A 57,671-nucleotide genomic window follows, 5' to 3' on the forward strand; every position below is an offset into this window, starting at 1 on the left:
GCACGTTTGACAAAGAACAGCCGGATGAGATGCCAACACTCCTGGAAGCAGGAACGCTGAACATGCCTGGGATCGCAGGTCTTCTGGCTGGAGTGGAATACGTTCTGGAGAAGGGAACCGATGCCATCTTCAGGCAGGCAGATGCGTATGCGCGTGCCTTTTATGAGGGAGTGCGGAATCTGCCGGGGATTCAGGTTTACGGTGATTTTGAGGCTGCACTCCGGACTCCGGTCGTGACGCTGAACCTGAAAGATTATGATTCTGCCGCAGTTGCCGATGAGCTGATGCAGCGGTTTGATATAGCAGTCCGCTCCGGCGGTCATTGTGCGCCGCTCATGCATAAAGCACTCAAAACCGGAAAGCAGGGCGCGGTGCGCTTCAGCTTTTCCCATTTTAATACCATGGAAGAAGTACAGGAGGCCGTAAAAGCCATGCGGATCCTGGCCTGGGAGGGATAAGATGCTGAAAAAAGAACTTCATCTGATCATTACGTTTCGCGACACGGTCATGGCCATCCGCATGGAGAAAGCCATGAAGGAAGCAGGACTTCCGGGCCGGATCATTCCGCTTCCCAGTGCCATTTCCGCTGGCTGCGGACTGTGTTTCATGGCGCCTTTGGAGGCGAGAGAAGCCCTGCAGCAGGAAATGGAAAAACAGGAGATTACATGGGAACTGATCACGGAACTGATGCTCTGATTCCGTGCTTCACGGGAAATTGCATCCTGAGAAATAAAAATGCTCCGCGAAGATGCGCATTTTTATCTCATTTTCTTGTGAATGAGGCTGTAAAGTGGATTGGAGAACAAATATGACGGACAAAATGTGGAAAAACTGGTATGTGCAGCCCACAAAGCCGGAAAAAAGACGGAAAAATTACCGGGGCGGTGTGCTGGTGGCAGCATTGCTGCTGCTACTATCTGCCGGGGTGTGGCTATGGATCCTATGAGAAGATCACGACTGCACAGACAGCCGAAAACGGTGCCGGGCAGAGTGAAAACAGAAAAGAAGAAGCCGGGACAGAAAAAGATTACGGTGAGAATACGGCAGCGGAGATTGTGCTGGAGACAGAAGCAGCTGATGCCGGAGCGGCAAGGGGAGAAAATCCGGACGGGGCCCAGGCGAACAATCCGGGCGGGGATCAGGAAAGAAATCCGGGGGAACTTCCGGAAAATCTGGTCGGAAAAGCTGCCGAATTTTCAGAAGACTCTGGCGCTTCCATGTCGATTCTCTTTTCTGGTGACGTGCTTTTGTCAGACCATGTGCTGAATGCCTACAGCCGGGCAGGCGGAATTTCCGGTGTCCTGGACCAGAATTACCGGAATGCAATCCAGTCCGTCGATTATTTTGCAGTCAATGAGGAGTTTCCGTTCAGCAGCCGCGGAACGCAGGCAGCAGACAAGCAGTATACCTTCCGTCTGGCACCGGAAAAGGTTTCCCTGTTTCAGGAAATGGGAATCGATGCCGTGACACTGGCCAATAACCATGCACTGGATTATGGGGTAGATGCACTTCTTGATACTTGTGAGGTACTGGATGGTGCCGGGATTTTGCATATCGGCGCCGGAAAAGACCTGAATGCGGCGAAACAGCCGGTTGTGTTTGAGAAGAATGGACAGAAGGTGGCGCTGATTGGAGCCACCCGCGTCATCCCGGAAGCTGGCTGGGCGGCCACGAACGGGCATCCGGGCATGCTGTCCTCTTATGAGGTTTCGGTAGAGCCTTTGCTCCAGCAGATCGCGAGCTGCCATGCAGATGGAGAAAAGGTGGTGGTCCTGATCCACTGGGGCATCGAGCGCGATGAAAAGCCGCAGGAATACCAGCGGGCGCTGGCGAAGCGCTACATCGATGCCGGGGCAGACCTGGTGATCGGAAGCCATCCGCATGTGCTGCAGGGCATCGAGTATTATAAAGGGAAACCAATCTTTTACAGTCTTGGAAACTTTGTGTTTGGCAGTTCCATCCCGAAAACCATGCTGGTGCAGGCGGAGTTTCAGGGAGAAAACCTAAGTCTTCGCTTGCTTCCGGGAATCTCATCGGGCGGCTATACCCGCATGCTGACGGATTCCGGGGAAATGACACAGTTTTATCAATACTTAGAAAGCATATCGTTTGGCGTATCGATCGGGGCGGACGGCGCAGTCAGCGCACAGCCTGAGTGATCCCGCGTTCTTTGAAGCGTCTGGTGAGCGAATTGAGCACCAGGCGCTTATTTGCGCTCCAGAGCGGCGCAATCAGGAGATTTTTCGGTCCGTCCCCGGTGATCCGGTGGATGACAAGCTCCGGCGGCAGCAGGGCGATGCAGTCGATGACCAGATCCAGATATTCTTCCAGATCCATGACAGGAAATGGATGCTGTTCATAGACAGTGGCAAGATCCGTTCCCTTTAATACATGGAGAAGCTGCAGTTTGATGCCCTGAATGTCTTGTCCGGCGAGATAGCGGACCGTCTGCAGCATCTGTTCCCGGCTCTCGCCGGGCAGACCCAAAATGACATGGACAATGGTTTCCAGGTTCTCTGCCCTCAGTCTTTTCAGAGCATCAGTGAAGGTGGAGAGCGGGTAGCCGCGGCGGATGAAACGGGCGGTATCCTCATGGATTGTCTGCAGGCCGAGCTCCAGCCAGACCGGCTTTTCCTGGTTTAAACGGGCACACAGCTTTACGACCTCACCCGGCAGACAGTCCGGTCGCGTGCCGATGGAAAGCGCAACCACCTTCGGATGGCGGATGGCAGCGGTAAAGAGTGCTTCCAGATAGGAAAGCGGGGCATAGGTGTTGGTGTAGGACTGAAAATAGGCAATGTAGGCGTCCGGCGCCGTTCCCATCTTATTTTTGATGCGCAGGATGGCAGATTCGATCTGTGCGTTTACGGCGGAAGCTATGGAGGATTCTAAAAATCCGGAGACTTCTGAAAATGCAAGCGGCGCGGCAAAATCGCCGGATCCGCCTTCGCTGCAGAAAATGCAGCCGCGCGTGCCGAGCGTTCCGTCCCGGTTGGGGCAGGTCATATGGCCATCTAAGGCAATTTTGTAAACCTTTTGGCCGAAGCGGGACTTCATCTCAAAGTCCAGGGAGTGGTAGGGTTTGCCGTTCCAGTTCATGTGTGAGGTATGTTTCCTTTCGCAGTGATTCTTTCGCAACTGTTCAGTAGCTTCACGGTTACGTTCTTTTTTCACTCATATAGATAGTATAGCATAACGGATTCTTTTTGTCTGCGCAATGCGTGGAGCGGACTCTTTTTGCAAAAAGTTGCTGCCGCATGCGCAACGCATAAACGGCAGCGTAAAAAAACACAGATATGTAAAAGAATATTGTATTGCCGGAAAAACAAGCGCTGTGCTATACTGAAAACAAGGTGGCTGTACAGCTTGCCCGGCGCATGTATTGGGCAGGCAGTCAGAAATCAAAAAGAGAGAGACAAAGGCCTGGAAAGCAAAAAGCCAAAAGGGAAGAATGCCAAAAGCCAAAAGGCGAGAAAGCAAAAGCCATGAAATATGGAGGGGTTAAGATGAACGAAGCAAAAACATTGGAATTGTTACAGTCAGAAGCAGCCAGAGTCCGCATGACCGAATTATACGGAGCCGGACACGTGGACGAGAATATCAGCCGTTATGAGGAGCTGGTGAAAAAATTTCAGGAAAATTTTGGAGAGAAGGATATCCTGATGTTCAGTTCACCGGGAAGAACGGAGATCAGCGGCAACCATACCGACCACAACCATGGCAAGGTTCTGGCCGGAAGCATCAACTTAGACTGTGTGGGAATCGCAGCAAAGAATGACTCCAGCAAGGTCAACATCATCAGCGAAACCTTCAACCAGAAATTTACCATCGATTTAAATGAGCTGCAGCCGAGTGCCAAGAAGGCCGGAACCATCGATCTGGTAAAGGGGCTGTTAAAGGGCTTCCAGCAGTCGGGCTATGAAGTGGGCGGTTTTGATGCGTACATTACCAGCAATGTCATCAGTTCTGCCGGTGTGAGCTCTTCTGCATCATTTGAAATGCTTCTTTGCTCGATGTTAAACCGTTTCTTCAACGATGGACGCATGAGTACCGTAGCTTATGCCCACATCGGAAAGTATGCGGAAAATGTGTACTGGGATAAGGCCTCCGGCCTGTTAGACCAGATGGCATGCGCCGTGGGCGGCCTGATCACTATTGATTTCTTAGAGCCGGCTGAGCCGAAGGTCGAGCAGATCGATTTCGATTTTGCATCCCAGAACCACAGCCTCATCATCGTGCAGACCGGAAAAGGCCATGCAGATTTAAGTGCGGATTATTCCTCTGTACCGAATGAAATGAAGAAGGTAGCCCAGTTCTTTGGCAAGGAAGTCTGCGCGGAAGTGACGGAGCAGCAGGTGATCGACAACATCCAGGAGGTCCGTGCTTTTGCCGGAGACCGTTCCGTGATGCGTGCTCTTCATTTCTTTGAGGAGAACAAGCGCGTTGAGGCAGAGGTATCAGCCTTGAAGGAGGGACGTTTCGAGGACTTCTTAACCAACATTACCGCATCCGGAAACTCTTCCTGGAAGTGGCTGCAGAACTGCTACACGACAGCCAGCGTGCAGGAGCAGGGAATCTCCATTGCGCTGGCTCTGACAGAACTGTTCATCGCGGAAAAACAGCGCGGTGCATGCCGCATTCACGGCGGCGGTTTTGCAGGTGTCATCATGGCGATGCTGCCAAATGATATCGTGGACGAGTACATCGACTACATTGAGCATGCCATGGGCGCAGGCAGTGCATACCGCATGAGCATCCGTCCTTACGGCGCAATCTGCGTGAATGATATTATTTAATGCAAACGTTTGTTGCTGGGCACGCATGCGTGAACAGTAACAAACGTTTCGGATTGTTTGCGTATGTGAACAGTAACAAACTTTCTTTTTTCGTCAATCTGTGATATGATGGCGGGCGGTAGTGATGCCGCCCGTCATTTTTTTGCTTGGCATATCGAGGAGGCGCCAGTGGCGCGTCCGCTGATTACGAGGCAATATTCAGAGCACATGTGTACCTGCTGTGATGACAGGCGATTGCCAGAATGATTGTTTCTACGGAAATTCCGGCATCACTCCAGACGGAAAAGAGGATAAGACTGGAATATGAAACATTACAAAAAAATCACAGCCCTGATCTATGGGGCACTCCTTTTGATCTGTATTGGAATCGTGTGGTTCTTGGTGCGTTAAATAAACAGGGAAGCAGTTCACCGCAGGATAAAACAGGGCAGGAAAGCAGTGCGCAGGCCGGAGCAGATCAGGGAAAAGAAGAATCAAACAGTGACAAGAACAACGGTACGTCCGGACAGCAGAACGGATTGGATGAAACAAAAGAGGGGACAGAACGTTCAGAGAGCGGCATCGGAGAGTATGACCAGGAGTCCGAAGAAGCGCGTCAGGCCCGCCTGGAGAAAGAACGCCAGAAGTGCTGGCGGAATACCGGCGGCAGCGGCGCAGGCATCGGAAACCATCTGGGGAGGGAGCGGAAACGGAAGAGGAGAAACCTTATGAGCCGCCGACCTGATGCTGGCTTCGGACCTTCATTATATGAGTTCCACTACCCATGATGATGGAAAAGCGTTTTGGAGCATGGTGGAGCATGACGATGGAAAGATTGACCAGTACAGCGAAGAAATGCTGGATACGCTGGTGGAGACAGCAATCGAGAATCACCCCACGGCACTGGCTCTGACCGGGGATATTACCTTGAACGGGGAGCGCATCAACCATGAGCTTCTTGCAAAGAAGCTTCAGAAGGTGCAGGATGCCGGGATTCCGGTCGTGGTGATCCCGGGAAATCACGACATCCAGAATAAAAATGCTTCGACTTATTTTGGAGATAAGCGGGAGAAAGCAGAATATCTGGAGAGCGGAAAGGATTTTTATGATATCTATCATGAGTTTGGCTATGACCAGTCTCCGAACCGCGATGAGGCATCGTTAAGCTATGTGTACCCGTTAGATCCGTCCCACTGGCTGTTGATGATGGATTCCTGCATCTACGATGACGGGAACCATGTGGAGGGCCGGATCAGCGATGCGACATTGGGGTGGATGGAAACCCATCTGCGGGTGGCGAAGGAGCATGGTATTCAGGTAATTGTGCTGGCGCACCACAACCTGCTTCAGGAAAGCCGACTGTTCACAACCCAGTGTGAGATGGAAAACGGGCCGGAGGTGACGGCGCTGCTGGAAAAGTACCAGGTGCCGCTTTATATCAGCGGTCATCTGCATGTGCAGCGCATCCGGGAGCATGTGACCGGACCGGGACTGGAGGGAACGCAGGATGGCATTCATGAGATCGTGTTAAGTCCGTATTCCTTCCCGAACAACCAGTATGGCATGCTGAGCTGGGATCTTCAGGATAACATGACCTTTGAGACCCGCAAGGCCGATGTGGCTGCATGGGCGAAAGCAAACGGATCGGAGAATCCGGAACTGCTGAATTTTGCAGACTGGTCTTTGCAGTATGCAAAATCCGTGATCCAGGAACAGGTAAAGCAGACCATCACCATGGTGCCGGATGACTTAAAGGCAGAGATGGCATCGATGTATGCCGACCTTTATTTCCCGTACTGCCTGGGCGAGGCGGTGCCGTGGAACGATGCGAAAACAACCAAAGCATACACGCTGTGGCAGCGGGTCGATCCGAAGGGAAAGAAATTTAAGGAAATGCAGAGCATGGCGGAAGACAGCCGGACGCCCAGACAAAGCTGGACGGGCGGCGGCCGGGTGGAAACTGGGCAGGATGGAGCGTGATGTGTCTTTCCAGGAAAGACAGACGTACACTACAGCCTGACAAAAGAAAAACAAGAAAATAGCACAATAGAAATGCTGTAATAAAGCCAATAAGAATAGTGTTTGTTTTTTGAATAGGAACGAGTTATAGTCTCTCTGGCAGAGGAGAGAGCCTATGGCTCGTTTCTGCTTTTCTTTTGCATTTTTTGATTTTCAAGATTAAGAATGATGCCTGAGAAAACAAAAGACTTGGCGAAAATAGGCCTGGGCACATTCTTTTCAATTCAGGGGGAACATTATGGCTACACAGAACATCGAAGATCCGGTCAAACGCAAGATCGTGGAATACGCACTGATCACGGTGAGCATCTGGATCATGGTTGTGGGAATTTACTTTTTCAAGTTCCCAAATAACTTTTCATTTGGCGGCGTTACCGGCTTTTCGTCCGTCGTCAGCAGACTGACCGGAATGAATGCCAGTGATTTTACCTTTATCGTAAACACCGGTCTTCTGGTATTGGGCTTTTTGTTTTTAGGAACCGATGTGGGTATTAAAACCGTTTATTCCAGCATGCTCATGTCATTCAGCTTAAGTGCACTGGACCGCTTTATGCCGATGACAGGAACCATTACCGACCAGCCAATGCTGGAGCTGATCTTTGCAATCTTCCTTCCGGCGATCGGATCTGCGATCCTGTTTAACATTGGTGCTTCCAGCGGTGGAACGGACATCATTGCCATGATCTTAAAGGCACATTCCAGCATGAATATCGGAACCGCACTTTTGTTGGCAGACCTTACCTCTGTGCTGATGTCCTTCTTTGTGTTCGGGCCGACCACAGGTCTGTATTCTTCCCTGGGTCTGATGGCGAAATCCCTTGTGATCGACGGAGTCATCGAGAATATCAATCTCTGCAAGTGTTTTAACATCATCTGCGATCATCCGGACCCGATCTGTGATTTTATTATAGAAGATTTAAACCGCAGTGCCACCGTTTACAAGGCACAGGGCGCATTTTCCCATCACAGCAAGACCGTCATCATGACGACCATGAAACGCAGCCAGGCGGTACGCCTGCGTAACTATATCAAAAAAGTTGAGCCGACCGCATTTATCCTGATCTCCAACTCCAGCGAGATCATTGGTAAGGGATTTTTGAGTAACTAAGGTTCTGAAATGTGTCGAAAACGTAAAGAAAAAGATGGAAAAGCCATCGCAGCTTTCTGGAGGGAAAGCTGCGGTGGCTTTTGTGCTGCATGGCATAGGGAGGCAGTATCGGCGGCACATTGGATGATCCGTGTCCATGCATGCGTGCCCAGCAACACTTCTTTGTCATACTATAATATGGAAGACAACACTGGAGGATGGAAGATGTCTGATCAAGCTTCACAGTCTCAGTCCGTGATCCGGTTTCAGGAAGCATATATGGAACAGGAAAAACTGCATAAGAGAAAGGTAAGGATCATAAGGAGTATGCTCCTTGTTTTGTTTCTTGCCCTTTGGGAACTCTGCACCAGGCTGGATATGATCGATGATTTCATATTCAGCTCCCCATCCAGGGTTCTTTTTTGTTTTTGGAAGATGGTGCGGGATGGGAGTATCTTTTCCCATATAGGAATCACGCTGTTTGAGACCATTGTCAGCTTTCTGATCGTCACGGTGGTGGGGATTCTTGCGGCGGTGCTACTATGGTCCAGCCGGAGCGCATCCGAAATTCTGGAGCCATATCTGGTCATGTTAAACAGCCTGCCCAAATCGGCCCTGGCCCCGATGCTGATGGTCTGGATGGGAAGCCATGTGCATACGATTGTGGCGGCTGCCGTATCGGTCGCCGTGTTTGGCTCGATCTTGACGCTGCACACCGGTTTTTCCTCGATGGACCCGGATAAGATCCGCCTGATCTACGCCCTCGGCGGCAACAAAAAGGATGTTCTTTTAAAGGTATTGCTGCCGGGCTCCGTGCCGCTGATCTTAAGCAATATGAAGGTCAATGTAGGCCTGTGCCTGGTCGGCGTGATCATCGGGGAATTTCTGGCGGCAAGGAGAGGGCTGGGGTATCTCATTATTTATGGCAGCCAGGTATTCCAGCTGGACTGCGTAGTCCTTTCGATTGTACTGCTTTGCCTGTTTTCGGCATTGTTTTATAAGCTGATCGCGCGACGGGAAAAATCTTGATTTGCGTTTTTTCTTTCTCTACTTGGCAAATGGTAGTATAATAAAAGAAAAAGTGCTTGGAGAGGTGCTGAATATGAGAAAACTGAATATGTGGTTATGGGGACTTTTGTCTGCTGTATCATTGGGGGTATCAGCTTGTGCTCAGGTACCACAGCAGGAAACAGCGGCTGTTGTGTCTACAGAGTCGCATGTTGCAGACCGTGTCTTGGCTGGAACATCGGCATTTGACCTGGCGGCAGTACCGGCTTATTCTGGTCAGCCATATATCGTTGTTCACAACAATGAACCGTATTTTGCGGATACGGATCTGACCGAAGATTCTTTCGAGACTTACAGTGATCTGGATTCACTCGGAAGATGTGGGACTGCATACGCATCTGTCGGAACAGATTTGATGCCGACACAGGAACGCGGAGCAATCGGGCAAGTGAAACCGTCAGGCTGGCATACCATTAAATATGATAATGTAGACGGAAAATATCTCTATAATCGTTGTCATCTGATTGGTTATCAGCTTACAGCGGAGAATGCCAATGAGAAGAATCTGATTACAGGTACCAGATATTTAAACGTTCAGGGAATGCTGCCTTTCGAAAATATGGCAGCAGACTATATCAAAGAAACCGGAAACCATGTTTTGTATCGTGTGACACCAATTTTTGAAGGAAACAATCTGCTGGCTTCTGGTGTGCTAATGGAGGCAGAGTCTGTAGAGGATAAAGGTGCTGGAGTTCTTTTCTGCGTGTATGTTTACAATGTGCAGCCTGGAATCGAGATTGATTATACAACAGGCGATAGTTCTGATTTCCAAGGTGAATCAACAAAAGAGCAGGTCATGCAAACTGCATCGTCAGAGCAGAACAGTACAGAAACCGTAGAAACTGCAAAGGTCACAGAAACCTATATCCTCAATACCAATACGAAGAAATTTCATCGTCCCTCTTGCTCATCCGTGAAACAGATGAAGGAAAGTAATAAAAAAGCTTTATCTGAGAGCAGGGATGCAATTATTGCTGCCGGGTATGATCCGTGTAAGAAATGCAATCCATAGAGGGCAGAATGAGTGCGCAGATAAAAACAGAATACAGAAAAAGAAATTAAAGTACTTGGGGAGGAAAAAGCGCTATGAGCAAAGTGTTAATCGTAGTAGATATGCAGAATGATTTTGTGACCGGTTCCCTCGGCAGCAAAGAGGCCAGAGAAATTGTTCCGAATGTAAAAAATAAAATTAAACAGTATGCAGATCGTGGAGACCGGATTATCTTTACACGGGATACACACGGAGAAAATTATCTGGATACCCCTGAGGGCAAAAAACTTCCGGTGAAACATTGTCTTCAGGGTACAGAGGGGTGGCAGATTGTACCGGGACTCGAAACAGAACATTGTGAATACGTCGATAAACCGACTTTCGGCTGGATGCATTGGGATGACTTTGGAACTCAGGATGAGATTGAACTGATTGGTGTCTGCACGGATATCTGTGTGGTATCCAATGCACTGATCCTGAAAGCAAAATATCCGGAGGCTGTGATATCGGTGGATGCAAGCTGCTGCGCAGGGGTGACGCCGGAAAAACACAAGGCAGCACTGGAAACAATGAGAAGCTGCCAGATTGATGTGAATGGAGAGGACTGAGTACTGTGATTTTTTCGAAAATACCGCAGACGGAGGCAACATCAGTGCTATATCAGTATCTTCTTTTGATATTTTCCACACACTTAGACTTGCCTGAGACGGATGTACAAAGCGGACAGATCACGGAAAATCAGACAAGTGTACTCCCGGTCCGCTGGAAAAATGTCATTGTCGGAATTGTGGGAATCCTTTTCGGCTTGTTTTTGATCTGGTTTGTGCTCTGGACCACCAGGGAACCGGATGAAAGAGAAACTTGGGAACGCCGCAAGCGGATCCTGCTGAAAAAATATGGAAGCCAGCTTTTTGAAGTGGAGGAAATGCCGGACACAACCGGAAAGAGCGTGATCCGGCTGCAGAGTATCGAAAGCCTGCTTCAGATATCGGAAGATAAGAATGCTCCGGTTTTATATGTTCTTTAAGCTTGCAAAAGCACTGAACCTTGGAGACGATGCGTACTTTACCGTCGGCGGAGTTGAGTTTGTCCGTCTGTCCGCTCTGGAGCAGGCAGATCCGGAAGTACTGCGTACAGCTCTGAAACACGCAGAGATTCTTTGCAGCCCGGCAACCGACAACCGCATGGATCTGTTCATGGGCGTAGCTATGGACCCGGATGCGAAAGGCCAGTACACCACCGGTTCTACTCAGGTTATGAACAACGACAATGACGATGCAAAAGGTCAGGTTTCCGCTACAGACCATACTTGGAAACCTGATCTTTTTGCGTTTGGACTCCGAAAAGAAAGCTCTTTGATTTCCTCAAAATTGATGATAGAATAAACGTGGATACAGGAAAAATATGAGAAATTAGGAAATTGTGCATAATCACAAAAAAGTGTTTACATTTACCAGTTTGTATGGTAATATCATATATGTAATCGGTTTCCTAAATCGAGAGCGAAAGAGGACCTTAAAAATGAACATTAAAGAACTGGCTAGGCGTGCAGGAGTTTCTTCTGCTACTGTTTCAAGAGTATTGAACAATTCAGGTTACGTAAAAGAAGAAACAAGAAAAAAAGTACTGGAAGCAGTGGAAGAATATAATTACGTTCCCAATGCGCTTGCCAGAAACTTAAGTATTAAGGACAATCCCAGCATCGGAGTTATTATTCCGGATATTGAAAATGAATTCTTTTTTAAGGCGATCAGCGGAATCAGCGATGTGGCTGATGCCTTTCACTACAATATCGTATATTTTGGAACCAACGAAACGCTGAGCAAAGAACACGAGTCGCTGAATGTAGCAATCAGTCAGAGACTTAAGGGTGTGATTATTGCACCGATTTCCCAATTGGATACTCAAACCAAGGACAGCCTGATTAAATTGGAAGAATCCGGGATTCCGGTGGTATTGATTGACCGCGATATCAAGGGAGCACGTTTTGACGGCGTGTTTGTGGACAATTACGGCGGAGCTTACGATGGAGTCAGCGCACTGATTCAGAATGGTCACAAAAAGATTGCAGTGATTGCCGGACCAAGCACATCAAAGCCGGGAAAAGAACGGCTTGCAGGTTATAAACAGGCTCTCGAAGATGCAGGGATTCCTGTGCGGGAAGATTATATCGCATACGGAGATTTTAAACGCGAGAAAGCTTATGAATCCGCCAAATCTCTTTTGAAACAGCCGGATCCGCCAACAGCAATCTTTTCCTCCAACAACGAATCGACACTTGGTTGTTTGAAATGTCTGACAGAATGCGGCATGGTTCCGGGGCGGGAAATCGCACTATTAGGATTTGATGATATCGAGACACTCCGTGTCATTGATTACAAACTTTCTGTCGTGGAGCGCGATGCAAAGCAACAGGGGGCTGAGGCCATGAAACTTCTCATGGAGTGCTTCGCGGACAGCAAAAACCGTCAGAGGGGGAAACGCATTCTGGTCCCATATCAGGTTGTACTCAGAGGTTCTGAACGGGGAGTTCATATGGAAAAGTGAAAATAGAAGAAATGATGTGTAGTAAGATACACATTTTTCTTTTCATCAAATGTGTAACCGATTACACATTGACCATAATTCAACAAGGAAAAGGAGAGGGTATTATGAGTTTAAATCACATGATCGATCACACCATGTTAAAGGCTGATGCATCAAAAGAGACGATTATCCGCTATTGCAATGAAGCGAAGGAACATGAATTTGCATCCGTTTGTGTCAATACCTGTTTTGTGCCGCTGGTTTCTGAACAGTTAAAAGGAAGCAAGGTTAAGACCTGCTGCGTCGTAGGATTCCCACTGGGAGCAATGTTGACTTCGGCAAAAGCGTTTGAAGCTTCCGAGGCGGTAAAAGCCGGAGCAGACGAAGTAGATATGGTGATTAACGTCAGTGCCCTGAAAGACAAAGACGATGACTATGTCGAAAAAGATATCCGTGCAGTTGTGGAAGCTTCCAAAGGAGCAGTCGTAAAAGTGATCATTGAGACTTGTCTTCTGACTGATGAAGAGAAAGTACGTGCATGCGAGCTTTCTGTCAAGGCCGGTGCAGATTTTGTGAAGACATCTACCGGATTCTCCACAGGCGGTGCTACCGTAGAAGATGTGGCACTGATGAGAAAAACGGTTGGGGACCGTGCAAAGGTAAAAGCAAGCGGCGGTATCCGCACACCGGAAGCTGCAAAAGCACTGGTAGAAGCCGGAGCAGACCGGATCGGAGCAGGAAACGGAGTTGTGCTGCTGTAAAAGAAGACTGAACAGAGAGGGAAATGTCGTATGGGGAAAAAAGTAGTTGTATTTGGAAGTTTTGTAGTGGATCTGATGGGCAGAACCCCACACCTTCCGGCACCCGGTGAAACCGTCAAGGGAACGGTATTTAAGATGGGACCGGGCGGAAAAGGATTTAATCAGGGTGTTGCCGCACATAAAGCGGGGGCCAATGTAACGATGGTAACAAAACTCGGGCGTGATTCTTTTGCGGATATTGCATTGAGCACGATGACAGAGCTTGGTATGAAGAAAGACAGGGTTTTATATTCCGATGATACCGAAACCGGATGTGCCCTTATTATGGTAGACGAGAACAGCAGCCAGAATGAGATCGTTGTTATCTTAGGAGCCTGCAACACCATTACCGATGCGGAGGTGGATTCCCTGGAAGACCTTCTGGATGGGGCAGAGTATCTGCTGACCCAGCTTGAGACGAATGTGTCTTCGGTAGAACGTATTGTGGATATCGCCTGCAAAAAGGGTGTGAAGGTGATTCTGAATACCGCACCGGTGCAGCCAATCAGCGATGAAGTGTTAAGTAAGGTTGATCTGATCACACCGAATGAGGTGGAGGCAGAGATTCTCACCGGAGTAAAGGTGGACAGTGAAGAAGCGGCAGACAAGGCGGCAGAGTGGTTCTTTGCAAAAGGTGTAAAGCGTGTGCTCATTACACTGGGCGGCAGAGGCGTTTACATCAATACCAGAGAGAAAAAGGGAATCATTCCGGCATATAAAGTAGATGCAGTTGATACGACCGGGGCAGGTGATGCTTTCAATGGAGGTCTTCTTGCAGCACTGGCCGAGGATAAGGACATCTGGGAAGCAGCGAATTTCGCAAATGCACTGGCTGCGCTTTCTGTTCAGAAGATCGGCACGACTCCGGCCATGCCACTCAGAAATGAAATCGATGAATTTTTAAACACGCATAAAAATTAAGGGGGAAAGATTTATGCTGAAAACAGGAATTTTGCATCCGCAGTTAGCAAGAGTGCTTGCAGAACTGCGTCATAAAGATACGCTGGTGATTGGTGATGCAGGGCTTCCGATTCCGAAAGGGGTAGAGCGGATTGATCTTGGCTGGAGACCGGGAGATCCGGCATATCTGGACGTGCTGGAAGAAATCTTGAAATATATCGTGGTAGAAAAAGCAACGTTTGCGAATGAAGCACTCAGTGTGACACCGGAATTTCATGAAAAGGCGAAAGCACTGCTTCCGGAAAATCTTCCGATCGAGTATATTCCGCATACAGAATTAAAAGCCAGAAGTGCAGACGCAAAGGCCATTATCCTTACAGGAGAGTTTACGGGCTATACCAATGTAATCCTGACAGCAGGATGTGCTTATTAGTTATCAGGAAATCCAAAGGAGGCGGAAAATGGGGGATCGTGTTGTATTACGGCTGGAAGATATCGTGAAAACATTTCCAGGCGTAAAGGCTTTGGATGGAGTGAAACTGGATGTCAGGGAAGGAGAAGTCCATGCGCTCTGTGGAGAAAACGGAGCCGGAAAATCAACGCTGATGAAAATCATCGCAGGCGCGCAGGGGTATACATCCGGTCACATGTATGTCCAGGATCAGGAAGTGGTATTTCATTCAACCAAGGAAGCTGAAAAAATGGGAATCGCCATGATTTATCAGGAATTTAATATGGTTCCGGAGCTTTCCGTGGCAGAAAATATGTATCTTGGAAGACTTCCCAGGACCCAGTTTGGAAGTGTGGACTGGAAAAAACTTTACCAGGATGCGGATGAAGTTTTGAAGCGCCTGGGACTGAAATTCAGCAGCCACAGCAAAGTGAAAAATCTGTCGGTTGCGGAATCCCAGATGACAGAGATTGCAAAGTGCCTGACAATTGGCGCGAAAGTTATCATTATGGATGAGCCGACCGCGGCTTTGACCGATGAAGAAATTCAGATCCTGTTTCGGATCATTGCAGAATTAAAGGAAAAGGGAATTTCCATTTTATATATTTCCCACAGAATGGATGAAATCTTCCAGATTTCAGACCGGCTTACCGTATTTCGGGATGGAAAGTACATTGCGACCAAGAGCATTGAAGAAACGGACTATGACGATGTGGTATCCATGATGGTTGGCCGCAGTGTGACCAACCTCTACCCGAAGCGGAATTATGAAAAACAGGATGTAGCCATGGAGCTTCGCAAGATAAGCGGTAAGGGCGTTCACGATGTGAGTCTGAAACTGCACCGCGGAGAAATTCTTGGCATCGCAGGACTGCTTGGTTCCGGAACGATCGAGCTTTCCAAAATCGTATATGGAGCTCTTCCAATGACAAGCGGGGAAGTGATCATCAATGGAGAAACGAAAGACTGTTCTTCTCCGAGAAAAGCCCTGAAAGCAGGAATTGGTTTTGTATCCGATGACAGAAAACAGGAAGGACTGGTTCTGATCCGGAATATCCGAGAAAATGTTTCCATGTCATCGTTAGACAAAATCAGTACAGGTGGTCATCTGAATAAAGCGAAGGAAACCGAAAATATCAATGCACAGGTAGAACGTCTGAACATCAAGATCAGCAGTCCGGCCCAGCTTGCCGGAAAACTGAGTGGCGGAAACCAGCAGAAAGTGGTATTTGCAAAGGTTCTGGAGGCAGATCCTTCCATCCTGATTTTGGACGAGCCGACACGAGGTGTCGATGTAGGCGCAAAAGCAGAAATTTATCAGATCATGGATGAACTGACCCGGCAGGGCAAGAGCATTATCCTGATTTCGACAGATCTGCCGGAGGTGATCGGTATGAGTGACCGCGTGGTGATCATGCGGGAAGGATATACCGTCCTGGAAATTGATAAATCAGAGATGAATCAGGAAACAATATTAGCTTATGCATCGGGAGGAGTCAGTGAAAATGAATAAGAAAAAATTAATCAATCAGATTAATATCTATCGCTCCGTGTTGATCCTTCTTGTAATCTGTGTATTTGCAACAATTTTGTCCCCGAGTTTCTTAAGTGTGACAAACCTGTTCAATGTATTTAAGCAGATCACGGTAGCAGGAATTGTGGGATGCGGTATGACATTTGTAATTTTAACCGGAGGCATTGATCTGTCCGTTGGATCCATTCTGGGTCTGTCTGGCGTTCTGGCATCCGGAGTGTTAGCCTCTACCGGCAATACAGCCGCAGCAGTAGCCGTATCCCTGATTGTCGGTGTGGCCTGCGGAGCAGTAAATGGATTTTTCGTATCCGTATGCGGAATTCCACCGTTTATTTCAACCCTTGGCATGATGACTCTGCTGCGAGGTGTGATTCTTGTCTATACAAAAGGATCTCCGATTCCGATCAAAGTAGATTCTTATAAGTTCTTCGGAAAAGGCAGCATTGCAGGAATCCCGGTTCCGGTTATCATCCTGATTGTAGTATTTTTGCTGGCTCACTATATTCTGACCCAGACTACCTATGGACGCAGTGTCTATGCCGTAGGAGGCAACCGGGAAGCAGCGCGTCTTTCCGGCATCCGCGTAAAGACCAGCGAATTTCTGGTTTACACATTGAATGGCTTGATGTGCGGCATGGCCGGACTGATTCTGACCGCACGTCTTGGATCCGCACAGTCTACCAGCGGAACCGGCATCGAGATGGATGCGATCGCTGCCGTAATCCTTGGCGGAACCAGCTTAAGCGGCGGTGTTGGTTTCGTACTGCCGACGGTTGTAGGTGCTATGATCATGGGTATCATCGATAACATCCTTACGCTAATGAACGTAAACCCGCATGCGACTAACATCGTAAAAGGTGCAGTGATTCTGATCGCAGTCCTGGTAGATAAGAAAGTAAAAGATCTGTCCGCAAAGGCAGAGTAAAGAAAAACGAAACAAAAAAATAATCCCTGCGGGGAGAAAATAAAAAGGAGAGTGTATTTATGAGAAAAAGATTGGGAGCAGCTTTCATGGCAATGGCAATGGTATGTGCAGGATTAACCGCATGCAGTTCTGGTTCTTCCACAAATGCGCCGGCTGAGACAAAGGCCGAGACCAAAGCAGAGGAAAAGGCAGAAGAAAGCAAGGACGAAGCAAAAACTGAGGATGGAGCAGAGAAGAAAGACGGTGGTTATGTCATCGGTCTGGCTATGAACACCCAGACAAACCCATTTTTCGTAGACGTAAAAGACGGCGTTCAGAAGGCTGCAGATGAGCATGGAATTGAACTGTATATTACCGATGCACAGGACGACCCGACCATCCAGATGAAGGATGTAGAGAACCTGATTACCAAGAATCCGGATGCAATCATCATCGATACCTGTGATTCCGATGCAATTGTTTCTTCCATCGAAGCCTGCAACGAGGCAGGCATTCCGGTATTCACCATGGACCGCGAAGCCAATGACGGCGATGTGGTTTCCCACATCGGTTACGATGCAATCAAATCCGGTAAACTGGCAGGACAGTTTCTTGTAGACTCCCTTGGTGGAAAAGGCAAGATCGTAGAGCTTCAGGGAATCATGGGAACCAACGTTGCACAGCAGCGTTCCGAAGGTTTCAACTCTGTGATTGCAGAGAATCCGGATATGGAAATCGTAGCTTGCCAGGTCGCAGATTTTGACCGTGCGAAAGCAATGAGCGTTATGGAGAACATCCTTCAGGCAAACCCGGAGATCGATGGTTTATATGCAGCAAATGACGAAATGCTGTTAGGTGCACTGGAAGCTATGGATGCAGCAGGCAGAACCGAGAGCATCGTAAAAGTAGGTTGTGATGCAATCGATGATACACTGGAAGCAATCAAGGGCAAACGCGTTGAGGCTACCATTGCAGAGCCGCCGTTCTTCCTTGGAAAAGCAATCCTGAACACCGCGTATGATTATCTGGAAGGCAAAGAAGTAGAAGCTCATGTCGTTCTGGACAACCAGCTGGTAACCCAGGAGAACGTAGATACCCTGGTAACCAAAGAGTGATCGAATATAAAAAACAGGATATGAGATAAGGGCAGGGGCCGTCGGAGAAGATCCGACGGCTCTTTCGTGTCCAGGTGCATCGTTTAGGCAGATTGTCTGTGAATTGCAGCCTTGTATCCGTTTTTACGCTGTGTTATGATACAAAGGAATTGCACCTTGGCGCGAACGAGAGAAAAGAAATGGAGAACGTTTCATGCAGGTATTGAATCAGGATATCAAAACAGGACAGTTTAAACAGATCTATCTATTATATGGAGAAGAAGCCTTCCTAAAAAACAGCTACAAAAACCGCTTAAAAGAAGCCATCATCGGCGATGACACCATGAACTTTGGCCGGTTTGAGGGAAAGGGACTCGATGTGAACGAGCTGATCCGGCTGGCAGATACCATGCCATTCTTTGCGGAGCGCCGCCTCATTCTCATTGAAGACAGCGGATTTTTCAAAAGTGCATCCGATGCCCTGGTGCAGTACCTTCCGTCCATGCCGGACACCACCATCTTGCTATTCGTGGAGAGTGAGGTCGATAAGCGCAACCGCCTTTACAAGAAAGTCAAGGACATGGGCTATGCAGCAGAATTAAACCGCCAGGACAGCGCCCAGCTGGCCCGATGGGCAGGCGGGATCCTGGCAAGGGAGCAGAAAAAGATCACCAGCCGCACGATGGATTTATTTTTAAGCATGACCGGGGATGACATGGAAAACATCCGCATGGAGCTAGAAAAGGTCATCAGCTACACGCTGGGGCGCGATGTCATCACCGATGAAGATGTCATGGCAGTCTGCACAGTGCAGGTCACAAACCGCATCTTCGATATGGTTGCAGCCATTGTAAACCGCCAGACCCGGAAAGCTATGGACCTCTACGAAGACCTCCTGACCTTAAAAGAGCCGCCGATGCGCATTCTCTTCCTGATCGCGAGACAGTTTAACCAGCTGTTGCAGGTCAAAGAGCTGATGGCAAAGGGCATGGACAAGGGAAGCATTGCATCGAAGCTCAAAATGCAGCCATTTGTGGTAGGAAAGGTCATGCCGCAGGCAGACAGTTCAGCCGGGAGCAGATCCTTTCGTACGTGGAATCCTGCGTGGAGACAGAAGAAGCAGTGAAGAGCGGACGGCTGCAGGACCGGCTGGCGGTGGAGCTGTTGATCACGAAGGAGTATGGAAATTAAAAAAATCGTTGTTATTTTCTTGCTTTTTTCCTACTTTCCTTATACCATTATAGCTGTGTGGTGATTTTGTGTGATAGCAGCACAACACAAATTATCACAGCACTACGATATATTACAAACAAGCTGTCGAACAACCGCGAAACAAGTCGCACGAATCTGTTTGCCCTGGCATTCAGTTTGCGTTAGAATAAAGACAGCGTTGAAAGGAGAACGGAAATGAACGGAGCAGACATCCGTTTTGTACATCTCGGAATTACGATCGAGCATCTGAAAAGCAGTATTTCAGTATTCGGATTCCGGATTGCGTTTTATGGCATCATCATTGGAATCGGAATGCTGGCGGGCATATGGATCGCCCAGTCAGACGCGAAGCGGAGGGGACAGGACCCGGAGCTGTATCTGGATTTTGCACTGTATGCGATCATTTGTTCCATTATCGGTGCAAGGATTTACTATGTGCTTTTTGAGTGGGATTACTACAAAGAGAATCTGCTGCAGATCTTTAATCTGCGGGCAGGCGGCCTTGCTATTTACGGCGGGGTGATCGCCGGGGCCATTACCATGATCGTGTATACCTGCGCAAAAAAGGTATCATTTTTCTCTATGGCAGACACGGGTGTACTGGGACTGGTAACCGGGCAGATCATTGGCCGGTGGGGAAATTTCTTTAACTGTGAGGCGTTCGGCGGCTATACAGACAGCCTGCTGGCTATGCGGATCAAACTTTCGCTGGTAAATGACAATAGCTTAATGCAGATGTTTTAAGTCACAAGATCGTGGAAAACGGGGTGGAGTTTATTCAGGTGCATCCGACCTTCCTCTATGAGTCCTGCTGGAATCTGTGTCTGTTGCTGTTTATGCTCTGGTTCCGGAAGCACAAGCAGTACGATGGGCAGATGCTCTGGATCTATCTGTGCGGTTACGGACTGGGGCGTTTCTGGATTGAGAGTCTTAGGACCGACCAGCTCATTTTATTTGGAACCGGACTTCCGGTTTCCCAGGCACTGTCGCTGGTACTGATCCTGGCTGCTGCGGGTAATCTGATCTGGAGAGGCAGAAAAAAGAAGACCGCATAAAATAAAACATCCCATTGTCGGGCATGTGTGTATGAAAAGGAACGAAACGGGAATGAAAAGCATGCTGCAGGTTGGGATTACAAATGCCATAAAACATGTCACATATTGGACGTGATACAGCTGGAAAAACAGATTCTGCCCAGAAAGCTGTGTCACTGGATACCTGGAGGAAGCGGGCATGGAAATTTCCAAGGAGGAGCTGGTGGTGTGCATCGAGAAAGCCAGAAAAAAACTGGAGGACAGTATTGAAGGAGGAGCTGAGTATTCTTATATCTACGAAAATAGTGTAGAGCTCGACCGCCTGATCGAGATCTACATCGCTATGGAATACTGAAAATGAAGATCCTTTGCCGGGCGCGCATGTGTGGACGGCAGCGAAGTTTAGGAGACTTGTAAGGGAAACATCCGCAAATGATAAGAGGGTGTTTCCCTTTTTTACTGCAGAATTGGAAAAACCTTTTGATTCTTACGTTTTTCCTTAATTTTCCATTGCTTTTTTGTGAAAAAAACTTGCTATTTTTTTACGCATGTACTACACTTATGTTACAAGTGGTGGAAAGTGGCGCAAAGTGGTTCGAAATGGTACAAAAGTGTAGGACAAGGGTTTTGTCGTGGCTGCTGCTCATGGATATGTGAACAGCAGACAGCACGCATTCGGAATGCGCACGGTGCAGGCGAAGCAGGTGATGGAAGATGTTCATGGGTGAATACAATCATACAGTGGACGCGAAGGGCAGGTTGATCGTCCCTTCCAAATTCAGGGAACAGCTTGGAGACGAATTCGTGGTAACGAAGGGGCTCGATGGCTGTTTATTCGTCTATGAAAACACCGAATGGAAAGCTCTGGAAGAAAAACTGCATGCCCTGCCGCTCACCAATGCAAACGCACGAAAGTTTTCCCGTTTTTTTCTTGCGGGCGCTACCACCTGTGAAGTAGATAAACAGGGACGGATTTTGCTCCCGGCCGTTTTGAGGGAATTCGCCAAGATCGACAAGGACGCAGTGTTAGTCGGCGTGGGAAGCCGGATTGAGATCTGGAGCAGAGATAACTGGAATCAGTCGAATACCTATGACGACATGGAAGAAATTGCAGAGAATATGGAGGGTCTTGGAATTTAAATGGCATTTGAGCATAAATCAGTATTACTTTATGAGACAGTCGACAGTCTGAACATCAGACCGGACGGCATTTATGTAGATGGAACCTTGGCGGGGGCGGACATGCTTATGAGGTCTGCAAACGCTTAGGGGAGCACGGACGCCTCATCGGCATCGATCAGGACGCAGATGCGATCGCAGCTGCATCAGCGCGTCTTTCTGAGTTTCAGGACAAGGTTACCGTAGTGCGGAGCAATTATGAAAACATTGCTTCGGTGCTTCATGACCTTGGCATTGAAAAGGTGGACGGCATTTATCTGGATCTTGGTGTTTCCTCTTACCAGCTGGATACAGCATCCAGAGGGTTTACCTACCGGGAGGATGCACCTTTGGACATGCGTATGGACCAGCGCAATCCGCAGACTGCGGCGGACATTGTAAACAATTACAGCGAAATGGAGCTTTACCGCATCATCCGCGATTACGGGGAGGACCGCTTCGCAAAGAATATCGCAAAGCACATCGTGCGGCAGCGCCAGGAGAAGCCTTACGAGACCACCGGGGAGCTCATCGAGACCATTAAGGCAGCGATTCCGGCAAAGGTCCGGGCTACGGGCGGGCATCCGGCCAAGCGTACCTTCCAGGCGATCCGCATTGAATTAAACCACGAGCTGGATGTATTAAACCGATCTATCGACACCATGATCGATCTTTTAAATCCGGGCGGTCGTCTGAGCATCATCACCTTCCACTCACTGGAGGACCGGATCGTGAAAAAACGCTTCCGGGACAATGAAAACCCGTGCATCTGCCCGCCGGAATTTCCGGTATGTATGTGCGGCAGAAAGAGCAAGGCACGGTCATTACCAGAAAGCCGGTCGTGCCTGGGGAAGAGGAACTGGAATACAATAAACGTTCAAAGAGCTCTAAGCTCCGTGTATTCGAACGGGCGTAAGAAGGGTGCAGCAAGCTGCACGTATCCGAATGAGCTAAGTGCGGTGCCGTAAGATCAGCTGCATCGTGAAATAGTAAGCTACAGATTTATAAATATAAAAAGGGAATGTTACGTTAAGAGGAAAAAGGAGGAATGGGTATGGCTTCGCACAGAGCAGCAGGAAAAAACCGCTATGTGTATGGAACTGCCGCCAGAGATCTGGCTGCAGAAAGGGAACGGACAAGAGAACGGAGAGTTGTGCAGTACCGCCAGAATATGAGCCATACTGTCAGAAAAAACCAGGAAAAGGCACTTCAGATGGACTTGCCTTATGTGATCATGCTGACACTAGCTACCTTCTGCACACTGTATATCTGTGTGGGGTATCTGCATGTACAGTCTGCCATGACTGCCAAGATCCATAATATCGAGGGACTGGAGCAGGAGTTAGAGCAGCTTCGTTCGGAGAATGACGCCCTTCAGACCCGGATCAACACCGACATGGATCTGGACCATATCTACAAAGTGGCAACAGAGGAGCTCGGCATGGTATATGCCAACCGTAATCAGGTATTATTATATGATAAAACGGAAAGTGAGTATGTAAGACAATATGAGGACATCCCAAAACACTAATCAGCATTCACAAAAGGGAGAGAGGAGAAGATCCGGCGTGCGCCGGATCTTCACAACATATATGCAGGAAAAGCTGGCGGTCACGGTCATTGTGATTACGCTGGCTTTGTTTGCATTAATCTATGTGTTATATCACATCATGACTGCAAAGCAGGACAGCTATAACCAGATCGTGCTGTCCCAGCAGCAGTATGACAGCCGTGTGCTTCCTTACCGGCGTGGCGATATCGTGGACCGCAACGGAACGTACCTTGCAACCACGGAGAAGGTGTATAACCTGATCATTGACCCAAAGCAGATCATGTCCGCGGAGGAGGATTACCTGGATGCGACCGTAACGGCTCTGGTAACCGTATTTGGCTACGATGACAGCGAAATGCGCAGTCTGATCCGTGATAACTCGGCAAAGGCATATCTGCGCTATGCAAGACAGCTTTCCTACGATCAGAAGGAGGCCTTTGAGCAGTACCAGTCCGATACCAACAAGGCCAATGCCAAGGCGGATTCCAAGGCCCGGGTCAAGGGCATCTGGTTTGAGGATGAGTTTAAGCGCATTTACCCATACAATTCCCTGGCCTGCAACGTGGTGGGTTTTGCTACCAGCGATGGCGGAACGGGAAACGGCGGCATTGAGCAGTCCTACAACGATTCCCTGATCGGCACCAATGGCCGGGAATACGGCTATTTAAACGATGAATCCAATCTGGAGCGTGTCATCAAACCCGCACAGAACGGAAACACGGTGGTTTCCAGTATCGACGTGAACATTCAGAATGCAGTGGAAAAGCGCATCAATGAATGGATGGCAGAGACAGGCTCCGAGCATGTGGGTGTCGTGGTCATGAACCCGAATAACGGTGAAGTTCTGGCCATGGCGAATGACAGTATGTTTGACCTGAATAATCCGAGAAGTGCGGCAGACAGCTTCAGTGAGGATGCGCTCCGGGAGCTGGGCTTAAAGGAGGCCATGCAGACCTACAACCGCCAGCACAGAAAGACCGATGGCAGCACCATCACCATGGAGCAGGTGCCGGATCATTTTTCGTCAGACGAGATCCGTTCCTATGGCCTGCAGGTGGCCTGGAACCAGAAATGGAGAAATTACGATATCAGTGATACTTACGAGCCGGGTTCCCCATCTAAGATCTTTACGGTAGCGGCTGCACTGGAGGAGGGTATCATTTCCCCGAACGATACGTTTTACTGTGACGGCTACAAGGAGGTAGCGGGGCACCAGATTAAGTGTACGGCCTTTAAAAAGGGTGGTCACGGTATGCTGACGGTGGCAGAAGCGCTGATGGTTTCCTGCAACGATGCCATGATGCAGATCGCAGCCAAGACAGGAGCGGAAACATTTGCACGCTACATGAGCTCCTTTGGCTTTGGTGAGAAGACCGGAATTGACCTTCCGGGTGAGTCAGATGCCAAGGGTCTGGTAAGAAGTGCTTCCGAGATGAACTCTGCGGACTTAGCGACCAACTCCTTCGGCCAGAACTATAACTGCTCCATGATCCAGATGGCAGCAGCCTACTGTTCCGTGATCAACGGAGGTTCCTACTATGAGCCACATGTGGTAAAACAGATCTTAAATGACCAGGGCTCTGTGGTAAAAGAAGTAAAGCCGAAGCTGGTGCGTGAGACTGTTTCTGAATCTACCAGCAACTTCATTAAGGATGCCTTATTCCGCACGGTTTCCGAGGGAACCGGTAGAGCTGCAGCGGTTGAGGGCTACGAGATTGCCGGAAAGACCGGTACGGCAGAGAAAATCCCGCGTTCCGCAAAGAACTATCTGCTTTCCTTCTGCGGTTTCGCACCGGCCTATGACCCGCAGGTACTGGTATACGTCATTATCGACACTCCGCATGTAGAAGACCAGGCACATAGCTCTTATGCAAGCGGTGTATTCTCTAAAATCATGGGTGACATTCTTCCTTATCTGAACGTCTTCCCGTCTGTCGATTTTGAGGCGCAGCAGAGCGAGGCAGCAGCGCAGCTTCCGGAGGCTGAGGCATTACCGACAACACCGGCACTACGCCGGAGCCGGAGACTGAGCCGAAGGTATACGAGACGGAAGAGTATGTGGAGCCGGGTGCCGATTCTGACCTGCCGGAGGATGTGCCGGAGAGCACGGAGGCAGATGGAACGGATGAGACAGCCGGAAGCGGCTATGTTCCACCGGCCCAGACAGTCCCGGAAACCTCTGCTTCGGAAAGCAGCGCAGCAGAGAGCTCTGGGGCAGCAAATGAAGAGAGCACTGGTGCTGCTGGTACAGGAAGCACGGGTTCCGCTAATGCAGGAAGTACAGGTACCGGAACCACAGCTGCGGCAGGCGCAGAAAGTACCGGTGCAGCAAAGACAGAAGACTCTGCTGCAGCCGGAACGGAGAGTAAAGCAGCTTCCACGGCAGCCGGAAGCTCCGGGCAGGAGCGCGAAACCATGAGCAGTACTTCTGCTGCCGGAGAGTGAGCACTGCCGGAGTGCAGCATGACTGTCATCTGGACGGAAAACTGCTTAGGGCAGAATAGGATATCCCGCTGCTTCATACAATAGAATAAGAATGACCGTCCAGGGAGCCGGCATGGGAAGCTTTCAATTTATGGATATACAGCCAAAACGGGAATATGATTTCCTGACCCATCACCGGAAAAGAATAGCCGTTCTGTCTGGCCTGCTGTGCCTTTGCATGGTGGGACTTACAGGGCGGCTTGTGTTTCTTATGATGTACCGGGCCGATCACTACAGTGAAATGGCAGAAGACCTGCACCAGCGGGAACGCTCGATCAAAGCAGCCCGGGGGCGTATTCTGGATGCAAATAAAACGGTGATCGCAGATAACCGGACTGTCTGTACAGTTTCGGTGATCCACAACCAGGTGGAAGATCCGAAGCAGGTGATCCACAGTCTTTGTAACGCCTTGGGGATGGAGGAGGCACCAGTCCGCAAAAAAGTGGAAAAGCGCAGCTCACGGGAGATCATCCGGACCAATGTAGATAAAGAGACCGGTGACCAGATCCGGGAAATGCATCTGGCTGGTGTGAAGGTAGACGAGGACTATAAGCGTTATTATCCCTTCGATAGCCTTGCTTCAAAGGTATTAGGCTTTACCGGCGGGGATAACCAGGGAATCATTGGCCTTGAGGTTGCCTACGAGCCGGTTTTAAAGGGAACGAACGGCACGATCCTCACGATGGCGGATGCGGCCGGGATAGAGCTTGAAAATGCGTTTGAGGAGCGGATCGAGCCGGTGGCAGGAGCAGATCTTGTTACCAGCCTGGATGTGAACATCCAGCAGTATGCCCAGCAGGCAGCACAGGCCGTGATGGAAAAAAAGGGTGCAAAGCGGGTGTCGGTGATCGTTATGGATCCCCAGAATGGGGAAATTATGGCAATGGTCAATGTGCCGGAATTTAATCTGAACGATCCGTTCACATTAAATATAGAAGAGCCGCCTGGGATTTCTGCGAAGGAAAAGCAGGAGCTGTTAAACCAGATGTGGAGAAATCCCGCCATTAATGACACCTACGAGCCTGGCTCCACCTTTAAGATCATTACTGCGGCGGCGGGGCTGGAGGCGGGCGTGGTGTCCCTGACAGACCACTTTTCCTGTCCGGGCTTTCGTGTGGTGGAGGACCGGAAGATCCGGTGCCATAAGGTTGGTGGGCATGGCAGTGAAACATTTTTGCAGGGAGCCATGAACTCCTGCAACCCGGTCTTTATCGATGTGGGGCAGCGCCTTGGAATTGACCGGTATTATGATTATTTTACGCAGTTTGGACTGCGGGAGAAAACCGGGATCGATCTTCCGGGAGAGGCTGCCACCATCATGCACAGGAAGGAAAACATGGGACTGGTAGAGCTGGCAACGGTATCGTTTGGGCAGTCCTTCCAGATCACGCCCATCCAGCTGATCACCACAGCGGCCTCCATCATCAACGGGGGAAGGCGGGTGACGCCGCACTTTGGCGTTATGGCAGTTGGAGCGGATGGGAGCGTGATCCGCCGTTTTTCTTACCCGGAGGGCCGCCGGATCCTGTCTGAAGAAACAAGCCAGACCATGCGCTATGTGCTGGAGCAGGTGGTGGCAGAGGGCAGCGGAAAAAAGGCGGCGGTGGCCGGGTTCCGCATTGGCGGAAAGACGGCTACCTCGGAAAAGCTGCCGCGCAGCCTGAAAAAGTACATTTCTTCTTTCGTCGGCTTTGCCCCGGCAGAGGATCCGCAGGTGATCGCGCTGATCACGATCGATGAACCGCAGGGGATTTATTACGGGGGAACCATTGCGGCACCGGTGATCGCAGACATCTTCCAGAACATTCTTCCTTATCTGGGAATCAGCCGTGACACATCACGGGAAGAAGAAAGTTAAGCGTTGCTGTTTGCGCAACGCGTGAACAGCAACAATCAAACCGTAATATGGGTGAAAACTTTGACGCAAACAGCCTTGCAAAGAAAATAGAAAAGACGTATACTTATGCATATGCGTAGCGGCCTTTTTGTGCCTTCGCATAATACATAGAGAACGTAGGAGAGTATCATGATTAACGAAACCATTCTTGCGATCATTATCGCATTTGCAGTCAGCGCGATCCTCTGTCCGGTCGTGATCCCGTTTCTGCATAAGCTGAAGTTTGGACAGCAGGTCCGTGAGGACGGTCCCCAGGCCCACTTAAAGAAGCAGGGCACACCCACCATGGGCGGTCTGGTATTTTTGACTGCGGTGGTGATCACCTCCCTGTTATATATTCGCGATTACCCGCGCATCATTCCGGTGCTGTTTATGACAGTGGGATTTGGCATCATTGGTTTTTTAGACGATTATATCAAGATCGTTATGAAGCGTTCTGAGGGACTTAACCCGGTGCAGAAGCTCATCGGACAGTTTGTGATCACCGGCATTTTTGTTTATTATTTAGTGTGCTCCGGCGAGGTGGGAACCTCTATGCTGGTTCCGTTTACCGGCGGGTTTGAGCACGGGATCTACTTAAATCTTGGTATTTTGTTCATTCCGTTTGTGTTCTTTGTAGTGCTTGGCACCGACAACGGCGTGAATTTTACCGATGGACTGGACGGTCTGTGCACCAGCGTGACCATTCTGGTCGCAACCTTTTTAACCATCATTTCCATCGGCGAAAACAGCGGCATCAGCCGATCACCGGGGCGGTCGTTGGAAGTCTTCTTGGATTTTTACTGTTTAATGTCTACCCGGCCAAGGTGTTTATGGGTGACACCGGCTCCCTGGCACTGGGCGGTTTTGTGGCATCCAGCGCCTTCATGATGCAGATGCCGTTATTTATCCCGATCATCGGCCTTATCTATCTGGTTGAGGTATTATCGGTGATCATGCAGGTTTCATACTTTAAGGCAACCCATGGAAAGCGTATTTTCCGTATGGCGCCGATCCATCACCACTTTGAACTAGGCGGCTGGTCTGAGACCCGGGTGGTTGCGGTATTTTCCATCGTGACAGCGCTGCTCTGCCTGGTGGCATATCTGGGATTGTAGTATCGAAGGACAGGAGGTATATGAGATGAGTCAGAAAGTATTAGTGGCAGGTACCGGAAAGAGCGGTATCGCAGCAGCAAAGCTTCTTCTCGCCATGGGCGGCGAGGTTGTGCTTTACGATGGCAACGACAAGCTGGACCCGGAGAAAATCAAGGAAAATTTTGAGGAAGACGCAAAGGTTACGATCGTATTAGGGGATCTGACAAGACCGGACCTGTTAGGGGTGGAGCTTTCTATCATCAGCCCTGGAATCCCGTTAGATGCACCGTTTGTCCCGGTCCTGGATGAAGCAAAGATCCCAATCTGGAGTGAGATCCAGCTTGCCTACCATGTAGCGAAGGGAAAACTCATTGCTATTACCGGAACCAACGGAAAGACAACGACCACGGCCCTGACCGGGGCCATTATGAAGACCTTTTTCGACGAGGTGTTCGTGGTAGGAAATATCGGTATCCCGTACACGGAGGTGGCGCTGGACACTACCGAAAAATCCGTGACGGTGGCAGAGGTTTCCAGCTTCCAGCTTGAGACTATCATGGATTTCCACCCGAATGTCAGTGCAATCTTAAATATCACCCCGGACCATTTAAACCGTCACGGGACCATGGAAAATTATATTGAGGTAAAAGAGCGCGTGGCTGTGAACCAGACAGAGGATGACTGCATTGTGCTGAATTACGATGATAAGGTTCTCCGCGAGTTTGGCGAGAAGAAGGAGTTAAAGCCGAAGGTGTTCTTCTTCTCCAGCACCCAGACCTTAAAGGAAGGCATGTACTTAGATGGCGATACCATGATCTATGCGCATGACGGCAAGAAAGAGGAAGTGCTCAATGTAAAAACGGATATGCAGCTTTTGGGCAAGCATAACTATGAGAACGTCATGGCAGCAGTGGCCATGAGCATCCGCATGGGTGTGCCGATGGACTGCATCCGCAAGGCAGTTAAGGAGTTCAAGGCGGTAGAGCACCGCATTGAGTTTGTTCTGGAGCGCTCTGGAGTCCGCTATTACAACGACTCCAAGGGAACCAACCCAGACGCTGCGATCCAGGCAATCCGCGCAATGCCGGGACCGACTGTCCTGATCGCGGGCGGCTACGATAAGCACAGCGAATACGATGAGTGGATCGAGGCGTTTGGCGGTAAGGTAAAATATCTGGTGCTGATCGGCCAGACCCGCGACAAGATCGCAGAGTGCGCAAGAAGCCATGGCTTTACCGACATCATGTATGCGGAGGATATGCCGGAGGCAGTGCGTGTCTGTGCAGCCTATGCCAATGCGGGGGACAATGTCCTCTTATCCCCGGCCTGCGCAAGCTGGGGCATGTTCGATAACTACGAGCAGCGCGGCGAGATTTTTAAAGAATGTGTAAGAAACCTGTAGGAGGAGGATTATGGCAAAGAAGAACCGGCCGAAACGGTTTTATGATTACAGCCTGCTGTTCTGTATCATATTTCTGATGGTATTTGGACTGGTCATGATCTACAGTGCCAGTTCTTATACTGCGCAGTTAAAGTTTAACAATGCCGGCTACTTTATGATGCGCCAGTTAACCTTTGCGTTGATCGGTCTGGGTGCTGCCTGGTGATCTCTAAGGTGGATTATCACTGGTACGCCAGACTGTACAGGTTTGGATACTTTATCTCCTATGTGCTCATGATCGCAGTAAGCCTTGTGGGAAGAGAGGTAAACGGAAAAAAACGATGGCTTGGAGTTGGTTCTTTCAGTTTCCAGCCAACGGAGGTTGTAAAGATTACCCTGATTGTATATCTGGCGGTCCTGATCACGAAGATGGGATCTGAGATTAACGACTGGAAAAAGGTGATGAAGGTTGGCCTGCTGCGTGCACTTCCGATCGCAGCCATTGTTGGGGCAAATAACTTAAGCTCCGGTATCATTATTGTCGGAATTGCGTTTGTGATGCTGTTTATAGCGAGCCGCCATAAGGTGCTATTTTACGCAGGCGGTATAGCTGCAGCTGTGGTGGTTGCAATAGCCGGACCACTGGCAATTTTGCTGGAGAAGATCAAGGTGTTAAAGCCGTACCAGTTAAGCCGTATTCATGTGTGGCTGTCCCCGGAGGCATATCCGATGGATGGCGGCTACCAGGTGCTGCAGGGCCTTTATGCGATCGGCTCAGGTGGTTTGTTCGGAAAAGGGCTGGGAGAGAGTATCCAGAAGATGGGCTTTGTGCCGGAGGCACAAAACGATATGATCTTTTCCATCATCTGTGAGGAGCTTGGCTTTTTTGGGGCACTCTGTGTGATCATGATCTTCCTCTTTCTGATCTCCCGCTTTGTGCTGATCGCGAACAATGCGCCGGATCTTCTGGGGGCGCTGATCGTAGTAGGGGTTATGGCACACATTGCGATCCAGGTCATCTTAAACATCGCGGTAGTAACCAATACGATCCCGAATACCGGAATCACGCTGCCGTTCATCAGCTACGGAGGTACATCTGTTATCCTGCTGATGGCCGAGATGGGAATGGTACTTGGTGTGTCGAACCAGATCCGTCTGGAGCGGTAACCAGAGAACCGGAACGTACATAAGATAAAGCAGGAAGTATTTGTTTGCGGCTTTAGCTTATGCTACAGGAGGGATCGGCGGGTGTCTGTGCTTCGGATAGAAGGGTTACACAGTCTGGATGGAACAATAAAAATACAGGGTTCTAAAAATGGGGTGCTGCCGGTCATGGCAGCATCTCTTCTTCATAACGGAACCACGGTACTGGAGCATATCCCCAAAATACAGGATGTTTTCTGTATGTTGGGGATTTTGAACGCTCTGGGGGCAGAGTGCAGGATGGAGGAGGAGCGCCTCATCATTTCGGCAGGCTCCATAGACAATACAAAAATACCGGCAGAGCTTGCCGGGCAGATGCGATCCTCTGTGATGCTTCTCGGGCCTCTTCTGGCACGCTTTGGAATGGCAAAAAGCAGCCTTCCGGGCGGCTGCCGCATCGGAAAACGGCCGGTGGATCTTCATATCCGCGGGCTTGAGGCGCTGGGAGCAACTGTTCTGATAAAGGATGATGAGTTGTCTGTGCAGTGTCCGGGAAAGGGCCTTACGGGAACAAGGATACAGCTTCCGTACCCGAGTGTGGGAGCCACGGAAAATATTCTGATGGCTGCAGCTGGGGCAGAGGGGGAGACGGTTCTGCAAGGCGCAGCCAGGGAACCGGAAATTGTGATTCTCTGCGACTTTCTGAATGCACTTGGTGTGCCGGTGGAGGGGGCGGGAACACCAGTGATCCGCCTAAAGGGAAAACAGTCCCTTCACGATACGGTTTTTGCACTTCCGGGTGACCGGATCGTGGCAGGCACCTATGTGGGCGCTGTGCTGTGTGCGGGTGGCAGTGTGTTTCTAGAGCATGCTCCGCTTGACCATATGGGGAAAACCCTGTGGGCAGCAAAGCAGATGGGAGCCAGGCTGAGCCCTGTGGAAAACGGGATCTGGGTTGTCTGTAAGGAAAGACCACGGCCGGTAAAGCTGGAAACAGGGCCATACCCGGAGTTTCCGACCGACATGCAGTCGGTGATGCTGGCGGCGGCCTGTCTTGCGGATGGAACCTCTTACATCCGTGAGAACGTATTTGAGAGCCGGTTTTGCACAGCAAAGGAATTGCAGAAACTCGGTGCCCATATTATAATAGAAGATAAACTTGCGGTTGTGTGTGGTGTGCCTTTGCTGCGTGGAGCGCAGGCAGAGGCAGCGGACCTGCGGGGCGGTGCTGCCCTGGTGGTGGCCTGTCTGGCAGCGGAGGGGGAGAGCCTGGTTTCGGGCTATGGGCATATCAGCGCGGCTACGAGGATATCAGCCGGGATCTGGCGGCTGTTGGGGCGCGGATCTCGCTGGTCTGAACCTGTGAAGGGACGACAGTATACGGAAATGGGAGAGAAAACAGATGGAATATGGATCCGGCAAGAGAAAAAAAAGAATTCTGTTTGCGGTTGTGCTCCTGCTGCTGGTACTTGCAGCAGCTGTGTGCTCCGTAAAGCTTCAGGAGATTACGGTTACGGGAAATAAAAACTACACAGAGGAGCAGCTGGTCGATCTGGTATTTCCGGATAATGCGAGCCGGAGTACGGTACTGTGCTATCTGCGGGAGCACTTTGGCAAGCATGAAAAGATTCCTTTTGTAGAGGACTATAGCTGGTGCTGAAGGGCTTTCGCAAAGCAGAGATCATTGTATATGAAAAAAGTGTCGTTGGCTACGTGTCCTACATGAGCAGCTATATGTATTTTGACAAGGACGGTATCATTGTGGAGAGTGCCAGCCAGAAACTGCCGGGGATTCCCTGGATCACAGGACTGAAGTTCGGTCACATCGTTCTTTACCAGAAGCTGCCGGTAGAGAGTGAACGGGTTTTTGAGGAAATCATGAACCTGACCCAGATCCTTTCTATCTATGACCTGAGCGTGGATAAGATCCAGTATAATACACTGGGGGAGGCAACACTTTATCTTGGTGATATTGAGGTGATCTTAGGAAACAATGACGGCTTGAATGGAAAGATCGCAGAGCTCAGTGATATGCTTCCGAAGCTGGAGGGCAGGAGCGGGACCCTTTATCTCGACAGCTACGACGAGACCAGGACAAATCCGATGTACACGTTTAAGCCGAGAAATTAGTGTGCCAGGACACATTCTTTTTAAGTTTTTTGCGAAAAAAACGGTTGCTATTTTGAAGGAAATCACCTATAGTATTATCTAGACTAGTTTTTGATATAATGTTACAAAACTGTTACAAAAGGCCAATGAAAGAAATTAAGGAGGAATCAGTCTTGTTAGAGATTAAGATAAATGAAGCGGAAAACTCCGCGAAGATCATTGTGATCGGTGTCGGCGGTGCCGGCAACAATGCAGTAAACCGCATGGTTGACGAGGATATTGCGGGTGTGGAGTTCATCGGCATTAATACAGATAAACAGGCACTGCAGTTCTGCAAGGCTCCGACTGCCATGCAGATCGGTGAAAAGCTGACCAAGGGCTTAGGCGCAGGCGCAAAGCCGGAGGTTGGACAGAAGGCAGCAGAGGAGAGCTCTGAGGAGATCGCCCAGGCGATCAAGGGCGCGGACATGGTATTTGTTACCTGTGGTATGGGTGGCGGTACCGGTACCGGTGCAGCTCCGGTCATCGCAAAGATCGCAAAAGATATGGGCATCCTGACTGTTGGCGTTGTAACCAAGCCGTTCCGTTTCGAGGCAAAGGCACGTATGAGCAATGCCCTGGCTGGAATCGAGAACTTAAAAGCAAGCGTAGATACCCTGATCGTAATCCCGAATGACAAGCTCCTTGAGATCGTTGACCGCAGAACCACCATGCCGGATGCATTAAAGAAAGCAGACGAGGTCCTTCAGCAGGCAGTACAGGGAATCACCGACCTGATCAACGTACCGGGTCTGATCAACCTTGACTTCGCAGATGTACAGACCGTTATGACTGACAAGGGCATCGCACATATCGGCATCGGACATGCTAAGGGCGATGACAAGGCAGTTGAGGCAGTAAAGCAGGCAGTAGCAAGCCCGCTGTTGGAGACCACCATCGAGGGTGCTACCCACGTGATCATCAATATTTCCGGCGATATCAGCCTTATCGAGGCAAACGAGGCTGCAAGCTATGTTCAGGAGCTGGCTGGCGATGATGCAAACATCATCTTCGGTGCTATGTACGATGAGAATGCACAGGACGAGGCTACCATCACCGTAATCGCAACCGGCCTGGATGCACATGCAAACACTCCGGTTAACAAGGCTATGGCTGAGTTCGGAAAGATCAGCCCGAAAATGCCGTCCGGATTAAACTTACATACCCAGACCACAGGACGCAGCGTTGCTGCTGCTGAGGCAAGTGCAACTGCTGCAAAGGCAGCTGCCCCGCAGCTCCATACCCAGGCTTCCACTGTGAAACCGGTTCAGACCCAGACTGCACAGACTGCAGCTCCGGCCCAGGGAGCACCGGTAAGCCAGGGCTCTTACCGTCCGTTAAACCAGACCCAGATCAACATTCCGGATTTCTTAAAGAATAAGCGCTAAGAATGGAATGGCTTGTCTGACACAAGTATGTGCAGGAGACAAAAATCGACAAAGGCAGAAGACCATCTTTGGTTTTCTGTCTTTTTTTGTCGTTCAAAAATGGAGTTTGCCTCTGTCCGTTTGACAAAGTTTTTCCTTCAGAATGATTATAATGGGGAGCATGGATCCATGAAAAGCGTTTGCTGCTATTTGCGCAATGCACAAACAGTAATGCAAACAGCGTTCCGTACATCGGAGGAAACGTAGCATGAGTGAAATCCTGTATCTGGATCTGTTTTTTCTGGTGAACCTGGCTGCAGATCTATATCTGCTGGTCCTGACCGCGGTGCTGGGAAAGGCGTGCACATGGAAAAGGGCAGGGAGATTATTGGGGGGAGCGGCAGCAGGGGCTGTCAGTGCCTGTGCGCTGGTGTTCCTTCCAAAACTGCCGCTCCTGCCATGGAAGCTTCTGGAGCTTATGCTTCTCTCCTGGCTCATGCTCCGCATTGCTTTTGGGGCATGCAGCCGGGCGGAATGGTTCCGGCGCCTTTTAAGCCTGTGGATGGCAGCAACCCTGACTGGCGGCATCTGTTCGCTGCTGGAGCCGGTGGCCGGAAGAACTTCCAGTGCAGTCTGGGAGCTTACTTCCTGGTCCCTGCCGCAGTTTGGCAAAGACCTTGGCGTTGCTGGAGGTGTACTTTTTGGGGGTGCCAGGTTTTTACGGCAGGGAGAAGTGTTCCGGAATAACCTGTACGAGGTAACGCTGTATTACCGGGGGCGGACAAAGACGGTTCTGGCCCTGCATGATACCGGAAACCAGCTCTATGAGCCGTATGGGCACCAGCCGGTCCACGTTCTGGAGAAACGTGCCTGCGGGGAGCTTTTAGAGGAAGACTGCCAGGTCTTATATGTTCCGTTTACCTCGGTGGGTAACAGCCATGGGATTTTGCCGGCAGTCCGTCTGGACCGCATGGAGGTCAGGCAGAAGGGAAAGCTGGTCTGGGAGCTTGAGCGGCCATGGGTGGCACTCAGCGGGGAAGCATTATCACCACACAACCGGTATGGGATGCTTTTACATGGAGAAATATCGCAGGGCAAGATTTTTTGCCCCAGGCATCATAATATGGAAAGACCCGGGAGGATGGAAAAGTGATCGTAAAAGTTTCAGTACCAAACCGTTTTCAGTTTAAGGCAGTTCCTTCATTTACTACCATGCTGTGGCAAAAGAAGGGCGAGGTTCATTATATTGGAGGGGCGGACATTCTTCCGCCACCGCTGGAAAGCAAAAAAGAAGCAGAGATGATCGCGCTTCTGGGAACAGAGGGGGAAAAGGCAGCCAGATCGGTTCTGATCGAACATAATCTGCGTCTGGTGGTTTACATAGCAAAGAAGTTTGATAATACGGCAGTGGGCGTGGAGGATCTGATCTCCATCGGAACCATTGGCCTGATCAAGGCGATCAATACCTTTAACCCGGAGAAAAACATCAAGCTGGCTACCTATGCCTCACGTTGTATTGAGAATGAGATTTTGATGTATCTTCGCCGGAGCAGCAAGACAAAGGCAGAGGTTTCCATCGATGAGCCGCTGAATGTGGACTGGGACGGAAATGAACTGCTGCTTTCGGATATTCTTGGGACCGATGACGATGTGATCTACCGGGGCCTGGAGGATGAGACCGAGAGACAGCTCTTAAAGAGCGCCATTGAGAGCTTAAGCCGCGGGAGAAGACGATCGTGGAATTACGGTATGGGCTCAAAAATACGGAAGGGGAGGAGATGACCCAGAAAGAGGTAGCAGACCGTCTGGGAATTTCACAGTCGTACATTTCCCGTCTGGAGAAAAAAATCATGAAGCGGCTGAAAAAGGAAATCGTCCGGTTTGAATAGTCTGGTCCTCTGGATCCTGCGCACGCTGCTGGCACTGTGTCTTCAGATCCGGTATCCGGCAGTGCGTTTTTGTGAGGAAAGGCCTGTGCGCAGGGATCCTTCTTATGAGATATACGAAACCTACAGGTATGCGTACAGGCAGTACGGATACCTGTTTGCGCTGTCAGAAGACCCAAAAGCAGCAGGTGACGGGAGCTTTTCTGATACAGAAGTGTTGCCAGACGGGGCAGATGGGAGAACGCAAGAAAACAGCACAGCTGCTGTGGCTGGCGAAGCTTCTGCATTCAGGGCTGGTGCTACGGGAAGTCTGGCTGGCGCAGACAGCAAAAATGCTACAAATGGCGAAGCTGCTGTTGATGAAGGAAGCAGCGCGGCCAGTGCACAGGTGGAAGCTGCGGAGCGTTCCCGCCTCCAGGATTACGATTACCTGATGAAGCATTATTTCAGTGTACACGCATCCACGACAGCGGAGCGGAGCCTGATGACGGCAGATACGCTGCTAAAAACAGATCTCAAGCTGGAAAAACACCCGGATGAGCCCCAGATCCTCATCTACCATACCCATGCCAGCGAGACCTATGCCGATTACGGGCCGGAGCATCCCGATGCGACTGTGGCAGGAGCCGGAGCATATCTGGCCCAGCTTCTCTCAGAGCGGGGCTGGAATGTCATCCATGACACCACAGCGTATGACCAGAAGGAGGGAAAGCTGGAGCGTAGCCGGGCCTATACCTATGCGCTGGAGGGAATCCAGAGAATTTTGCAGGAGCATCCGGGCATCGAGGTGATTTTGGATGTACACCGGGACGGTGTAGCAGATTCGGTGCGTCTGGTACAGAAGGTTTCGGGGAAAACAGCGGCACGGATCATGTTTTTCCAGGGAATGAGCCGGACACCGGAGGGGGAGATCGCCTATCTGCCAAACCCGTATCTGAAGGAAAACCTGGCATTTTGCTTTCAGATGCAGCTGGCCTTAAACCGCTATCCGGGATTTACAAGAAAAATATATTTAAAGGGGCTGCGCTACAACCTGCATTTGAGGGGACGGTCTTCCCTGATTGAAGCCGGAGCGCAGACCAACACCATAGAAGAAGCCAGAAACGCCATGGAGCTGCTGGCGGAAGCCATCGATACCGTCTTGCAAGGGACTTGAAAAAATGTTATTATAATAAATTGACGAATTGTCTCCATTCTGTATGGGACAGAAACAAGAAACAAAAACTGGTTTTATACGTTTTATTTTATTTGGAGGAAATCAATACATGGCATCAATGGACCAAAGCAAGATCCGTAATTTCTGTATCATCGCCCATATTGACCACGGCAAATCCACTCTGGCAGACCGCATCATCGAGATGACCGGCCTTCTGACCAGCCGTGAAATGCAGGCGCAGGTACTCGATAACATGGACCTGGAGCGGGAGCGTGGAATTACCATCAAATCCCAGGCAGTCCGCACCGTTTACCGTGCAAAAGACGGAGAAGAATATATTTTTAACCTGATCGATACCCCTGGACACGTCGACTTTAACTATGAGGTATCCAGAAGTCTGGCTGCCTGCGACGGTGCGATCCTTGTCGTGGATGCGGCACAGGGAATCGAGGCACAGACCCTGGCCAACGTTTACCTAGCCCTGGACCACGACCTGGATGTGTTCCCGGTCATCAACAAGATCGACCTTCCGAGTGCAAGGCCGGACTGGGTCGCAGACGAGATCGAGGACGTCATCGGCATTGAAGCACACGATGCACCGCGCATTTCTGCGAAGACTGGCCTGAATGTGGAGGATGTGCTGGAGGCGATCGTTCACAAGGTCCCGGCACCGGTGGGCGATCCTGAGGCACCGCTTCAGGCGCTGATCTTTGACTCGCTTTATGACCCGTACAAGGGTGTTATCGTGTTCTGCCGCATCAAAGAGGGAACCGTAAAGAAAGGAACCCGTGTCCGCATGATGGCAACCGGAGCCGAGGAAGAGGTGGTTGAGGTTGGTTATTTCGGCGCAGGCCAGTTCATTCCGTGCGACGAGCTGAGTGCCGGCATGGTTGGTTACATCACTGCCAGCATTAAGAATGTAAAGGATACCCGTGTGGGTGATACCATCACCGATGCGCTGCGTCCGTGCGCAGAGCCGCTTCCGGGCTACAAAAAGGTAACCTCCATGGTATACTGCGGACTTTACCCGGCAGATGGTGCAAAGTACAATGACCTGCGCGATGCATTAGAGAAGCTTCAGTTAAACGATGCATCCCTGTTCTTTGAGCCGGAGACCTCCATTGCCCTTGGCTTTGGTTTCCGCTGCGGATTTTTGGGACTTTTGCATCTGGAGATCATCCAGGAGCGTCTGGAGCGGGAGTACAACCTCGATCTGGTTACCACGGCACCGGGCGTTGTGTACCGTGTCCACAAGAAAAACGGCGAAATGATCGAGCTGACCAACCCGTCCAACCTCCCGGACCCGACCGAGATTGAGTATATGGAGGAGCCGATCGTCAGTGCGGAAATCATGGTTACCACCGAGTTTGTGGGTGCCATTATGACACTGTGCCAGGAACGGCGCGGTATCTACCATGGTATGGAATACATTGAGGAAACCAGGGCACTCTTAAAATATGATCTCCCGCTGAACGAGATCATCTACGATTTCTTCGATGCGTTAAAATCACGCTCCAGAGGCTATGCTTCTTTCGACTATGACATGAAGGGCTATGAGACCTCTGAGCTTGTGAAGCTGGATATCCTCATCAATAAAGAGGAGGTGGATGCCCTGTCCTTCATTGTACATGCAGATTCCGCCTACGAGCGCGGCAGAAAAATGTGCGAGAAGTTAAAGGAGGAGATCCCGCGCCACCTGTTTGAGATTCCGATCCAGGCAGCGGTAGGCGGCAAGATCATTGCCCGCGAGACCGTAAAGGCGATGCGCAAGGATGTCCTTGCGAAGTGCTACGGCGGCGATATCTCCCGTAAGAAGAAGCTTCTGGAAAAACAGAAGGAAGGAAAGAAACGAATGCGTCAGGTGGGCAATGTAGAGATCCCGCAGAAGGCATTCATGAGTGTTCTGAAATTAGACGATGAATAAACGAGAACTGGAACTTTATATTCACATTCCCTTTTGCGCCCGCAAGTGCTCTTACTGCGATTTCTTATCCTTCGCAGCGCCGGAGCGGGTGTACCGGGAATACATGGACAAGCTGATCGAAGAAATCTGCGGTCAGGGCCCGAATTTTCAGGAGTACCGTGTGTCCACCATTTTTGTGGGCGGCGGTACTCCGTCGATTCTGCCTGCTGACCTTATTATGGAGCTGTTTGCGACGCTCTCCGAGAATTTCGATATCGCACTGGATGCAGAGGTGACTCTGGAGGCCAATCCGGGAACGCTTACCATGGAAAAGCTGGAGGTTTACCGCCAGAGCGGCATCAACCGCCTGAGCATCGGCCTGCAGTCTGCCGATGACAAGGAACTAAAATACCTGGGGCGGATCCATTCCTACGATTCCTTTTTAAAGAGCTACCAGCGTGCCAGACAGGCGGGCTTTAAAAATATCAATGTGGATCTGATGTCGGCACTTCCGGGGCAGGATGTACATTCCTGGAAAACTACGTTAAAAAAGGTCATGATGTTAAAGCCGGAGCACATTTCTGCTTACAGCCTGATCATCGAGGAGGGAACTCCGTTTTTCGAGCGCTTTGGTGAACCGGAATGTAAAAGGGCCTGCTTTCCGGTGGACAGCAGGAAAACAGTAAAAAGCCGGAAACAGCATCCGAGGTTGCGGCACGGGCAGCGGTTATGACACTGCCGGATCTTCCAGACGAGGACACAGACCGGGAGATGTACCACCTGACCAAAGAGATGATGGCGGCTCAGGGATATGAGCGTTATGAGATATCTAATTACGCAAAAAAGGGCTATGAATGCCGCCACAATACCGGTTACTGGACCGGGGTGGAATACCTGGGCCTGGGACTTGGGGCTTCCTCCTACACTTATGGCTACCGCTACCACAATACAGAGGACCTGCAGGAATATCTTTCCCTGAATCTTTACGAGGGCGGAGCGGCAGCACGGGATATCGAGGAGCTTTCCCTCGAAGACAAGATGGAGGAATTCATGTTTGTGGGCCTGCGCATGATGCAGGGCGTTTCCGGCAGTGAATTTCTGGAGCGTTTTGGCCTGAATATGTGGAATGTTTACGGGGATGTATTAAAAAAACTGGAACAGCAGGGGCTCATTGAGGTGGAGGCACCTATGGTCCGCCTGACTGAGCGCGGCATCGATGTCAGCAATGTGGTCTTAAGCGAATTCCTTATCGACCGGGAGTAGTGCATTGCCTATAGTTTTTCTTAAGGATTGCTTTATATTTGTTTTGTTGTTCTTTTCGCTGTCCTTTGCTATACTATTATAAAAATAATAATGGAAGAAAAAGGAATGCGGGAGTGCGGAAACAATCCCGTTTTGCGATGCCAGAAGCTGTGGCATCCGGGAGGATTTGAATGCTGATACAAAAGAGAGATACAATATGTGCCGGAAAGCACTTTTCTGTTTTCCGGAGGGCAGTATGTCTGGTGCTTACAGGGCTTATGCTCCTGCAGACAGGACTGCTCACTGCCTTTGCTGCACCATCGGCTTCGGTCATCCGTTCTGATGAGATGCGGGGCGTATGGATCTCCTATCTGGACTGGGAAAGACTCCCGGCAGACCAGGAATCCTTTAAGCGGGAAGTCGATAAGATGATTGACCGCTGCCTGGAATTAAAAATGAATGCGGTGTTTGTGCATGTGCGTCCTGATGCGGATGCGGTGTATCCGTCCGCATATTTTCCGTGGTCCCGCTTTGTGACGGGCACCCAGGGCCAGAACCCGGGGTACGATCCACTGGCGATCTTTGTGAAGGCTGCGCACAATAAAGGGCTGCAGTTCCATGCCTGGATTAATCCGTACCGTGTGACCGGATACCACAATACCTGGGAGCAGGTATCGGATCAGAATCCGGCGAAAAAGTGGCTGACCGATGCGGACCCGTCCAATGACCGCTGGGTATTAAAGCAGAATGGCGCCTATTATTTTAATCCGGCGATCCCGCAGGTCAGGGAGCTGATCATAAACGGGGTGCGGGAGATCGCGCAGAAGTATACAGTGGATGGCATCCATTTCGATGACTATTTTTATCCGGAGGTGGACAACTCCAATGCCAGCCGCTGGTTTGACAAGCCGGAGTACGACGCTTCTGGCAGCAGCCTGACCATTGCCCAGTGGCGGCGGGAAAATGTCAATGAGCTGATCCGCGGCGTGTACCGTGCAGTCAAGGAGGCTCGTCCGTCGGCCAAGTTTGGCATCAGCCGGAGGGGTATGTAGACCATCTGCGCAGTGACAACCGCCTGTTTACCGATATTGACACCTGGCTGTCCCACGACGGGTATGTGGATTACATTATGCCGCAGATTTACTGGGGTTTTGAACACCAGCTTTCCAATGGAAGCCCGGCACCGTTTGCTTTTGAAAATAACCTGAAGACCTGGATCAGCCTGGTAAAGAAGGGCCATGCAAAGCTCTATATCGGACTTGCCATGTATAAGGCCGGGAGCAATGCGAGGGACAACACCGGAATCCCGGAATGGAAGCGTTATGACAATATCATAAGCCGGCAGGTAGAGGCCGGCCGGGCCAGCGGTGCAGTAGCCGGGTACTGTTTCTATGAATATGGCTCCTTCCAGGAGGACATATGCCAGAAGGAAGTGAAGAACCTGTTAAAGGTATTCCGATAAAAACAAGTGAAAAGAGAAGAGAGGTTGACCGATGAAAAAATTAGAGGATTATGTAGTAAGTATTCCGGATTTTCCGGAGCCGGGCATTATTTTCCGCGATGTTACATCCATTCTTCAGGATGCAGACGGACTGGCTCTGGCCATTGACAGCATCCGTGACATGATAAAGGATCTCGACTACGACGTTGTGGTCGGTCCGGAATCCCGCGGATTTATCTTTGGCGTGCCGGTTGCTTATGCAGAGCATAAGAGCTTCGTGCCGATCCGCAAGAAAGGCAAGCTGCCGAGAGAGACCATCACTGCAAAGTACGATCTGGAATATGGTTCCGCAGAGATCGAGATCCACAAGGATGCCATCAAGCCGGGACAGAAGGTCGTTGTGGTCGATGACCTGATCGCGACCGGAGGCACCACCGAGGCTATCGTAAGCCTGGTCGAGCAGCTGGGCGGAAAAGTCGTAAAGCTCTGCTTCGTTATGGAGTTAGCTGGCTTAAAGGGACGTGACCGCCTCAAAGGATATGATGTGGAATCTGCAATCATCTATGAAGGAAAATAAATGTACCCGTGCGCAGCAGTATTTTTGAATTCAGCAGATGCGCCACTGGTACCTTTGCGATACGCAATGGAATAAAAAGGCCGTAGAAATCCGCTGTCTGGCGCTTTGCTGCGGCCTAAACATGATGTGAGGTGAAACAATGTTAATATGGGTCTTCACTGCAGCTGCAGTGCTTTGCCTGGTGTACTACGGGATCATCGTAGTGTATGCAGGCTTTGGCACGTCTTTTGCAGTGCTATGGCTTTTGATCGCTGGATTCTTTGGTACGACTGCGGCAGGAATCCATTTCTACCAGAAGTATCCGGAGCGGGTGCCGCTCTGGCTTCCGGTTTCCTTTGTGACCCTGTGTGCATCCGGTCTTATGATCCTTTTAGTCACGCAGATCTTAATTTTTGGCCGGATCCCGGCGACGGCAGAGCCTTCCCTGGATTATGTGATTGTGCTGGGCGCTAAGGTGAAGCCGGACGGAACGCTGAGCAAGACCTTAAAGCTGCGGTTAGATAAGGCGCTGGAATACGCAAAGGAAAACCCGGAGACCATACTGGTGCTTTCCGGCGCAAAAGGTGAGGATGAGCCATGCCCGGAAGCAGAGGCCATGGAACAGTATCTCTTAGGGCAGGGAGCCGCTGCAGAACAGCTTTTACTGGAGAAGCAGTCCTTTAGTACGGTAGAGAATCTGGCCTACAGTAAGCTTCTGATCGAAAACAGGGAACAAAAGCTTTTGCAGGAGCAGAAACGAAAGACAGAGGCAGAGAAGCTTCTTCGTGCACCCGGAGAACCAGAACTGCAAAAAAATGGTAAGGGAGCGCAGGAGGAGATATCTGCGCGGCCTGTGCGGATTGGGGTCCTGACCAGTAATTTTCATCTCTGCCGGGCAGGAATGATCGCAAAAAAACAGCATTATGATATGATTTACGGGATTGCATCGGAGGCTGATAAGGTTCTTCTGGTGCATTTTTCCCTGCGCGACGGCATTGCTTTATTAAAAGACCGCCTGATGGGCAATCTATAGAGGAAAGCAAGACAAAGAAATAAGATCGTAAACAGACAGGAAAGGAAGACAACGGATGAATCAGCTGGAAGCAATAGAAAAACTGAGTGCTTACCGTGTGGTAGAGCATAAAACCATTGAAGAAATGCAGTCAGAAGGCATTGTCCTGGAACACAAAAAGACAAAAGCCAGACTGTTCCTGGTATCAAATGATGACGAGAACAAGGTATTCTGTATCGGGTTTAGGACTCCGCCGGACAATGACTGCGGGCTGCCGCATATTCTGGAGCACAGCGTGCTGTGCGGTTCCGACAAGTTCCCGTTAAAGGATCCGTTTGTAGAGCTGGTAAAGGGATCTTTGAATACCTTTTTAAATGCCATGACCTACCCGGATAAGACCGTGTATCCGGTTGCAAGCTGCAACGATAAGGATTTCCAGAATCTGATGGATGTTTACATGGACGCAGTCCTGCATCCGAACATTTACAAAGAAGAGAAGATTTTCCGCCAGGAGGGCTGGCATTACGAGCTGGAGAGCAAGGATGCCCCGCTCATTTACAATGGCGTTGTATACAATGAGATGAAGGGTGCGTATTCTTCCCCGGAGAGTCTCTTAGACAGTGTGACCCAGAAGACTCTGTTCCCGGATACCTGTTACGGCAAGGATTCCGGCGGTGACCCGGTTCATATTCCGGAGCTGAGCTATGAAAAATTCCTGGATTTTCATAGAACGTACTATCACCCCTCCAACAGCTATATCTATCTCTACGGCGATATGGATATGGCTGAGAAGCTGGCATGGCTGGATGAGGAATATTTAAGCCACTACGAGGAGCGTCCGGTGGATTCCCGCATCCGGGAGCAGAAGGCATTTGAAAAACCGGTAGAGCGCGAGTTTTCCTATTCTATCACTGACGGGGAATCCGGGGAGGATGCAACCTACCTTTCCGTAAATACCGTCGTAGGTGACGATCTGGACCCGAAGCTTTACGTGGCATTCCAGATCCTGGAGTACACCCTGTTAGATGCACCGGGAGCACCGTTAAAACAGGCGCTGATCGATGCCGGAATCGGTAAGGACATCCTGGGCGGATACGAGAGCGGCATTTTACAGCCATTCTTCTCCGTCATCGCAAAGGATGCCAACAAGGAGCAGAAGGGCGAGTTTTTAGCGATTGTAAAGGGCACGCTGAGAAAGCTTGCTGACCAGGGCATCAACCGCAAGAGTCTGCTTGCCGGCATGAATTATTTTGAGTTTAAATACCGTGAGGCGGATTATGGTTCTGCACCGAAGGGTCTGATGTATGGTTTGCAGTGCCTGGACAGCTGGCTGTACGACGGAGATCCGATGACGCACCTCTGCTACCAGGAAACCTTCGACTTCCTGAAAAAAGAAGTGGAGAACGGCTATTTTGAGCAGCTGATCAAAGACTACCTGCTGGATAACCCGTTTGAGGCTGTGATCGTGGTAGCCCCGGAGAAAAACCTGACCGCAAAAGAAGATGAAAAGCTGGCTAAGAAGCTGGCCGATTATAAGGCATCTCTTTCAGAGGAGGAACTGGAGAAGCTGGTTTGTGCAACCAGAGAGTTAAAGGAGTACCAGGATACCCCGTCCACTCCGGAGATTTTGGCAAAGATCCCGCTCTTAACCCGCGAAGACATTGATAAAAAAGCAGAGACCTTCTTCTGGACCGAGAAAGAGGAGGACGGCATTAAAGTGCTGCACCACAATTTCTTTACCTCCGGAATTGGCTATTTAAAGATATTATTCAATACCAGCGTACTGCCGCAGGAAGACCTTCCGTATGCAGGTCTGTTAAAATCCGTGCTGGGTTCCATCAGCACAGAGCATTACAGCTATTCGGATCTGACCAGTGAGATCCATTTAAACAGCGGCGGCATGGATTTTTCCGTGACTTCCTACGCAAACCTGCAGGATGCCGAGCAGTTTACCGGAGCGTTTGTGGCAAGCATCCGTGTGCTGTACGATAAGCTGGATTTTGGATTTACCATGCTGGAAGAAATTTTAAACCACTCCGTATTTACGGATGAAAAGCGTCTGGGCGAGGTGATCCAGGAGACACGCTCCCGTGCGAGAATGAAACTGGAGAATGCAGGACATAGCACGGCAGTATCCCGCGCAACCTCTTACTTCTCTGCGACCGCTTACTACAATGAGCTGACGGGCGGCACAGCATATTACCATTTCCTGGAGCAGCTGGAAAAGGATTATCCGGCAAAGAAACAGGAGATCATTGCAAAGCTTCAGGAAGTAAGCAGAAAGCTTTTCACCCGTTCCAATATGCTGGTAAACTACACGGCAGATGAAAATGGCTATGAAAAGCTTCCGGAGACCTTAAAGCTGCTCTCCGCAAAGCTCCCGGAGGGAAGCCGCGAAACGTATGTATTTACCCATCCGGTCAAGAATGTGAACGAGGGATTAAAGACCTCTGCGCAGGTCGACTATGTGGCGCGCTGCGGCAATTTCCGCGATGCAGGCCTTGCATATACCGGCGCATTAAAGATCCTTCAGGTGATCTTAAGCTATGATTACCTCTGGCTGAACATCCGCGTGAAAGGCGGCGCGTATGGCTGCATGAGCGGATTTGGACGTTCCGGCGAGGGTTATCTGGTATCGTACCGCGACCCGAACTTAAAAGAGACAAACGAGATCTACGAGGGTATTCCGGCTTACTTAGAGCAGTTTGACCCGGATGAGCGCGATATGACGAAATATGTGATCGGAACCATTAGCAATCTGGATGCTCCGCTGACGCCGTCCGTGAAGGGCAGCAGGGGACTTTCCGCATATCTGTCCGGTGTGACGGAAGAGATGATGCAGACCGAGCGTGAACAGGTCTTACAGGCGACCAAGGAGGATATCCGCGCGCTGGCGGCCCATGTCCGTGCCGTACTGCAGACCGGAAGCTTCTGCGTGGTAGGAAATGAGGAAAAGATCGAGGCAAACCGCGCAATGTTTGGCGAGGTTTCCAGCCTTACGAGAGGATAACAGGTGTGTGCAGTGTGCGGCACGCAGCCTGTAGGAAACGTTGTTGGGAAAGGATAACTGGGAAGGTACTGAACAGTTACCAAAACAGTTATGTATGGGAAAGGATAAACTATGGCAAAGAAACCGGAAGGTACGAATTTTGATAAATTGCTGGAAGAACTGAATGGAGCGAAAAAGGGCGGTGCGGGCAGCGAAGCAGCTGCCCCGGTTCAGAAAAAATCCGGCTTTGTAACGCTGATCGGACGGCCAAACGTAGGGAAATCCACGCTGATGAACCATCTCATCGGCCAGAAGATCGCCATTACTTCAGACAAACCGCAGACCACAAGAAACCGCATTCAGACCGTCTATACCGATGAGCGGGGACAGATTATTTTCCTCGATACGCCGGGCATCCACAAGGCAAAAAATAAGCTGGGTGAGTATATGGTCAATGTGGCAGAGCATACCTTAAAAGAGGTGGACCTGATCTTGTGGCTGGTAGAGCCGAGCACCTTCATCGGTGCCGGGGAACGCCATATCGCCGAGCAGCTTCAGGGAGTCAAAACCCCGGTCATTCTGGTCATCAACAAGACCGATACGGTAAAGAACCAGGAAGATATCCTGACCTTTATCAATGCTTACAAGGATATCTGCAATTTTGCGGAGATCGTTCCAGTATCGGCGCTCCGTGATAAGAATACGGACACCCTGTTGGAACAGCTGTTCAAATATCTGCCTTACGGTCCGCAGTTCTACGATGAGGATACCGTGACAGACCAGCCGATGCGCCAGATCGCCGCAGAGCTGATCCGCGAAAAGGCACTCCGCCTGTTAGATGAAGAGATTCCGCACGGAATCGCAGTCACCATTGAGAAGATGAGTGAGCGCCCGAATGGCATCATGGATGTGGAGGCAACCATCATCTGTGAGCGCGATTCCCACAAGGGCATCATCATCGGCAAGGGCGGCGCCATGTTAAAACGCATCGGTTCCGCTGCCAGAAGAGAGCTGGAGGCAATGCTGGAGACGAAGGTCAACCTGCAGATCTGGGTCAAAGTGCGGAAAGAATGGCGCGACAGCGAATTGTTAATGAAGAATTATGGTTATAATCCGAAGGAATAACAGAAAAAGCGCCGCAGGGATGGAAAGGCAAATAGAAGTGCTGTGGGAGCAGAAAGGCAAACGGGAACAGTGAGAGAATCGGTGAATCTGACCGGAATGGTCTTAAAAGCAACGCCGGTCGGGGAAAATGACCGGCGGCTGGTGATCTTAACCAGGGAGCGCGGCAAGATCACGGCCTTTGCCCGCGGTGCAAAACGGCCGGGCAGCCAGCTTTTGGGCGTGACCAGACCCTTTGTATTTGGTACCTTTAAGCTGTACGAAGGAAGAGATGCCTATAATCTGCAGGCAGCCGACGTGCTCAACTATTTTTCCGAGATCACGATGGATATGGAGGCAACCTGCTACGGCTCTTATTTTCTGGAATTTGCGGATTATTACAGCCGGGAAAATTTAGAGGCGACCGAGCAGCTCCTTTTGCTCTACCAGTCGCTGCGGGCCTTGTTAAAGCCGGCCCTTCCAAACTCGCTGGTACAGGCAGTGTTTGAGCTGCGCAGCATGGCGATCAACGGGGATTATACGGAGCATCCGCCCCGTCCGGTCAGCGATTCTGCCAATTATGCCTGGGAATATATCGTGGCATCACCGCTTGAATCCCTGTATACCTTTACGCTGGCACCGGAAGTTTTAGAGGAACTGAAGCATTGCGTGGAGCTGAACAAACGGCGCTTCATCGACCGGGAGTTCCATTCTCTGGAAATTCTGAAGATGATGGAGACGGCAGTTCGCGGCACGCAGCAATCTGCTGTCCAGGGAAAATAGCAGCAAAAAGCTTCTTTCCAAAATAAGTATGTGCGAACCGGAAACGCAAATAAGGTGGTTTACAAATTTTCCATGAACAGGTATAATCCTAAATAACCCATAAAAGGGGAAAGAGAAGTTCTTGTTTGCGCAGTGCGTGAACAGGAGCAAAGAGGAGATTTATGAAAAAGAAAGCAGCAGTTTTGGCTGCAGCCGTGCTGCTTTGTGCAGTCTGGGCTGCAGGCTGTTCAGAAACAGGGGCAAAGAAAAAAGCCTGGGATGCTTCTGAGAACAGCATTTATGTGGCGGATGACTTAAGTGTGCAGAGCGCCATGGTCTACACATCACAAAAGGAAAACGATCTGTACAGTGCCGAAGGCTTAGCCGAATTTGCAAAAAAGCAGATCTGCTCTTATAATGAAGAGCAGGGGGCAGCCGCCGAGGCAGAAAATACAGAAGGAAAAGAAAAGCTTCCGGCCGCGCTGGAAAAAAGCAGCCTGGAAGGGAAAACCGGTACGCTGGTATTTTCTTATGCGACCCCGGAGGATTTTGTAAGGTTTTCCGAGGAAAACGGGGATGATACCCATTCGGTGACATCGCTGCAGGTGCTGGACACAGACGCATCAAAGCTGCCGGACTTAGCCTACAGAACTGCTTCCGGAAAGAGCGCAGAGCTTTCCAAGGCAGGGGAGAAGAAGGACAGCCACATGGTCCTGACCGAGGGCAGTGCTTCTGTTTATACAGAGGGAAAAATCCTTTATGTGACCGAAGGTGTGGAAATAACAAGTGATCATTCAGCAGTGACCCCAGAGGGAACCGGCTGTATTATATTTAAGTAAAAAAGAGAGGTTATCTGACGATGGAAAAAACAATGGAAAAAATCGTAGCACTGGCAAAAACCAGAGGATTTGTTTATCCGGGTTCCGAGATCTATGGCGGTCTCGCAAACACCTGGGATTACGGCAACCTTGGTGTTGAGCTGAAAAACAATGTAAAGAAAGCATGGTGGCAGAAATTCGTTCAGGAGAGCCCGTATAACGTAGGTGTTGACTGCGCGATCCTCATGAACTCCCAGACCTGGGTTGCTTCCGGACATCTTGGTGGCTTCTCTGATCCGCTGATGGACTGTAAGGCATGTAAGGAGCGTTTCCGTGCCGACAAGCTGATCGAGGACTACATGGCTGAGAATGGCATTACCATTGAGGGTAGTGTAGATGCATGGTCCCAGGAAGAAATGAAGAAATACATCGATGATAACAACATCTGCTGCCCAAGCTGCGGTAAGCATGACTTCACCGATATCCGTCAGTTTAACCTGATGTTCAAGACTTTCCAGGGTGTAACCGAGGATGCAAAGAACACCGTTTATTTAAGACCGGAGACTGCTCAGGGTATTTTCGTAAACTTCAAGAACGTACAGCGTACTTCCAGAAAGAAAGTTCCGTTTGGTATCGGACAGATCGGTAAATCCTTCCGTAACGAGATCACCCCGGGTAACTTTACCTTCCGTACCCGTGAGTTCGAGCAGATGGAGCTGGAGTTCTTCTGCAAGCCGGGCACTGACCTGGAGTGGTTCCAGTACTGGAGAGGCTTCTGCCGTGACTGGCTGCTGGCACTTGGCTTAAAGGAAGACGAGATCCGCCTGCGCGACCATTCTCCGGAGGAGCTTTGCTTCTATAGTAAGGGTACCACCGATATCGAGTTCAAGTTCCCATTCGGCTGGGGCGAGCTGTGGGGTATCGCAGACAGAACCGACTACGATTTAACCCAGCACCAGAATACCTCCGGTGAGGATATGACCTACTTCGATGACGAGGCAAAAGAGAAATACATCCCGTATGTTATCGAGCCGTCTCTGGGTGCAGACCGTGTTACCCTGGCATTTCTGTGCGCAGCATACGATGAGGAAGAGATCGGCGAGGGCGATGTCCGCACCGTGCTTCACTTCCATCCGGCCATCGCACCGGTTAAGATCGGTATCCTTCCGCTGTCCAAGAAGTTAAACGAGGGCGCAGAGAAGGTATACGCAGAGCTTGCGAAGTACTACAACTGTGAGTTCGATGACAGAGGAAACATCGGTAAGAGATACAGAAGACAGGACGAGATCGGTACCCCGTTCTGCATCACCTACGACTTCGAGTCTGAGGAGGACCATGCAGTGACCGTCCGCGACCGCGATACCATGGAGCAGGTTCGTGTGCCGATCGCTGAGTTAAAGCAGTATTTTGAGGACAAGTTCCGTTTCTAGAAGAAAACTTCTGAGAGAAAGCTTATAACAGAAAAAGAGTGTGCAAAATGGATGCTTCATTTTGCATGCTCTTTTTTGTTGCCATGTATATCATGATTGTGACGGTTGCGATTGCCCCGTCTGCAAAATTCGTCAAAATATGCAAAATACACATTCGCATATACGAACTTGCATCGTATATGTGAAAATGACGGGAACAAAACAAAATTTTACTAGTTTTTACTTAAATTTATACAAAAAACACCAAGAAAAACCTTTACTCCTGGAAAAAATATGGTATACTTATACCAGACCGCCGATGGAAATATTTTTGTGCAAAAACTATACCGGCGGAGTTGAAAACCGTAGACAAAACGTCTACACAAGTTGAGGAGGATAAACCAATGGCTAAAAAGTGGGTGTACTTATTTACAGAGGGTGACGCTACCATGAGAAATCTTCTCGGTGGTAAAGGCGCTAACCTGGCTGAGATGACTAATATCGGTCTTCCGGTTCCGCAGGGCTTTACAATTACAACTGAGGCCTGCACACAGTACTACGAGGATGGACGCGAGATCAACGACGAGATCCAGGCACAGATCAACGAGTACATTGTGAAAATGGAAGAGATCACCGGAAAGAAATTCGGAGATCTTGAGAACCCGCTTCTGGTTTCCGTACGTTCCGGCGCACGTGCTTCCATGCCAGGTATGATGGATACCATCTTAAACCTGGGCTTAAACGAGCAGGTTGTTAACGTAATCGCTGAGAAGTCTGGCAACCCGCGTTGGGCTTGGGACTGCTACAGAAGATTCATTCAGATGTATTCCGACGTTGTAATGGAAGTCGGTAAGAAATATTTTGAGGCTCTCATCGATCAGATGAAAGAGAAGAAAGGTGTTAAGCTTGACGTTGAGCTTGACGCAGATGATTTAAAAGAGCTGGCTAACCAGTTCAAGGCTGAGTACAAGAACAAGATCGGCGCTGACTTCCCGGATGATCCGAAGGAGCAGTTAATGGGCGCGATCAAGGCTGTATTCCGTTCCTGGGATAACCCGCGTGCAAACGTTTACCGCCGCGACAACGATATCCCGTATTCCTGGGGTACTGCTGTAAACGTACAGTCCATGGCATTTGGTAACATGGGCGATGACTGTGGTACCGGTGTTGCATTTACCCGTGACCCGGCAACCGGCGCAAAGGGCCTGTTCGGTGAGTTCTTAACCAACGCACAGGGCGAGGACGTAGTAGCTGGTGTCCGCACCCCGATGCACATTCAGGAGATGGCAGAAAAGTTCCCGCAGGCATACGCAGATTTCGAGAAGGTATGTAAGACTCTGGAGGATCACTACAGAGATATGCAGGATATGGAGTTCACCGTTGAGCACGGCAAGCTGTACATGCTGCAGACCCGTAATGGTAAGAGAACTGCACAGGCTGCATTAAAGATCGCTTGCGATTTAGTAGACGAGGGCATGAGAACTCCGGAAGAGGCAGTTGCAATGATCGATCCGCGTAACCTGGATTCCTTACTGCATCCGACCTTCGACCAGAAGGCATTAAAGGCTGCTACCCCGATCGCTAAGGCTTTAGGCGCAGCTCCTGGTGCTGCATGTGGTAAGATCGTCTTCACTGCAGATGACGCAGTAGAGTGGGCAGCAAGAGGCGAGAAGGTTGTTCTTGTCCGTCTTGAGACCTCTCCGGAAGACATTACCGGTATGAAGGCTTCCCAGGGTATCTTAACTGTACGTGGTGGTATGACCTCCCACGCAGCAGTAGTTGCACGTGGTATGGGCGCTTGCTGTGTATCCGGCTGTGGCGACATCATCATGGATGAGGAAAACAAGAAATTCACCCTGGCTGGTAAAGAGTACCATGAGGGCGATGTGATCTCCTTCGACGGTTCTACCGGCTGTGTATATGACGGAGCAATCCCGACTGTAGAGGCAACCATCGCAGGTGAGTTCGGACGTATCATGGCATGGGCTGATGAGTACAGAACCATGGCAGTACGCACCAATGCAGATACCCCGCACGATGCGAAGAAGGCTCGTGAGCTTGGCGCAGAGGGCATTGGCCTTTGCCGTACCGAGCATATGTTCTTCGAGGGCGACCGAATCGACGCATTCCGCGAGATGATCTGCTCCGATACCGTAGAAGAGAGAGAAGAGGCTCTGGAGAAGATCCTTCCGTTACAGCAGGGCGATTTCGAACAGCTCTACGAGGCTATGGAGGGTAACCCTGTAACCATCCGTTTCCTGGATCCGCCGTTACATGAGTTCGTTCCGACCGAGGAAGAGGACATCGAGAAGCTGGCTAAGGCAAAAGGCAAGACCGTTGCAGAAATCAAAGCAATCTGCGAGTCCCTGCATGAGTTCAACCCGATGATGGGTCACCGCGGATGCCGTCTGGCTGTTACCTATCCGGAGATCGCTGTTATGCAGACCAAGGCTGTTATCCGTGCAGCAATCAACGTGAAGAAAGCTCATCCGGACTGGAGCATCGTTCCGGAGATCATGATTCCGTTGATCGGCGATGTAAAAGAGTTAAAATATTGCAAGAAGACCGTTGTTGAGACTGCAGATGCAGAGATCGCAGCAGCTGGTTCTGACCTGACCTACCATGTAGGTACCATGATCGAGATCCCGAGAGCAGCCCTGACTGCAGACGAGATCGCAAAAGAGGCTGACTTCTTCTGCTTCGGTACCAACGACCTGACCCAGATGACCTTCGGCTTCTCCCGTGACGATGCTGGTAAGTTCTTAGGTGCTTACTACGATGCGAAGATCTACGAGAACGATCCATTCGCAAAACTGGATCAGACTGGCGTAGGCAAGCTGATGGAGATGGCTATCAAGCTTGGCAAGGCTTCCAACCCGGATCTGCACATCGGTATCTGTGGCGAGCACGGCGGAGATCCGTCTTCCGTAGAGTTCTGCAACAAGATCGGTCTGGATTATGTATCCTGCTCACCGTACCGTGTTCCGATCGCAAGACTTGCGGCAGCACAGGCAGCAATTGCGCAGAAATAATGAAAAACAAAATCATAGGATATCCTATACTGAAAGACCGCGTACTGTTTGGTACGCGGTCTTTTTGTGGCTATGTTGAGCTTTATGGGTAGAAATACAAAGAAATTTATGCTAGACTAAGCATATATTCGTTACTGTTTGTGCTTTGCGTAAACAGCAGCGGCAAAACCATTACGATAGATAGAAAACAGAAATGAAAGAATTAGGGGAAAAACAAATGACAACGAAAGAATGTTATGAAAAAATTGGATCTAATTACGACAGTGTGCTGAGCAGATTCGGCAACGAGGCGCTGGTAAAGCGCTTTGCCTTGAAGTTTTTAAAGGATCCGAGCTATGCGGATTTAAAAGAAGCCCTGGAGGTGCATGACGCAGAGCGTGCATTCCGTGCAGCACATACCTTAAAGGGCGTTTGCTTAAATCTTGGATTTGACCGTCTCTACGAGACCAGCGCAGCTCTGACAGAAGACCTGAGAGGAAGAGATATCAACGGCGGTGACCGGTTATTTCCGGAACTGACCGAGCGTTACGAGCAGTTGACAGAAGCAATTCGGGAGCTGGAAGCGGAGGCTTAACCCATATATGAATTCATACGATAAACTGACGAGACAGCAGGCAGAGGAACAGATGGAACTCTACCGGCAGGTGTTTACAGCCGTGCGCCTTCTGGATGCTGCTGATCTTCGTCTGACTGGAGCGAAAAAAACAAAAGAAGACCAGACGGGTGGGTTGAACCATTGCTACTGTTATGATTACTGGAAGAAAAGCCAGCCCTGTGAAAACTGCATTTCCAGGAAGGTTTATCAGGATGGGATTCAGAGGACGAAGCTGGAGTACAGAGGAAATGATCTCTTTGAGGTAACTGCCCGCTATGTGGAGGTAGACGGGACTCCTTATATCATGGAGCTGGTGCGTGCGATGGACGGCACCTGCCTGATTGATGCTGAGGGCAGGGAAAAGCTTCTCAGCAAGCTGACAAGCTATCACGATGAGCTTTACATTGATGCCCTGACCGGTGCCTACAACCGGCGTTACTACGAGGATAAGATCAAAACCTCAGCCCAGAAGGGCGGCGTAGCCATGATCGACCTGGATGACTTTAAGCTCTACAACGATACCTGGGGACATGACGCAGGCGATGCCGTGCTGAGAACCCTGGTCCAGATGCTTCGAAACTGTGTGCGGGATGAAGATTCCATCATCCGTTACGGAGGCGATGAATTCCTTCTTCTGATGCCGGATATCAGCCAGGCACAGTTTGAGGAAAGCCTGCGCAGGGTCAAGGAAAAGGTCTGCGATGCCGATGTGCCAGGCTATACGAACCTGCGCCTTTCTGTGAGCATTGGCGGAGTACTGAGTGATGGGACCAAAACGGTGGAGGATGCTGCGATCTGTGCCGATAAGCTTATGTATCAGGCTAAAAACCGGAAAAATACGGTTGTGACGGAAGGAACAAAGCAGGAGGTACAGCATTCAGGGGACAATACTGAGGATCAGGAGAATATCAAGCAGCAGATCCTCATTGTAGATGATTCCGGGCTGAACCGCGAGATCCTTTCTGAAATGCTTCACTCAGATTTCCGCATTCTGGAGGCAGAAAACGGAAAAGAGTGCATTGCCCAGTTAGAGCAGTACGGAACCGGAATCGCCCTGGTCCTGTTAGATATTGTCATGCCGGTCATGAATGGCTTTGAGGTGCTGGAATACATGACCAGAAACCACTGGATCGAGGAGGTCCCTGTCATTATGATCTCCAGTGAAAATTCAGAGCCATACATCCGCAAGGCCTACGAGCTTGGCGTTTCTGATTATATCAGCCGTCCATTTGATGCCAAGGTGGTATTTCAGCGCGTATTCAATACCATTAAGCTGTATGCGAAGCAGCACCGCCTGATCAAACTGGTGACAAGCCAGATCTACGAAAAAGAAAAGAATAACCGGATCATGGTCGGGATTTTAAGCCAGATCATGGAATTCAGGAATGGGGAGAGCGGGCTTCACGTCTCTCATATCAACCGTCTGACCGATCTTTTGCTGGAGCGCCTGACCCAAAAGACAAGCCAGTACCATTTGTCCAGACCGGACCGGGAGCTGATCGCAACAGCATCGGCTCTTCATGATATCGGAAAGATTGGCATTGATGAAAAAATCCTGAACAAGCCTGGCAGACTGACAACGGAGGAGTTCGAGATCATGAAGACCCACACCGTCATCGGTGCTTCCATGCTAAAGCATCTGACTGCCTACCAGAACGAGCCGATCGTAAAGATCGCTTACCAGATCTGCAGGTGGCACCATGAGCGCTACGATGGAAAGGGATATCCGGACGGCTTAAAGGGAGAAGAAATCCCGATCGCAGCCAGGTGGTTTCCATTGTAGATGTTTACGATGCCCTGGTGAGTCCGCGTGTATACAAGAAAGCGTTCCCGCATGAGCAGGCCATGCGCATGATCATGAATGGGGAGTGCGGTACGTTTAATCCGCTCCTTCTGGAATGCCTGATCGAGATCCAGGACCGGATCCAGGCATATGATCATGAGCCGCAGAATCATTAGTTTACTTTTATAGGTCTGTATGGTATAATTTTTCGTTGCGACACGTCAATTTATTTTTGAGAATGAAGAGGAACTACAAATGGAAAAGAAAAAGAAGTTTCAGATGCCGCATACGTACATCATCATCTTTGGTGTAATTCTGTTTGCAGCAATCCTGACCATGTTTATCCCACTGGGTAAATATGAGACAAAAGAAATCACCTACACCATGAACGGCGAAGAAAAGACCAGAACCGTTCTGGATCCGGACAGCTTTGAGTATGTCCTGGATGAAAACGGAAACAAGGTAACGAAGGTTGCCCCGCTTTTCGGTACGGAGGATTTCGGTGGCCAGGGTATTTTAAACTATGTATTTGAGGGTCTTACAACCGGTAACAAAAACGGTACTGCAGTCGGAATCATCGCCTTTATCCTGGTGGTGGGCGGTTCCTTTGGTATCGTGTTACGAACCGGTGCCGTGGAGAGCGGTATCATGCGGGTCATCAGCATGACAAACGGTAAGGAAATCCTTTTGGTACCGATCCTGATCGTCCTGTTTTCCCTGGGCGGTGCCGTGTTCGGCATGGGTGAGGAAGCCATCCCGTTCGTCATGATCCTGGTGCCGATGTTCATCGCGATGGGTTACGATGCAGTAGTCGGCATCATGTGCAGCTACGTGGCAACCCAGATTGGTTTCGGTACCTCGTGGCAGAACCCGTTCGGCCTGGCTGTGGCACAGGGTATCGCAGGCATCCCGGTTATGTCCGGTGCATGGTTCCGTATCCCGTTATGGATCATCTTTACCGGCCTGACCTGTGTGTTTACCCTTCGTTACGCAGCAAAGATCAAAAAGAACCCGAAGCTTTCTGTTGCTTACGAGTCTGACGAAGAGTACCGTGAGGACTTCGCAAAGAATGGTAAAGCAGACCTGCCGTTTACCCTGGGCCATAAGCTGGTGCTCTTAACCATCGTAGCCTGCATGGTATGGACCATCTGGGGCGTAGTAACCCAGGGCTACTACATTCCGGAGATCGCATCCCAGTTCTTTGTAATGGGTCTTGTTTCCGGTATCATCGGACTGATCTTCCACTTAAATGATATGCACTTAAACGATATCCCGCGTGCGTTTGACCGTGGTGCGGCTGACCTTCTGGGCGCTGCAATGTGCGTAGGTATGGCACAGGGTATCATCATCATCCTGGGCGGAACCAGCGCAACCGATGGAACCGT

49 protein-coding genes and 6 pseudogenes (2 of these 55 running past the window's edge) are annotated in these 57,671 nt (G+C 50.1%); 54 read left to right on the forward strand and 1 reads right to left on the reverse strand.

Going from position 1 to position 57,671, the window contains the following annotated elements:
• From DXA97_RS06080 to DXA97_RS06090, 3 genes are all read left to right on the forward strand, one after another.
• On the forward strand, nt 1–458 hold the 3' portion of the coding sequence (locus DXA97_RS06080; RefSeq protein ID WP_118718922.1) for an aminotransferase class V-fold PLP-dependent enzyme. It extends 688 nt beyond the left edge of the window; only the last 458 of its 1,146 coding nucleotides appear in the window; its start codon lies beyond the left edge, outside the window; it ends in the stop codon at nt 456–458.
• Between the two features lies 1 nt (nt 459).
• Nucleotides 460–696, forward strand: coding sequence for a DUF3343 domain-containing protein (locus tag DXA97_RS06085; RefSeq protein ID WP_118544300.1), 237 nt, complete (start codon nt 460–462; stop codon nt 694–696).
• Between the two features lie 140 nt (nt 697–836).
• Nucleotides 837–2,159, forward strand: a complete 1,323-nt coding sequence (locus DXA97_RS06090; RefSeq protein WP_118718923.1) for a CapA family protein — start codon at nt 837–839, stop codon at nt 2,157–2,159.
• Here DXA97_RS06090 and DXA97_RS06095 read toward each other — a convergent pair.
• On the reverse strand, nt 2,140–3,099 hold the full coding sequence (locus DXA97_RS06095; protein WP_118718924.1) for a TIGR01212 family radical SAM protein: 960 nt from the start codon (nt 3,097–3,099) through the stop codon (nt 2,140–2,142). The genes DXA97_RS06090 and DXA97_RS06095 overlap by 20 nt on opposite strands.
• Nucleotides 3,100–3,506: 407 nt before the next feature.
• Here DXA97_RS06095 and DXA97_RS06100 point away from each other — a divergent pair, with 407 nt between their 5' ends.
• From DXA97_RS06100 to yfcC, 51 genes and pseudogenes are all read left to right on the forward strand, one after another.
• Entirely contained in the window at nt 3,507–4,796 is a 1,290-nt protein-coding gene (locus DXA97_RS06100; RefSeq protein WP_118719035.1) for a galactokinase family protein, read from the forward strand.
• 242 nt (nt 4,797–5,038) lie between these two features.
• Nucleotides 5,039–5,563, forward strand: a complete 525-nt coding sequence (locus tag DXA97_RS06105) for a hypothetical protein (protein ID WP_118718925.1) — start codon at nt 5,039–5,041, stop codon at nt 5,561–5,563.
• Nucleotides 5,544–6,755, forward strand: a complete 1,212-nt coding sequence (locus tag DXA97_RS06110) for a metallophosphoesterase (protein ID WP_182436815.1) — start codon at nt 5,544–5,546, stop codon at nt 6,753–6,755. Before DXA97_RS06105 ends, DXA97_RS06110 begins: the two co-directional genes overlap by 20 nt.
• A 277-nt stretch (nt 6,756–7,032) precedes the next feature.
• On the forward strand, nt 7,033–7,902 hold the full coding sequence (locus tag DXA97_RS06115; RefSeq protein WP_118718927.1) for a YitT family protein: 870 nt from the start codon (nt 7,033–7,035) through the stop codon (nt 7,900–7,902).
• Nucleotides 7,903–8,106: 204 nt separating this feature from the next.
• Entirely contained in the window at nt 8,107–8,910 is an 804-nt protein-coding gene (locus DXA97_RS06120) for an ABC transporter permease (protein WP_118718928.1), read from the forward strand.
• Between the two features lie 73 nt (nt 8,911–8,983).
• On the forward strand, nt 8,984–9,961 hold the full coding sequence (locus DXA97_RS06125; RefSeq protein ID WP_118718929.1) for a DNA/RNA non-specific endonuclease: 978 nt from the start codon (nt 8,984–8,986) through the stop codon (nt 9,959–9,961).
• Nucleotides 9,962–10,035: 74 nt separating this feature from the next.
• Nucleotides 10,036–10,548 carry an isochorismatase family cysteine hydrolase gene (locus DXA97_RS06130; protein ID WP_118708854.1) on the forward strand — a complete coding sequence of 171 codons (513 nt, stop codon included), beginning with the start codon at nt 10,036–10,038 and terminating at the stop codon, nt 10,546–10,548.
• Nucleotides 10,549–10,592: 44 nt separating this feature from the next.
• A complete protein-coding gene (locus DXA97_RS06135; RefSeq protein ID WP_118718931.1) occupies nt 10,593–10,967 on the forward strand; it encodes a DUF5305 family protein in 375 nt (124 codons plus the stop codon).
• Nucleotides 10,942–11,325, forward strand: a complete 384-nt coding sequence (locus tag DXA97_RS06140; RefSeq protein ID WP_118718933.1) for a hypothetical protein — start codon at nt 10,942–10,944, stop codon at nt 11,323–11,325. The genes DXA97_RS06135 and DXA97_RS06140 overlap by 26 nt, the downstream gene beginning before the upstream one ends.
• A gap of 136 nt (nt 11,326–11,461) precedes the next feature.
• Nucleotides 11,462–12,487, forward strand: coding sequence for a LacI family DNA-binding transcriptional regulator (locus DXA97_RS06145; protein WP_118543459.1), 1,026 nt, complete (start codon nt 11,462–11,464; stop codon nt 12,485–12,487).
• A gap of 104 nt (nt 12,488–12,591) precedes the next feature.
• Nucleotides 12,592–13,227: a deoxyribose-phosphate aldolase gene (deoC, locus tag DXA97_RS06150; RefSeq protein ID WP_118718935.1), complete on the forward strand. Its 636-nt coding sequence runs from the start codon at nt 12,592–12,594 to the stop codon at nt 13,225–13,227.
• A gap of 30 nt (nt 13,228–13,257) precedes the next feature.
• A complete protein-coding gene (rbsK, locus tag DXA97_RS06155; RefSeq protein ID WP_118718937.1) occupies nt 13,258–14,187 on the forward strand; it encodes a ribokinase in 930 nt (309 codons plus the stop codon).
• Between the two features lie 13 nt (nt 14,188–14,200).
• Complete coding sequence (gene rbsD, locus DXA97_RS06160; RefSeq protein ID WP_118718939.1) at nt 14,201–14,599, forward strand: D-ribose pyranase; 399 nt, start codon at nt 14,201–14,203, stop codon at nt 14,597–14,599.
• A 28-nt stretch (nt 14,600–14,627) separates the two neighbouring features.
• A complete protein-coding gene (locus DXA97_RS06165; RefSeq protein WP_118718941.1) occupies nt 14,628–16,130 on the forward strand; it encodes a sugar ABC transporter ATP-binding protein in 1,503 nt (500 codons plus the stop codon).
• Nucleotides 16,123–17,076, forward strand: coding sequence for a ribose ABC transporter permease (locus DXA97_RS06170; protein WP_347560087.1), 954 nt, complete (start codon nt 16,123–16,125; stop codon nt 17,074–17,076). Before DXA97_RS06165 ends, DXA97_RS06170 begins: the two co-directional genes overlap by 8 nt.
• Before the next feature lie 59 nt (nt 17,077–17,135).
• The gene (locus DXA97_RS06175; RefSeq protein WP_118718943.1) at nt 17,136–18,170 is read left to right on the forward strand and encodes a substrate-binding domain-containing protein; all 1,035 of its coding nucleotides are present in this window, start codon (nt 17,136–17,138) and stop codon (nt 18,168–18,170) included.
• Nucleotides 18,171–18,363: 193 nt separating this feature from the next.
• A pseudogene (gene holA / locus DXA97_RS06180) lies at nt 18,364–19,340 on the forward strand (DNA polymerase III subunit delta).
• Nucleotides 19,341–19,556: 216 nt separating this feature from the next.
• Nucleotides 19,557–20,416 (forward strand): annotated as a pseudogene (gene lgt / locus DXA97_RS06185) (prolipoprotein diacylglyceryl transferase).
• Between the two features lie 178 nt (nt 20,417–20,594).
• Nucleotides 20,595–20,750: a Spo0E family sporulation regulatory protein-aspartic acid phosphatase gene (locus DXA97_RS06190; RefSeq protein ID WP_118718945.1), complete on the forward strand. Its 156-nt coding sequence runs from the start codon at nt 20,595–20,597 to the stop codon at nt 20,748–20,750.
• A gap of 359 nt (nt 20,751–21,109) precedes the next feature.
• Nucleotides 21,110–21,535, forward strand: a complete 426-nt coding sequence (mraZ, locus tag DXA97_RS06200; RefSeq protein ID WP_118718949.1) for a division/cell wall cluster transcriptional repressor MraZ — start codon at nt 21,110–21,112, stop codon at nt 21,533–21,535.
• Nucleotides 21,536–22,469, forward strand: a pseudogene (gene rsmH, locus DXA97_RS06205) (16S rRNA (cytosine(1402)-N(4))-methyltransferase RsmH).
• A 138-nt stretch (nt 22,470–22,607) separates the two neighbouring features.
• Nucleotides 22,608–23,084 (forward strand): septum formation initiator family protein, encoded by a 477-nt coding sequence (locus DXA97_RS06210; protein WP_243032053.1) that lies wholly within the window; start codon nt 22,608–22,610, stop codon nt 23,082–23,084.
• Between the two features lie 37 nt (nt 23,085–23,121).
• Complete coding sequence (locus DXA97_RS06215) at nt 23,122–25,524, forward strand: penicillin-binding transpeptidase domain-containing protein (RefSeq protein ID WP_347561478.1); 2,403 nt, start codon at nt 23,122–23,124, stop codon at nt 25,522–25,524.
• Nucleotides 25,525–25,767: 243 nt separating this feature from the next.
• A complete protein-coding gene (locus tag DXA97_RS06220; protein WP_347561488.1) occupies nt 25,768–27,447 on the forward strand; it encodes a penicillin-binding transpeptidase domain-containing protein in 1,680 nt (559 codons plus the stop codon).
• A gap of 168 nt (nt 27,448–27,615) precedes the next feature.
• Nucleotides 27,616–28,583, forward strand: a pseudogene (mraY, locus tag DXA97_RS06225) (phospho-N-acetylmuramoyl-pentapeptide-transferase).
• A 25-nt stretch (nt 28,584–28,608) separates the two neighbouring features.
• A complete protein-coding gene (gene murD, locus DXA97_RS06230) occupies nt 28,609–29,964 on the forward strand; it encodes a UDP-N-acetylmuramoyl-L-alanine--D-glutamate ligase (protein WP_118718955.1) in 1,356 nt (451 codons plus the stop codon).
• Between the two features lie 94 nt (nt 29,965–30,058).
• A pseudogene (locus DXA97_RS06235) lies at nt 30,059–31,110 on the forward strand (putative peptidoglycan glycosyltransferase FtsW).
• 81 nt (nt 31,111–31,191) lie between these two features.
• Nucleotides 31,192–32,610: a UDP-N-acetylglucosamine 1-carboxyvinyltransferase gene (gene murA / locus DXA97_RS06240; RefSeq protein ID WP_243107575.1), complete on the forward strand. Its 1,419-nt coding sequence runs from the start codon at nt 31,192–31,194 to the stop codon at nt 32,608–32,610.
• Nucleotides 32,567–32,746, forward strand: a complete 180-nt coding sequence (locus tag DXA97_RS21955) for a hypothetical protein (RefSeq protein ID WP_347561479.1) — start codon at nt 32,567–32,569, stop codon at nt 32,744–32,746. The genes murA and DXA97_RS21955 overlap by 44 nt, the downstream gene beginning before the upstream one ends.
• Nucleotides 32,740–33,216: a hypothetical protein gene (locus DXA97_RS06245; RefSeq protein ID WP_347561480.1), complete on the forward strand. Its 477-nt coding sequence runs from the start codon at nt 32,740–32,742 to the stop codon at nt 33,214–33,216. The genes DXA97_RS21955 and DXA97_RS06245 overlap by 7 nt, the downstream gene beginning before the upstream one ends.
• 152 nt (nt 33,217–33,368) lie before the next feature.
• Nucleotides 33,369–34,622 (forward strand): cell division protein FtsZ, encoded by a 1,254-nt coding sequence (gene ftsZ / locus DXA97_RS06250; RefSeq protein WP_118718957.1) that lies wholly within the window; start codon nt 33,369–33,371, stop codon nt 34,620–34,622.
• 247 nt (nt 34,623–34,869) lie between these two features.
• On the forward strand, nt 34,870–35,754 hold the full coding sequence (locus DXA97_RS06255; protein ID WP_118718959.1) for a sigma-E processing peptidase SpoIIGA: 885 nt from the start codon (nt 34,870–34,872) through the stop codon (nt 35,752–35,754).
• Nucleotides 35,751–36,490: pseudogene (gene sigE / locus DXA97_RS06260) on the forward strand (RNA polymerase sporulation sigma factor SigE). The gene DXA97_RS06255 and the pseudogene sigE overlap by 4 nt, the downstream one beginning before the upstream one ends.
• Nucleotides 36,483–37,643, forward strand: coding sequence for a stage II sporulation protein P (locus DXA97_RS20765; protein ID WP_243107576.1), 1,161 nt, complete (start codon nt 36,483–36,485; stop codon nt 37,641–37,643). Before sigE ends, DXA97_RS20765 begins: the two are co-directional and overlap by 8 nt.
• A 109-nt stretch (nt 37,644–37,752) precedes the next feature.
• Nucleotides 37,753–39,567 carry a translation elongation factor 4 gene (gene lepA / locus DXA97_RS06270; protein WP_118543482.1) on the forward strand — a complete coding sequence of 605 codons (1,815 nt, stop codon included), beginning with the start codon at nt 37,753–37,755 and terminating at the stop codon, nt 39,565–39,567.
• Entirely contained in the window at nt 39,560–40,279 is a 720-nt protein-coding gene (locus DXA97_RS21960; protein ID WP_347561481.1) for a coproporphyrinogen-III oxidase family protein, read from the forward strand. Before lepA ends, DXA97_RS21960 begins: the two co-directional genes overlap by 8 nt.
• Nucleotides 40,276–40,809, forward strand: a complete 534-nt coding sequence (locus tag DXA97_RS21965; protein ID WP_347561482.1) for a hypothetical protein — start codon at nt 40,276–40,278, stop codon at nt 40,807–40,809. The genes DXA97_RS21960 and DXA97_RS21965 overlap by 4 nt, the downstream gene beginning before the upstream one ends.
• A 170-nt stretch (nt 40,810–40,979) precedes the next feature.
• Complete coding sequence (locus tag DXA97_RS06280) at nt 40,980–41,840, forward strand: family 10 glycosylhydrolase (protein WP_118718961.1); 861 nt, start codon at nt 40,980–40,982, stop codon at nt 41,838–41,840.
• A 77-nt stretch (nt 41,841–41,917) separates the two neighbouring features.
• Nucleotides 41,918–42,250 (forward strand): hypothetical protein, encoded by a 333-nt coding sequence (locus DXA97_RS06285; RefSeq protein ID WP_118718963.1) that lies wholly within the window; start codon nt 41,918–41,920, stop codon nt 42,248–42,250.
• A gap of 31 nt (nt 42,251–42,281) precedes the next feature.
• Complete coding sequence (locus DXA97_RS06290) at nt 42,282–42,806, forward strand: adenine phosphoribosyltransferase (protein WP_118718965.1); 525 nt, start codon at nt 42,282–42,284, stop codon at nt 42,804–42,806.
• 139 nt (nt 42,807–42,945) lie between these two features.
• Complete coding sequence (locus tag DXA97_RS06295) at nt 42,946–43,818, forward strand: YdcF family protein (RefSeq protein ID WP_118718967.1); 873 nt, start codon at nt 42,946–42,948, stop codon at nt 43,816–43,818.
• Nucleotides 43,819–43,873: 55 nt separating this feature from the next.
• Nucleotides 43,874–46,807: an insulinase family protein gene (locus DXA97_RS06300; protein WP_182436816.1), complete on the forward strand. Its 2,934-nt coding sequence runs from the start codon at nt 43,874–43,876 to the stop codon at nt 46,805–46,807.
• Between the two features lie 111 nt (nt 46,808–46,918).
• Entirely contained in the window at nt 46,919–47,911 is a 993-nt protein-coding gene (era, locus tag DXA97_RS06305) for a GTPase Era (RefSeq protein ID WP_118718969.1), read from the forward strand.
• A 69-nt stretch (nt 47,912–47,980) separates the two neighbouring features.
• Complete coding sequence (gene recO / locus DXA97_RS06310) at nt 47,981–48,670, forward strand: DNA repair protein RecO (protein WP_118718971.1); 690 nt, start codon at nt 47,981–47,983, stop codon at nt 48,668–48,670.
• A gap of 161 nt (nt 48,671–48,831) precedes the next feature.
• On the forward strand, nt 48,832–49,488 hold the full coding sequence (locus DXA97_RS06315) for a hypothetical protein (RefSeq protein WP_118718973.1): 657 nt from the start codon (nt 48,832–48,834) through the stop codon (nt 49,486–49,488).
• A 20-nt stretch (nt 49,489–49,508) separates the two neighbouring features.
• Nucleotides 49,509–50,897 (forward strand): glycine--tRNA ligase, encoded by a 1,389-nt coding sequence (locus tag DXA97_RS06320; protein ID WP_118718975.1) that lies wholly within the window; start codon nt 49,509–49,511, stop codon nt 50,895–50,897.
• 383 nt (nt 50,898–51,280) lie between these two features.
• Nucleotides 51,281–53,908, forward strand: coding sequence for a pyruvate, phosphate dikinase (gene ppdK / locus DXA97_RS06325; RefSeq protein ID WP_118718977.1), 2,628 nt, complete (start codon nt 51,281–51,283; stop codon nt 53,906–53,908).
• Between the two features lie 217 nt (nt 53,909–54,125).
• Entirely contained in the window at nt 54,126–54,482 is a 357-nt protein-coding gene (locus tag DXA97_RS06330) for an Hpt domain-containing protein (RefSeq protein WP_118718979.1), read from the forward strand.
• 7 nt (nt 54,483–54,489) lie between these two features.
• Nucleotides 54,490–56,286, forward strand: coding sequence for a diguanylate cyclase (locus DXA97_RS06335; RefSeq protein ID WP_347561483.1), 1,797 nt, complete (start codon nt 54,490–54,492; stop codon nt 56,284–56,286).
• The gene (locus DXA97_RS21970; protein WP_347561484.1) at nt 56,271–56,462 is read left to right on the forward strand and encodes a hypothetical protein; all 192 of its coding nucleotides are present in this window, start codon (nt 56,271–56,273) and stop codon (nt 56,460–56,462) included. Before DXA97_RS06335 ends, DXA97_RS21970 begins: the two co-directional genes overlap by 16 nt.
• Before the next feature lie 79 nt (nt 56,463–56,541).
• Nucleotides 56,542–57,671: the 5' portion of a putative basic amino acid antiporter YfcC gene (gene yfcC, locus DXA97_RS06340; RefSeq protein WP_118718981.1), read on the forward strand. It continues 382 nt past the right edge of the window; only the first 1,130 of its 1,512 coding nucleotides appear in the window; the start codon lies at nt 56,542–56,544; its stop codon lies off the right edge, out of view.

The sequence above is a fragment of the Clostridium sp. OF09-36 genome (genome assembly GCF_003481985.1).
In the GTDB taxonomy this organism is placed as follows: Bacteria; Bacillota; Clostridia; order Lachnospirales; family Lachnospiraceae; genus Brotaphodocola.

Excerpts from the sequence above, each read along its gene's own strand:
- DXA97_RS06085 (WP_118544300.1), top strand. The coding sequence starts at position 460 with ATGCTGAAAAAAGAACTTCATCTGATCATTACGTTTCGCGACACGGTC.
- DXA97_RS06090 (WP_118718923.1), top strand. The coding sequence starts at position 837 with ATGTGCAGCCCACAAAGCCGGAAAAAAGACGGAAAAATTACCGGGGCG.
- DXA97_RS06095 (WP_118718924.1), bottom strand. The coding sequence starts at position 3,099 with ATGAACTGGAACGGCAAACCCTACCACTCCCTGGACTTTGAGATGAAG.
- DXA97_RS06100 (WP_118719035.1), top strand. The coding sequence starts at position 3,507 with ATGAACGAAGCAAAAACATTGGAATTGTTACAGTCAGAAGCAGCCAGA.
- DXA97_RS06105 (WP_118718925.1), top strand. The coding sequence starts at position 5,039 with ATGATTGTTTCTACGGAAATTCCGGCATCACTCCAGACGGAAAAGAGG.
- DXA97_RS06110 (WP_182436815.1), top strand. The coding sequence starts at position 5,544 with ATGAGTTCCACTACCCATGATGATGGAAAAGCGTTTTGGAGCATGGTG.
- DXA97_RS06115 (WP_118718927.1), top strand. The coding sequence starts at position 7,033 with ATGGCTACACAGAACATCGAAGATCCGGTCAAACGCAAGATCGTGGAA.
- DXA97_RS06120 (WP_118718928.1), top strand. The coding sequence starts at position 8,107 with ATGTCTGATCAAGCTTCACAGTCTCAGTCCGTGATCCGGTTTCAGGAA.
- DXA97_RS06125 (WP_118718929.1), top strand. The coding sequence starts at position 8,984 with ATGAGAAAACTGAATATGTGGTTATGGGGACTTTTGTCTGCTGTATCA.
- DXA97_RS06130 (WP_118708854.1), top strand. The coding sequence starts at position 10,036 with ATGAGCAAAGTGTTAATCGTAGTAGATATGCAGAATGATTTTGTGACC.
- DXA97_RS06140 (WP_118718933.1), top strand. The coding sequence starts at position 10,942 with ATGCTCCGGTTTTATATGTTCTTTAAGCTTGCAAAAGCACTGAACCTT.
- DXA97_RS06145 (WP_118543459.1), top strand. The coding sequence starts at position 11,462 with ATGAACATTAAAGAACTGGCTAGGCGTGCAGGAGTTTCTTCTGCTACT.
- deoC (WP_118718935.1), top strand. The coding sequence starts at position 12,592 with ATGAGTTTAAATCACATGATCGATCACACCATGTTAAAGGCTGATGCA.
- rbsK (WP_118718937.1), top strand. The coding sequence starts at position 13,258 with ATGGGGAAAAAAGTAGTTGTATTTGGAAGTTTTGTAGTGGATCTGATG.
- rbsD (WP_118718939.1), top strand. The coding sequence starts at position 14,201 with ATGCTGAAAACAGGAATTTTGCATCCGCAGTTAGCAAGAGTGCTTGCA.
- DXA97_RS06165 (WP_118718941.1), top strand. The coding sequence starts at position 14,628 with ATGGGGGATCGTGTTGTATTACGGCTGGAAGATATCGTGAAAACATTT.
- DXA97_RS06170 (WP_347560087.1), top strand. The coding sequence starts at position 16,123 with ATGAATAAGAAAAAATTAATCAATCAGATTAATATCTATCGCTCCGTG.
- DXA97_RS06175 (WP_118718943.1), top strand. The coding sequence starts at position 17,136 with ATGAGAAAAAGATTGGGAGCAGCTTTCATGGCAATGGCAATGGTATGT.
- DXA97_RS06190 (WP_118718945.1), top strand. The coding sequence starts at position 20,595 with ATGGAAATTTCCAAGGAGGAGCTGGTGGTGTGCATCGAGAAAGCCAGA.
- mraZ (WP_118718949.1), top strand. The coding sequence starts at position 21,110 with ATGTTCATGGGTGAATACAATCATACAGTGGACGCGAAGGGCAGGTTG.
- DXA97_RS06210 (WP_243032053.1), top strand. The coding sequence starts at position 22,608 with ATGGCTTCGCACAGAGCAGCAGGAAAAAACCGCTATGTGTATGGAACT.
- DXA97_RS06220 (WP_347561488.1), top strand. The coding sequence starts at position 25,768 with ATGGTGGGACTTACAGGGCGGCTTGTGTTTCTTATGATGTACCGGGCC.
- murD (WP_118718955.1), top strand. The coding sequence starts at position 28,609 with ATGAGTCAGAAAGTATTAGTGGCAGGTACCGGAAAGAGCGGTATCGCA.
- DXA97_RS06255 (WP_118718959.1), top strand. The coding sequence starts at position 34,870 with ATGAGTGAAATCCTGTATCTGGATCTGTTTTTTCTGGTGAACCTGGCT.
- lepA (WP_118543482.1), top strand. The coding sequence starts at position 37,753 with ATGGCATCAATGGACCAAAGCAAGATCCGTAATTTCTGTATCATCGCC.
- DXA97_RS21960 (WP_347561481.1), top strand. The coding sequence starts at position 39,560 with ATGAATAAACGAGAACTGGAACTTTATATTCACATTCCCTTTTGCGCC.
- DXA97_RS21965 (WP_347561482.1), top strand. The coding sequence starts at position 40,276 with ATGACACTGCCGGATCTTCCAGACGAGGACACAGACCGGGAGATGTAC.
- DXA97_RS06280 (WP_118718961.1), top strand. The coding sequence starts at position 40,980 with ATGCTGATACAAAAGAGAGATACAATATGTGCCGGAAAGCACTTTTCT.
- DXA97_RS06285 (WP_118718963.1), top strand. The coding sequence starts at position 41,918 with ATGCCGCAGATTTACTGGGGTTTTGAACACCAGCTTTCCAATGGAAGC.
- DXA97_RS06290 (WP_118718965.1), top strand. The coding sequence starts at position 42,282 with ATGAAAAAATTAGAGGATTATGTAGTAAGTATTCCGGATTTTCCGGAG.
- DXA97_RS06295 (WP_118718967.1), top strand. The coding sequence starts at position 42,946 with ATGTTAATATGGGTCTTCACTGCAGCTGCAGTGCTTTGCCTGGTGTAC.
- DXA97_RS06300 (WP_182436816.1), top strand. The coding sequence starts at position 43,874 with ATGAATCAGCTGGAAGCAATAGAAAAACTGAGTGCTTACCGTGTGGTA.
- era (WP_118718969.1), top strand. The coding sequence starts at position 46,919 with ATGGCAAAGAAACCGGAAGGTACGAATTTTGATAAATTGCTGGAAGAA.
- DXA97_RS06315 (WP_118718973.1), top strand. The coding sequence starts at position 48,832 with ATGAAAAAGAAAGCAGCAGTTTTGGCTGCAGCCGTGCTGCTTTGTGCA.
- DXA97_RS06320 (WP_118718975.1), top strand. The coding sequence starts at position 49,509 with ATGGAAAAAACAATGGAAAAAATCGTAGCACTGGCAAAAACCAGAGGA.
- ppdK (WP_118718977.1), top strand. The coding sequence starts at position 51,281 with ATGGCTAAAAAGTGGGTGTACTTATTTACAGAGGGTGACGCTACCATG.
- DXA97_RS06330 (WP_118718979.1), top strand. The coding sequence starts at position 54,126 with ATGACAACGAAAGAATGTTATGAAAAAATTGGATCTAATTACGACAGT.
- DXA97_RS06335 (WP_347561483.1), top strand. The coding sequence starts at position 54,490 with ATGAATTCATACGATAAACTGACGAGACAGCAGGCAGAGGAACAGATG.